42 protein-coding genes and 3 tRNA genes (1 of these 45 running past the window's edge) are annotated in these 57,671 nt (G+C 37.6%); 26 read left to right on the top strand and 19 right to left on the bottom strand.

The features are described from left to right. The 5 genes from IEV69_RS12255 to IEV69_RS12235 all read left to right on the top strand — a co-directional run. Positions 1 to 105: the end of a cupin domain-containing protein gene (locus tag IEV69_RS12255; protein WP_188442878.1), read on the top strand. 270 nt of this gene lie to the left of the window's left edge; only the last 105 of its 375 coding nucleotides appear in the window; its start codon lies beyond the left edge, outside the window; it ends in the stop codon at positions 103 to 105. A gap of 92 nt (positions 106 to 197) precedes the next feature. Then, positions 198 to 428 carry a putative signal transducing protein gene (locus IEV69_RS12250; RefSeq protein WP_188442876.1) on the top strand — a complete coding sequence of 77 codons (231 nt, stop codon included), beginning with the start codon at positions 198 to 200 and terminating at the stop codon, positions 426 to 428. Between the two features lie 201 nt (positions 429 to 629). Beyond that, complete coding sequence (locus IEV69_RS12245; RefSeq protein WP_188442874.1) at positions 630 to 2,471, top strand: PLP-dependent aminotransferase family protein; 1,842 nt, start codon at positions 630 to 632, stop codon at positions 2,469 to 2,471. Positions 2,472 to 2,602: 131 nt separating this feature from the next. Next, on the top strand, positions 2,603 to 3,934 hold the full coding sequence (locus tag IEV69_RS12240; RefSeq protein ID WP_188442872.1) for a M28 family metallopeptidase: 1,332 nt from the start codon (positions 2,603 to 2,605) through the stop codon (positions 3,932 to 3,934). A gap of 196 nt (positions 3,935 to 4,130) precedes the next feature. Further along, the gene (locus IEV69_RS12235; protein WP_188442870.1) at positions 4,131 to 5,759 is read left to right on the top strand and encodes a M1 family metallopeptidase; all 1,629 of its coding nucleotides are present in this window, start codon (positions 4,131 to 4,133) and stop codon (positions 5,757 to 5,759) included. Positions 5,760 to 5,863: 104 nt separating this feature from the next. Here the strand turns inward: IEV69_RS12235 and IEV69_RS12230 are convergent, their stop codons facing one another. Then, a complete protein-coding gene (locus IEV69_RS12230; RefSeq protein WP_188442868.1) occupies positions 5,864 to 6,505 on the bottom strand; it encodes a fasciclin domain-containing protein in 642 nt (213 codons plus the stop codon). Positions 6,506 to 6,818: 313 nt separating this feature from the next. On the opposite strand from IEV69_RS12230, the gene IEV69_RS12225 reads away from it, so the two are divergent. Beyond that, positions 6,819 to 10,097, top strand: a complete 3,279-nt coding sequence (locus IEV69_RS12225) for an amidohydrolase family protein (RefSeq protein ID WP_188442866.1) — start codon at positions 6,819 to 6,821, stop codon at positions 10,095 to 10,097. Positions 10,098 to 10,458: 361 nt separating this feature from the next. Here IEV69_RS12225 and folP read toward each other — a convergent pair whose 3' ends face one another. After that, positions 10,459 to 11,277 carry a dihydropteroate synthase gene (folP, locus tag IEV69_RS12220; RefSeq protein ID WP_188442865.1) on the bottom strand — a complete coding sequence of 273 codons (819 nt, stop codon included), beginning with the start codon at positions 11,275 to 11,277 and terminating at the stop codon, positions 10,459 to 10,461. A gap of 131 nt (positions 11,278 to 11,408) precedes the next feature. Here folP and IEV69_RS12215 point away from each other — a divergent pair, with 131 nt between their 5' ends. The 13 genes from IEV69_RS12215 (at position 11,409) to IEV69_RS12155 (ending at position 25,903) form a co-directional block, all read left to right on the top strand. Next, positions 11,409 to 11,954 carry a DUF1599 domain-containing protein gene (locus IEV69_RS12215; RefSeq protein WP_188442863.1) on the top strand — a complete coding sequence of 182 codons (546 nt, stop codon included), beginning with the start codon at positions 11,409 to 11,411 and terminating at the stop codon, positions 11,952 to 11,954. A 104-nt stretch (positions 11,955 to 12,058) separates the two neighbouring features. Further along, a complete protein-coding gene (locus tag IEV69_RS12210; RefSeq protein WP_188442861.1) occupies positions 12,059 to 13,153 on the top strand; it encodes a BT_3928 family protein in 1,095 nt (364 codons plus the stop codon). 1 nt (position 13,154) lies between these two features. Beyond that, positions 13,155 to 14,228 carry an ABC transporter permease gene (locus IEV69_RS12205; protein ID WP_188442859.1) on the top strand — a complete coding sequence of 358 codons (1,074 nt, stop codon included), beginning with the start codon at positions 13,155 to 13,157 and terminating at the stop codon, positions 14,226 to 14,228. A 383-nt stretch (positions 14,229 to 14,611) separates the two neighbouring features. Beyond that, entirely contained in the window at positions 14,612 to 15,367 is a 756-nt protein-coding gene (tpiA, locus tag IEV69_RS12200) for a triose-phosphate isomerase (RefSeq protein ID WP_188442857.1), read from the top strand. Further along, complete coding sequence (gene prmA, locus IEV69_RS12195) at positions 15,367 to 16,206, top strand: 50S ribosomal protein L11 methyltransferase (protein ID WP_188442855.1); 840 nt, start codon at positions 15,367 to 15,369, stop codon at positions 16,204 to 16,206. The genes tpiA and prmA overlap by 1 nt, the downstream gene beginning before the upstream one ends. A gap of 19 nt (positions 16,207 to 16,225) precedes the next feature. Further along, positions 16,226 to 16,501 carry an ATP-dependent Clp protease adaptor ClpS gene (locus IEV69_RS12190; protein ID WP_188442853.1) on the top strand — a complete coding sequence of 92 codons (276 nt, stop codon included), beginning with the start codon at positions 16,226 to 16,228 and terminating at the stop codon, positions 16,499 to 16,501. An 87-nt stretch (positions 16,502 to 16,588) separates the two neighbouring features. Further along, positions 16,589 to 16,662 (top strand) — tRNA-Arg (locus IEV69_RS12185). A gap of 260 nt (positions 16,663 to 16,922) precedes the next feature. Continuing rightward, complete coding sequence (locus IEV69_RS12180) at positions 16,923 to 18,629, top strand: AIPR family protein (protein WP_188442851.1); 1,707 nt, start codon at positions 16,923 to 16,925, stop codon at positions 18,627 to 18,629. A gap of 61 nt (positions 18,630 to 18,690) precedes the next feature. Next, positions 18,691 to 19,749: a hypothetical protein gene (locus IEV69_RS12175; protein WP_188442849.1), complete on the top strand. Its 1,059-nt coding sequence runs from the start codon at positions 18,691 to 18,693 to the stop codon at positions 19,747 to 19,749. Positions 19,750 to 19,873: 124 nt separating this feature from the next. Next, on the top strand, positions 19,874 to 20,158 hold the full coding sequence (locus tag IEV69_RS12170) for a hypothetical protein (protein ID WP_188442848.1): 285 nt from the start codon (positions 19,874 to 19,876) through the stop codon (positions 20,156 to 20,158). Further along, entirely contained in the window at positions 20,155 to 20,697 is a 543-nt protein-coding gene (locus IEV69_RS12165; RefSeq protein WP_188442846.1) for a hypothetical protein, read from the top strand. The genes IEV69_RS12170 and IEV69_RS12165 overlap by 4 nt, the downstream gene beginning before the upstream one ends. A gap of 70 nt (positions 20,698 to 20,767) precedes the next feature. Next, positions 20,768 to 21,547 carry a PDDEXK family nuclease gene (locus IEV69_RS12160; protein ID WP_188442845.1) on the top strand — a complete coding sequence of 260 codons (780 nt, stop codon included), beginning with the start codon at positions 20,768 to 20,770 and terminating at the stop codon, positions 21,545 to 21,547. A gap of 120 nt (positions 21,548 to 21,667) precedes the next feature. Further along, complete coding sequence (locus IEV69_RS12155) at positions 21,668 to 25,903, top strand: NACHT domain-containing protein (RefSeq protein ID WP_188442843.1); 4,236 nt, start codon at positions 21,668 to 21,670, stop codon at positions 25,901 to 25,903. Between the two features lie 107 nt (positions 25,904 to 26,010). Here IEV69_RS12155 and IEV69_RS12150 read toward each other — a convergent pair whose 3' ends face one another. From IEV69_RS12150 to IEV69_RS12105, 10 genes are all read right to left on the bottom strand, one after another. Further along, complete coding sequence (locus IEV69_RS12150; RefSeq protein ID WP_188442841.1) at positions 26,011 to 26,952, bottom strand: DUF6371 domain-containing protein; 942 nt, start codon at positions 26,950 to 26,952, stop codon at positions 26,011 to 26,013. Between the two features lie 68 nt (positions 26,953 to 27,020). Further along, a complete protein-coding gene (locus IEV69_RS12145) occupies positions 27,021 to 28,595 on the bottom strand; it encodes a DNA primase family protein (protein ID WP_188442839.1) in 1,575 nt (524 codons plus the stop codon). A gap of 64 nt (positions 28,596 to 28,659) precedes the next feature. Next, positions 28,660 to 28,956 (bottom strand): helix-turn-helix domain-containing protein, encoded by a 297-nt coding sequence (locus tag IEV69_RS12140; protein WP_188442837.1) that lies wholly within the window; start codon positions 28,954 to 28,956, stop codon positions 28,660 to 28,662. A gap of 137 nt (positions 28,957 to 29,093) precedes the next feature. Next, complete coding sequence (locus IEV69_RS12135; protein ID WP_188442835.1) at positions 29,094 to 30,026, bottom strand: hypothetical protein; 933 nt, start codon at positions 30,024 to 30,026, stop codon at positions 29,094 to 29,096. A gap of 18 nt (positions 30,027 to 30,044) precedes the next feature. Continuing rightward, positions 30,045 to 33,047: a type I restriction endonuclease subunit R gene (locus IEV69_RS12130; RefSeq protein ID WP_188442833.1), complete on the bottom strand. Its 3,003-nt coding sequence runs from the start codon at positions 33,045 to 33,047 to the stop codon at positions 30,045 to 30,047. Beyond that, positions 33,044 to 34,252: a restriction endonuclease subunit S gene (locus IEV69_RS12125; RefSeq protein WP_188442831.1), complete on the bottom strand. Its 1,209-nt coding sequence runs from the start codon at positions 34,250 to 34,252 to the stop codon at positions 33,044 to 33,046. Before IEV69_RS12125 ends, IEV69_RS12130 begins: the two co-directional genes overlap by 4 nt. A 7-nt stretch (positions 34,253 to 34,259) precedes the next feature. Beyond that, positions 34,260 to 37,256, bottom strand: a complete 2,997-nt coding sequence (locus tag IEV69_RS12120) for a KAP family P-loop NTPase fold protein (protein ID WP_188442829.1) — start codon at positions 37,254 to 37,256, stop codon at positions 34,260 to 34,262. Further along, entirely contained in the window at positions 37,257 to 38,834 is a 1,578-nt protein-coding gene (locus IEV69_RS12115) for a type I restriction-modification system subunit M (RefSeq protein WP_188442827.1), read from the bottom strand. It lies immediately after the preceding gene. A gap of 837 nt (positions 38,835 to 39,671) precedes the next feature. After that, entirely contained in the window at positions 39,672 to 40,850 is a 1,179-nt protein-coding gene (locus IEV69_RS12110) for an AlbA family DNA-binding domain-containing protein (RefSeq protein ID WP_188442825.1), read from the bottom strand. A gap of 18 nt (positions 40,851 to 40,868) precedes the next feature. Further along, the gene (locus tag IEV69_RS12105) at positions 40,869 to 41,054 is read right to left on the bottom strand and encodes a hypothetical protein (protein WP_188442823.1); all 186 of its coding nucleotides are present in this window, start codon (positions 41,052 to 41,054) and stop codon (positions 40,869 to 40,871) included. A gap of 293 nt (positions 41,055 to 41,347) precedes the next feature. Here IEV69_RS12105 and IEV69_RS12100 point away from each other — a divergent pair, with 293 nt between their 5' ends. Continuing rightward, positions 41,348 to 42,193 carry a hypothetical protein gene (locus IEV69_RS12100; RefSeq protein WP_188442821.1) on the top strand — a complete coding sequence of 282 codons (846 nt, stop codon included), beginning with the start codon at positions 41,348 to 41,350 and terminating at the stop codon, positions 42,191 to 42,193. 258 nt (positions 42,194 to 42,451) lie between these two features. Here IEV69_RS12100 and IEV69_RS12095 read toward each other — a convergent pair whose 3' ends face one another. Together IEV69_RS12095 and IEV69_RS12090 are read right to left on the bottom strand one after the other, a co-directional pair. Further along, the gene (locus IEV69_RS12095) at positions 42,452 to 43,717 is read right to left on the bottom strand and encodes a site-specific integrase (protein WP_188442819.1); all 1,266 of its coding nucleotides are present in this window, start codon (positions 43,715 to 43,717) and stop codon (positions 42,452 to 42,454) included. Between the two features lie 861 nt (positions 43,718 to 44,578). Continuing rightward, the gene (locus IEV69_RS12090; RefSeq protein ID WP_188442817.1) at positions 44,579 to 47,005 is read right to left on the bottom strand and encodes a TonB-dependent receptor; all 2,427 of its coding nucleotides are present in this window, start codon (positions 47,003 to 47,005) and stop codon (positions 44,579 to 44,581) included. A 253-nt stretch (positions 47,006 to 47,258) separates the two neighbouring features. Here IEV69_RS12090 and IEV69_RS12085 point away from each other — a divergent pair, with 253 nt between their 5' ends. The 4 genes from IEV69_RS12085 to IEV69_RS12070 all read left to right on the top strand — a co-directional run bounded on the left by IEV69_RS12085 (position 47,259) and on the right by IEV69_RS12070 (position 50,303). Continuing rightward, complete coding sequence (locus tag IEV69_RS12085; RefSeq protein WP_188442815.1) at positions 47,259 to 48,371, top strand: sensor histidine kinase; 1,113 nt, start codon at positions 47,259 to 47,261, stop codon at positions 48,369 to 48,371. Further along, positions 48,352 to 49,119 carry a LytR/AlgR family response regulator transcription factor gene (locus tag IEV69_RS12080; RefSeq protein ID WP_188442813.1) on the top strand — a complete coding sequence of 256 codons (768 nt, stop codon included), beginning with the start codon at positions 48,352 to 48,354 and terminating at the stop codon, positions 49,117 to 49,119. The genes IEV69_RS12085 and IEV69_RS12080 overlap by 20 nt, the downstream gene beginning before the upstream one ends. A gap of 358 nt (positions 49,120 to 49,477) precedes the next feature. After that, positions 49,478 to 49,654 carry a hypothetical protein gene (locus IEV69_RS12075; RefSeq protein ID WP_188442812.1) on the top strand — a complete coding sequence of 59 codons (177 nt, stop codon included), beginning with the start codon at positions 49,478 to 49,480 and terminating at the stop codon, positions 49,652 to 49,654. Positions 49,655 to 49,790: 136 nt separating this feature from the next. Then, the gene (locus IEV69_RS12070; protein WP_188442810.1) at positions 49,791 to 50,303 is read left to right on the top strand and encodes an adenine phosphoribosyltransferase; all 513 of its coding nucleotides are present in this window, start codon (positions 49,791 to 49,793) and stop codon (positions 50,301 to 50,303) included. Here the strand turns inward: IEV69_RS12070 and IEV69_RS12065 are convergent. The 5 genes from IEV69_RS12065 to proS form a co-directional block, all read right to left on the bottom strand. Then, entirely contained in the window at positions 50,292 to 52,028 is a 1,737-nt protein-coding gene (locus IEV69_RS12065; protein WP_188442808.1) for an agmatine deiminase family protein, read from the bottom strand. The genes IEV69_RS12070 and IEV69_RS12065 overlap by 12 nt on opposite strands. Positions 52,029 to 52,297: 269 nt before the next feature. Continuing rightward, positions 52,298 to 52,552 (bottom strand): 30S ribosomal protein S20, encoded by a 255-nt coding sequence (gene rpsT, locus IEV69_RS12055; protein ID WP_188442804.1) that lies wholly within the window; start codon positions 52,550 to 52,552, stop codon positions 52,298 to 52,300. Between the two features lie 37 nt (positions 52,553 to 52,589). Beyond that, a tRNA-Glu gene (locus IEV69_RS12050) sits at positions 52,590 to 52,661 on the bottom strand. 68 nt (positions 52,662 to 52,729) lie between these two features. After that, positions 52,730 to 52,801, bottom strand: a tRNA-Glu gene (locus IEV69_RS12045). Between the two features lie 77 nt (positions 52,802 to 52,878). After that, entirely contained in the window at positions 52,879 to 54,354 is a 1,476-nt protein-coding gene (proS, locus tag IEV69_RS12040) for a proline--tRNA ligase (RefSeq protein ID WP_188442802.1), read from the bottom strand. Positions 54,355 to 54,458: 104 nt separating this feature from the next. Between proS and IEV69_RS12035 the strand changes: the two genes are divergently transcribed. Both IEV69_RS12035 and IEV69_RS12030 read left to right on the top strand, forming a co-directional pair. After that, positions 54,459 to 55,460 (top strand): hypothetical protein, encoded by a 1,002-nt coding sequence (locus IEV69_RS12035; protein WP_188442799.1) that lies wholly within the window; start codon positions 54,459 to 54,461, stop codon positions 55,458 to 55,460. A 31-nt stretch (positions 55,461 to 55,491) separates the two neighbouring features. After that, positions 55,492 to 57,015, top strand: a complete 1,524-nt coding sequence (locus tag IEV69_RS12030) for an OmpP1/FadL family transporter (protein ID WP_188442797.1) — start codon at positions 55,492 to 55,494, stop codon at positions 57,013 to 57,015. The last annotated feature ends 656 nt before the right edge of the window (positions 57,016 to 57,671 follow it).

The raw sequence follows: 57,671 nt of genomic DNA, 5'->3' as shown, positions 1-57,671 counted from the left end.
ACAAATGGAGAAATTGTGTTTAACCTTCTTTTTGAACCCAAAGCAACATCCCATACAGGTACTGTGGAAAGTGAAATGACGGTGAAAGAATTAGGCTGGATTTAAACAAAGAATAATAACGACCCGTGAAGGGTGGTCAGTGAAGATACTGATCGGTTTTAAATCTTAAAGAACAAACTATTTAAATCTAAAAAGATATGAGTGAACATGTGAGAGTTTTGACGGATAGTGCGATAGTGATCAATCGAATTGTACAGCTTTTAGATGAAGAAAAAATACCATCAATCATCAAAGACAATGTCGAATCAGCAAGACTCGCAGGTTTCGGAATTCCTTCAAACGATGTTGATCTGTATGTAGATACATCTGATGTTAACAGCGCAGAAATGATTATAAAATCCTTTATAAAAAAAGATGGTCAACAATAAAAAGGTGTTTTACAACAATCTATAAAAACAACCCAAACGTTCCTCCCCGATTGTTTTCCGGGCAAATTAAGACAGGCGTTGCATGGCACATAGAATGAACCACTTCCATAGCCGGCCTGTTACATAACAACAAAACCCGGCTTACAATTCTTAAATCACCCGAATTCATTTATCTTTACGGCCCATTCAAAAGTAAAGACTATGAAAGAGAACAACGTCCTGAAGTATATTGAAGAAGTCCTTGAAAATATGCCAACTGACTGGTTACAACTCACAACCCATCGGCTGGATATTTATAATGAACAATTGGCTAAAACTGAATTCTTAGAAGCGTTTGAGAACTTAGCTGCAGCCAAGATTGCTGATACTTCAGCCCTCAGTGCCTTACCCACTGCTTATGATTATATTCGGTTAGGGCATCCCTTATCTTCAATACTGGAGTGGGCCATCGCTCACTTGAATGCAATAAAACCAACCAATGTAATCAGTTTTTCATCACGGTCGACTCCTGTGTTAGCCGTTTTGAGAAAAAACTTATTGGACAAGAAGAATACCCTGATCTGTTATACCGGGGCATTGCCGGCGTTTTTTGATGCGGAAGCACTCCGGCGTGTATATGGGTATCATTTTGAATTAAAGCAGGTGGAGAAAGCAGAAGATGTTCCTGAGTTTCATGGCAGTACCGTTTTCTATTCACAAGAGGTTGAAATAGGTTCTGTAAACCTCCTTCCCACTATTGACTTTTATATCAGTGTTCACCCACACCTGGGAAGTATACTATTGGTAAACGGAGCAAAGAATGCAGGGTACATTTCAGAAATACAGCACGTGCGAAGAAGGGAAACCATCGCCATGACACCTGCCGATTGTTTGACGGCCTTGCAACAGCTAACAGGAAGGGCTTCTGATACTGAGATCAGTAATGTTGAAGCTGACAAAACAAGTGTAATAGCATCCATTCAAGAGATTACGGGTACAAAAACAAAAGCGCTGCTGGCTTCCAGCGGACTCTCTATTCAATATGCCATTATGATGGGGCTCATTGATGATGCCCTGGAAAAACATCCAGGAAAGGCCATCAAGTTTATTGTTCCCCCCAATTGCTATGGCGGCACCAATGATCAGGCGCGGCGGGTGGCAGCTTGCGTTAAAAATGTGGAAGTGTTGGATTTACCTGTTGATGGTGACAATGATATGGTGCAAAGTATTGATCTCGTATTAGATAAAGTTGCCAACGAAGATGCGGTCCCATACATCATTGCTGAAATCCCCACAAACCCAAGGGTCGAAGTTCCGAATCTTAAAAAACTAAGAGACGTTTTAAGTAAAGTGCGGACAACGGCAAGTGGTGAAACGGCGATCGATCCGGTGTTTATTTTAGACCAAACCTTTTGTCCCAATGTACAATTTGTGGCGAATGATGGCATCCTTGCCGGGATCAGGACCCTATCCTATGTGAGTGGCTCGAAATTCCCGAGTGGAGGGAAATGTACGGCCGGTTACTGTGTCGCCAATGATACCGCTGAAGCATTGCTGGATACCATCGAAAAGCACCTCATACTTTGCGATAATGAAGCTACCAATCTTCAGGTTAAAATACTGGCAGCACAACTGCCTTCCATGAATCAACGAATAAAAGAGGCGTATAAGAATACGCGTGCGTTTGTAAACTTTATCAAAGAGACCTTACCGGAAGCAAAGATCAATTTTGTCTCAGAAGAACTGGCTGAAGAAGGGTTTACCCCTTCTGTGTTCTCCTTAGACCTGCCCACGAAAGGGAATACGCCCGAAGAAAGAGAATCTTATAAACGAGCATTAAACCATACACTGATTGATATGATGATCAGTGAAATCCCTAATGAGAGTAAGTACTGTGTGAGCTATGGGCAGTTAAAAGGATGTTATTGGACGATCCCGGCAACCTCTACGCAGGGCACAACCAAAGAAGACGACAAAGATTATATCGCGCGGGTATCCCTTTCTCCGAATATGGACCTGGAACGGCATAAAAAGGTGTTTTTGGATTTTGTTGAAACAATGTGATACCTTGCTTTCACGCGATTGCTTGGTAAACAACTTTTTAAACTATAAAAGATTCTGTATTGAGTGACCAACCTTTATAAGGGTTTATAAACTATAAAGACAGTTTTCCTTATCTTTATAAAAAAAACAATATGACAAAATATGCTACCCTCTTGCTGCTGGGCGTCCTCACGATGACACAAGCCCAGACAGACCCCCGTATGTATGACATTGCAGAGGCCGTTTCCGCCGAACGGCTGGAAAAGGACGTTACTATTTTAGCTAATTTTGGTACACGCCACACCTTGAGTGACACGGTTTCAGACACTCGTGGCATTGGTGCGGCACGCCGCTGGGTCAAACAGGAGTTTGAGAGTATCTCCCGTGATTGCAACAACTGCCTGGAGGTCTTCTATCAAAAAGACCTTGTCAAAGAAGGCGCCAATGCCCGCATTCCTTTTGATGTGTGGGTGGTGAATGTGGTGGCTGTGCAACGCGGCACCAAATACCCCAACCGGTTTGTGATTATGAGTGGGGATATTGATTCGCGTGCCAGTGAAGCAAACAACTACACCATTGATGCTCCGGGGGCCAATGACAATGCCACCGGTATTGCGGGAGCATTGGAGGCTGCCAGGGTATTGTCTAACTACACTTTTGAAAGTAGTATTATCTATACCGGACTTTCCGGTGAGGAACAGGGACTCTTTGGCGGTGCCGGACTCGCGGCCTATGCCAAGGAACAAGGATGGGAGATCATCGGGGTACTCAACAACGATATGATTGGCAACATCACCGGTGTTAACGGGGTCATCAGCAACCGCGATTTCCGTATCTTTTCAGAACCCGTACCACCCACAGAAACCGAAAGGGAACGCACTATGAGACGCTTTTATGGTGGTGAAGTGGATGGTATTTCGCGTCAGCTGGCGCGCTATGTCCACAAAACCACCCAAACCTATATGCCTGAGATGAACCCCATGCTGATTTATCGTTTAGACCGCTTTGGACGCGGGGGGCATCACCGTCCCTTTAACGATGCCGGCTTTGCGGGCATCCGCATCATGGAAGCCCACGAAAACTACACCCAGCAACATCAGGACATCCGTGTGGAAGATGGGATTGCCTATGGCGATGTGCTGGAACACGTCAACTTTGACTATGCCGCCAAACTCACAGCCGTGAATGCCATTAGCATGGCAGCCCTGGCGTGGGCACCCCCGGCACCTGAGAATGTACAGATAGGCGGAATCGTAGAGCCATCAGCCAAACTAAAGTGGGACAAAGTGCCCGGCGCTGTGGGGTATAAAATCTACTGGCGCGATACCACCTCCCCCACCTGGGATTACAGCCGCGCTGTGGGCGATGTGAGTGAACACACCCTGGAAGGCATTGTGATTGACAATTCCTTTTTTGGCGTTGCCGCCGTTGGGAAAGACGGACACGAGAGTGTAGTGGTATTTCCGGGGGGCGTGTTTCGATAGTCTTTAGACCGATGACGGGTTCTCTTTGCTGCTTTGCGGATACCTTTGTGGCCTTTGCGTGAAACCAGAATAAGAGTAAGCAGTGATCAGTAGCAGTGTTCAGTTTAAAAGCAAGAACTACTGACCACCGCTAAGCGCTATTACAAACCTTTATATTTCAAAAAACAATACTATTTTTGCAGGAAACACTTCAATAATGCATAAACTACTTTCCCTACTTTTTTTCCTTGTATGTTGCGGGACTATGGTCTTTTCACAGGCTTTCACCAAACAAGACACTTTACGCGGAAGCATCACTCCTGAGCGGGCGTGGTGGGACCTGACCTTCTACCACCTCAACATTGAAGTAAAGCCTGACGAAAAATGGCTGGGCGGAAGCAACACCATCAGGTATACAGTACTGGAACCACATCAGGTGTTGCAGGTGGATTTACAGACGCCGTTGAGCATTGAAAAAATCACTCAGGATGGAAAGGAACTGAACGTGACCACCGAAGGCAATGCCCATTTCGTTACGCTACAAAAAAACCAAAAGAAAGGAGCTACCGAAGAAGTAGTAGTGCATTACAGCGGCCATCCCGTCGAAGCTAAAAACGCTCCCTGGGACGGAGGGATCTCCTGGAAAAAGGACGAACAGGGCAATCACTTTGTGGCTTCCTCCAATCAGGGAATTGGGGCCAGTGTGTGGTGGCCCAACAAAGACCATATGTATGACGAGGTAGACAGTATGGCCATCAGCGTGCGGGTACCTGAATCCCTCATCAATGTTTCCAACGGAAGACTAAAAAATGTGGAAGAACACAAGGATAACACCAAAACCTGGCATTGGTATGTTACCAACCCCATCAACAATTATGGCGTCAACATCAACATTGCCGGCTATGTGCATTTTGGTGAAACCTATGACGGCGAAGCCGGTGCCCTCGATATGGATTACTGGGTGTTGAGTTACAATCTGGACAAAGCCAAAGAACACTTTAAAGACGCACCACGCACTATAGAAGCCTTAGAACACTGGTTTGGCCCCTACCCTTTCTATGAAGACAGCTTTAAGCTGGTGGAAGTTCCTTATTTGGGTATGGAACATCAAAGTTCGGTGACCTATGGAAACAACTACTTTAAAGGCTATTTGGGCAATGACCTTTCAGGAACCGGCTGGGGCATGAAGTTTGACTTTATCATTGTGCACGAAACCGGGCACGAGTGGTTTGCCAACAACATCACTTACAAAGACATCGCAGATATGTGGATCCATGAAGGCTTCACTGCCTATTCTGAAAGCCTGTTTGTTGAATATTTCTACGGAAAAGAAGCCGGCGCAGAATATGTAGTGGGCACTTCAAACCTCATACAAAATGACCGGCCCATCATTGGGGTGTATGACGTCAATAAACGTGGTTCCGGCGATATGTACTACAAAGGTGCCAATATATTGCATACCCTAAGGCAACTCATTGAAGATGATGAAAAGTGGCGGGGCATACTGCGGGGGCTCAACCGTGATTTTAGGCACCAAACGGTCACCACCTCTCAAATTGAAAACTACATCAGTGAAAAAACGGGCTATGACCTGACTGAGTTTTTCAATCAGTATTTACGGGATGATCGCATTCCTGTGGTGGAGTTTAAAATCAATGAAAACGAGCTCTCCTTTCGCTACAGCGAAATTATTGATGGTTTTGATATGCCGGTGAGGGTCTACATCAATGACGAGTTGCAATGGATCTACCCGAAGGCCGAATGGACAGTTAAAACTTTTGAAAACCCTGTAAACAGTTTAGTTTTAGACCCTAACTTTTTAGTGGATGGGTTACTGGTAAAATAGGAATTAAATTCTATCAAACTAAAACCATCCTCAAAGCCACAACGTTTAAATAAAAAATGGGACTCTATGAGTCCCATTGATGTAAGCAATTAGTTGTATTTTTTCTATTCTTCTACCTCTACAGTTTTGGTTTCTGCTACTGTACTAATGGTGTGAATGACACCATTGGTAGCTTCAATATCACTTTTAATGATATTGATGGTGTTATTATTGGCGTCTTTTAAAGAGATTTTTCCGTTTGCAAGCGAAAAATTGAGTTTTTCTCCTTGTAAAGTTGCGATACTCATTGTATTGTTGTTTTGACCTAACATTGTTTTGAGTTCATCAGTAGTTAATGTACCCGGAATGATGTGATACTTTAAAAGTGATTGCAGGTCTTCCCTGTTTCTGGGTTTTAAAACCTCTTTTAGCTTCTCCTCTGAATATTGATTTAACGCCATGTTATTAGGCGCAAAAAGTGTAAAAGGCCCTTCCTCTAACAAGGTGTCGACCAGTTCTGCAGACACGACCAATGAGGAAAGTTCAGAAAAGTTTTTGTCAAACATAAGAACAGCCATAATGGTATTGACCTCGCTCTTCGCTTTTTCTCTTATTGCCTCCCTTTCTTTAAGTCTTTGTTGTCTCTGTTCAATTTGTTGTTCTTTTGACAGCGTTATTTCTTTTTTAGATTCGCTCTTAGGTTCATCTTTACAGGACATTGCTGAGATCACAAGAACTGCCAACAAAAGTAAAATCTTATTATTCATAAAGTTTCTTTTCAAGTTAATTAAACACGGGACGAAATTAGCTTTTTTATAGGGTAATACAAAACATAAAAATACAATTTTATAAAACGCAAATATCATTTGGAATCACTCTACGATTTTAAACTAAATTAATTGGAAGCTGTTTCAATAGGAATCGGATGGGTATTTCAAACTTTAAATATATTTTTTGTTTATATTTGGAAATTGCATTTTGAAATGCAACTTTATATAAACACCCTGTTTTACAGTAGTTTATAATTGTAATATGCCTTAAAAGACACTTTCATTCATTCATTTATTTTTAGCTTATACTATGCATCGATTTATCTACCTTTCATTCATTGCCATTGCTATTCCTTTTGTATTAAACGCCCAGGAAGAAGACACATGGGATGTGGCCAATCCCGGTCATGATTTCAAGTACAACACACACAAGTTCACAACCGATGAGGGCACCTGGATGAACCTGGACGTCTCTCCAGACGGCAAAACCATTGTGTTTGATATGCTGGGAGACCTCTATAGCGTTCCGGTAACAGGAGGTCAAGCCAACGCATTGCGCACCGGTATTCCTTTTGAAATACAACCGCGTTTCAGTCCTGACGGCACTCACATTTCTTTTACCAGCGATGCCGGAGGAGGTGATAACATCTGGGTAATGAAAGTTGACGGCAGTGATGCCAGGCAAATCACAAAAGAAGACTTTAGGTTATTGAACAATGCCGTATGGATGCCCAACGGAAACTATCTGGTAGGCAGAAAACACTTTACTTCAGGCCGTTCAATGGGTGCCGGCGAACTCTGGCAATACCACATCACGGGAGGAAGCGGTACTCAACTCACTAAACGCAGTAACGATCAGAAAGACGTCAATGAGCCCACCATTTCACCTGACGGGAACTATATGTATTACTGTGAAGACGTGACCCCGGGAAGTACCTTTCAATACAACAAAGACCCCAACAGCCAGATTTATGCCGTAAAACGCTACGATTTTAAAACCGGCGAGACTGAGCAAATCACCGGTGGCCCCGGCAGTGCAGCCCGTCCGCAAGTATCAAGAGATGGCAAGCTTTTGGCTTTCATTAAACGGGTACGCACCAAAACCGTGCTGTATATTCACGACTTAAAAACCGGCGAGGAATGGCCGGTCTATGACGACCTCAACAAAGACCAGATGACCGCCTGGGCATTGTTTGGCACCTATCCCAACTTCAGCTGGATGCCCAATAACCAGGACATCATTATCTGGGCCAAAGGAAAACTACAGAAAGTAAATATCAACACTGCTACCGCTTCTACCATTCCCTTTACTGCAGATGTGGCCATTGACATCGCCGATCGTGTGCACTTTGAAACCCCTATAGACAACAACGATTTTACAATAAAGGTGATTCGTGATGCCGTGACTTCGCCCGACGGAAAAACACTCGTTTTTCGTGCGTTGGGTTACTTATGGACCAAATCACTACCCAATGGCACCCCCAAACGCCTCACCAACGCCACCGATTTTGAAGCGGAGCCTGCCTTTTCGCCCAATGGAAACGAACTCATATACGTTAGCTGGAACGATACTGAGAAAGGGGCAATCAGAAAAATTTCGGTAAAGGGCGGTGGTTCCACCAAGCTTACCAATGAAAAAGGAATCTACCGAACGCCCTCCTATTCTCCTGACGGACAAACCATCGTGTTCAAAAAAGAAGACGGTAACAACGACCAGGGAAGAGCGTTTACCAAGAATCCGGGGATATACACCATGCCTGCCAACGGAGGCACCGAAACCTTTTTAACCAAAGACGGAGACTATCCCACGTTTACCAAAGACGGTAAACGCATCTTCTTTCAAACCGGAGGGGTGTTTTTTGGAAGTCTTACCAAAGAATTAAAAAGTGTGGACCTCCACGGACAGGACGAGCGCACACACATCAAATCAAAATATGCCAACCGCCTGGTGCCAAGTCCCGATAATAACTGGATTGCTTTTACGCATCTTCACAAGGGCTATATTGCCCCGTTGAATATGGTGGGTCAGGAAGTTGATTTGGACAACAAAACTACAGCCGTACCGGTTTCAATGATTGCCAAAGATGCCGGTATCAACCTGCATTGGTCTAAAGACAGCAAGCAAGTGCTATGGACCTTGGGTGAAACCTATTTTAAAAACGACCTCAAAAACCGTTTTACGTTTTTACCCGGTTCGCCCGAAAAGGTAGACGATCCCTCAGACGAGGGAATTGCCATTGGCCTGAACGCCAAAGTGGACAAACCTTCCGGAAGAATTGCTTTTACCAATGCCCGAATCATCACCATGGAGGGCAACGAAGTGATTGAAAACGGAACGATTGTCATCAATCAAAATAAAATTGAAGCCCTCGGTAAAAGCGGTGAAGTAACGATTCCCGCCAATGCAAAAGTGATGGACGCCGGCGGTAAAACCATTATGCCCGGAATGGTAGATGCCCACGCCCATGTGGGTGGATTCAGATATGGTCTTACCGTGCAGCAAAACTGGCAGTTTTATGCCAATCTTGCGTATGGCGTAACCACAGCACATGATCCTTCGGCCAATACAGAAACCATTTTCACTTTAAGTGAAATGATTAAAGCCGGAAACCTGGTGGGACCCCGTCTCTACTCTACCGGTTACATCCTTTATGGGGCCGATGGCGATTTTAAAGCGGTCATCAACAGTCTGGACGATGCCCGTTCCAACATACAACGCACCAAGGCCTTTGGGGCTCTATCAGTAAAAAGTTATAACCAACCCAGACGCGATCAGCGACAGCAGGTTTTACAGGCTTCCCGTGAAGAAGGCATCAACGTAGTGCCTGAGGGCGGTTCGACCTTTTTCCATAATATGACGATGGTTATTGACGGCCATACCGGGGTGGAACACAACATTCCCGTTGCCCCGGTTTACAAAGATGTGCTCGAACTTTGGGGCGCCAGTGAAGTGGGGTATACGCCCACCCTTCTGGTCAACTACGGCGGATTGAATGCAGAATATTACTGGTATCAGAAAAACAATGTCTGGGAAAATGAGAAGCTATTGCAGTTCACACCGCGCGCCATCGTTGACGCTCGCTCGCGCCACAGAATGATGATTCCCGATGAAGAATATGAAAACAGTCATATCCTCACTTCAAAAACAGCCACTGCACTTTCAGAGCAAGGGGTGAAAGTGAATATGGGCGCACACGGACAGTTACAAGGACTCGGAGCACACTGGGAGCTGTGGAGCATTCAGCAAGGTGGGATGAGCAATCTGGAGGCTTTAAAAACAGCTACCATCCATCCGGCACACTACATCGGTGCAGGACAAGACATCGGTTCACTGAAGGTTGGCAAAATGGCCGACTTATTGGTATTGGAAAAGAACCCCTTAGAAGACATTCAAAACACCAACAGCTTAATCTATACCATGGTCAACGGCAGGTTGTATGACAGCAACACCATGAATGAAGTGGGCAACCATCCCAAGGAACGCAAACAGTTTTACTGGGAACACAACAAATACAACGCCGCCTTCCCCTGGCACGAGCACAGCAACGGTTTTATGGAACAACAGTGTTGCGGAGTAGGGCATAATTAGTTGGCTCACATCGCTATCCCTCATGATAACCGCTGACAGAAACTAAAGTTTTGCATTTTAGTGCTTGGATTTTGGAGTTTTGAATTTTGAATTTTGAATTTTGAATTTGCCTCGCCAACCGCTTCGTCGCCTGAAGCTTTGAAGCGCAAGGCGGAAAGTTTACTGTAGGTTGGGTACTTGGAATTTGGAGTTTTGAATTTTGAATTTTGAATTTTGAATTTTGAATTTGGATTTTGGTACTTGGTGCTTGGAATTTGGAATTTGGAATTTTGAATTTTGAATTTTGAATTTGGTACTTGGTACTTGGAATTTGGAATTTGGGTTTTGGAATTTGGAATTTGGTACTTGGTACTTGGTACTTTTATAACTTACTCACTAATTCCACACACTCCACCGCTTCCTTCACATCGTGAACCCGTAAGATATGTGCCCCTTTCAAAAGCGCAATACTGTTTAGTGCCGTAGTGCCGTTGAGCGCTTCCTGAGGTTTAACACCGAGTGTTTTGTAGATCATTGATTTTCTGGAAAGCCCTATCAGTACTGGGATTTCAAGATTTTTAAACAGTTCCAATTGGTTGAGTAATTCAAAATTCTGTTCACGGGTTTTGGCAAAACCAAATCCGGGGTCGGCAATGATATCATTGATACCCAGCGCACGAGCTGCGGCCATTCGTTCGGCAAAATAGCGCAACACTTCAAGTGTGACATGTTCATACTGAGTGAGTGATTGCATGGTTTTTGGTGTGCCGCGCATATGCATCATTACGTAAGGCACTTGTAGCTCCGCCACAGTTGGTAACATTGCTTCATCAAGCATTCCGGCAGCAATGTCGTTGATCATGGCTGCCCCGCTTTCAATGGCTTTTTTTGCTACTTCACTCCTGAAGGTATCGATAGAAATCAAGGCTTCGGGGAAGTTTTTAAGAACGATTTCAATTGCTGGAATCACCCGGCTGATTTCTTCGGTTGTTGAAATATCTTTGGCATCGGGACGGGAGCTGTAGCCTCCTATATCAAGAAAGGTCGCCCCTTCATTGAGCATTTTTTCGGCTTGACCGAGAATATCTTTTTCATTTTGCAACACCCCGCCGTCATAAAATGAGTCAGGTGTCACGTTGAGAATTCCCATTACTTTGGGTGTGGAAAGATCGATGAGGGTTCCTTTGCAGTTGATCGTCATAAGAGTTTTTCGCGTAAGTGAACAAGTAAATATTCATCAAATTTAATGCTTTCTCCTCTTTTTTTTAGAACTTCCCGCCTGAAAGTGTATTTTTGTAATTGAACCTAATTACAGCCGATTGAATTAAAAGTATGTCAAAAACTGAAGCTCAATATGATGAAGTCATTGCCACGTGCAGGGCTTTATTTATTAATAAGATGAAGGATTACGGACCTGCGTGGCGCATTTTAAGATTGCCTTCCCTCACCGATCAAATATTTATCAAGGCACAACGCATTCGCAGTTTGCAACAAAATAGGGAACGCAAAGTGGAGGAAGATGAACACAGCGAATTTATTGGAATTATCAATTACTGTGTGATGGCGCTTATTCAGTTGGAAAAAGGTGTGGTCGAGCAACCCGATTTAAAGCCCGAAGAAGCCACCGCTTTATATGACGAAAAAATCACCGAAACCAAAAACCTGATGCTCAACAAAAACCACGACTATGGCGAGGCATGGAGGGATATGCGCGTGAGTTCGTTAACCGATTTGATTATCCAAAAGTTACTGCGGGTAAAACAAATTGAAGACAATCAAGGCAAGACATTGGTGAGTGAAGGGATTGATGCCAATTATCAGGATATGATTAATTATTCGGTCTTTGCCCTCATTCACATAAATGAAAATAAAAATTAAACCAAAGCACGCAATGAAAGCGCAAAGACCGCAAAGAAAAAGGAAAAACCCTTAGCGCACTTTGCGAAAACTTAGCGCCCTTTGCGTGAAAAAAAAAGATTTTAATGAAAGCACTCGTACTCATTTCCCGTATCCTCGTTGGAGGCTTGTTTATTTTTTCCGGACTTATCAAGTTGAACGACCCGATGGGTTTTGCATTCAAGTTGGAAGACTATTTTGCTCCAGATGTATTGAACCTGGAGTTTCTGGTGCCCTATGCTTTGACGCTGGCAGTGCTTATTGTGATTTTTGAAGTGCTGGTGGGGGTTATGGTAATTATTGGTTTTGCGCGCAAGTTTACGGTTTGGAGTTTGCTGCTCATGATTATCTTTTTTACGTTCCTGACTTTCTACTCAGCTTATTTTAATAAGGTAACCGATTGCGGTTGTTTTGGTGATGCCATTCCCCTAACCCCATGGGAGTCGTTTATAAAAGATATCATCCTGCTGGTGTTTATTGTCATCCTTTTTGTGGGTCAAAAATACATTAGCCCGCTTTTCGCGAAAGCGTCTTTAAAATATATCATTTTGGCAACCCTCTTGTTTTGTGTCATTATCGTGTATCAGGTATTGAACCACTTGCCCTATATTGATTTCAGGGCGTATAAAGTGGACAGCAACATACAGGAGTCGATGACCATCCCGCCGGATGCCCCAAAAGCAATCTATGAATACCGCTGGAAATTTGATCTTAATGGCACAGATAAAATTGTTACTACCAACGGTTCTTATCCTTCGGTTGACGGCGAATTTATCGATGTGGAAACCGAGCTCGTCCAGGAAGGTTACCTGCCACCCATCCTTGACTTCACTATAGAAACCGACGAGGAAGAGGTAACCGATAAGATTTTGAGCATTGAAAACCTCATTATGGTGGTGGTTTACAATGTAGAACGTTCAAACGAAGACGGATTTGAAAACATAAAAAAAATAACTGACGAAGCACGTGATAAAGGGTATACTGTTGTGGGGCTTTCAGCGTCCATTGGTGAAACAATTGACCGTTTAAAAGCGGAACACAATTTAAACTTTGACTTTTACTTCTGTGACCAGACTGTTTTAAAAACCATTGTGAGAAGCAACCCCGGAATTCTGGAGCTAAACAGTGGAACCATAAAACAAAAATTACATTGGAAGGATGCGCTCGATTTAAAGCTTTAAGGTGGGTAAATATATATTAAATAAAATGGGGTATGCCTTCCTCACATTATGGGGTGTGATAACAGTTATATTCTTTTTGTTTACCATTCTTCCCGGCGACCCCGCAAGGATGATGCTGGGGCAGAATGAAAGTCCGGAGCAAATTGAAATCATCAAGAAAAAGTATGGTTTTGACAAACCCATCAGCATACAGTACCTCTATTATTTAAACGACCTTTCCCCTCTTTCCTTTCACAGCAACAATCCGGCGGATTACACTTATTTGAGTGCTGGAAAATACAATGCCACAAAGCTCTTTGATGTGGCAAACACAACCTGTGTGTTGAAGTTACCTTACTTCCGGGAGTCTTTTCAAAAAAGTGGTAAAGATGTATCTGCAGTGATTGGCGAAACCTTACCCAATACGATTGTGCTGGCAGTTTCGGCGATTGCTATTGCGCTGCTGATTGGTATTTTTTTCGGCATTGTTTCCGCATTGGTTAAAGACAGCTGGATGGACAAAACCATTCAAATTTTCAGTACCCTGGGGATGAGTGTGCCTTCCTTTTTCAGTGCCATTTTATTTGCCTGGTTTTTTGGGTATGTGCTGCATCAATATACAAACCTCAATATGACCGGTAGTTTGTATGAAGTGGACGATTTTGGTGAAGGAACATACATTCAGTGGAAAAATCTGATCCTTCCTGCTGTTGTTTTAGGCATTCGCCCATTGGCTGTAGTGATTCAGCTAATGCGGAACTCCATGCTGGAAGTATTTAATCAGGACTACATCCGCACGGCACGGGCCAAGGGACTGAGCACCTATCAGGTCATCAGAAAACACGCTTTAAAAAACTCGTTAAACCCGGTGGTAACAGCCATTTCAGGCTGGTTTGCTTCGATGCTGGCAGGGGCGGTATTTGTGGAGTATATCTTTGGTTGGAACGGACTGGGAAAAGAAATCGTTGATTCGCTAAATACACTCGATTTACCCATTATTATGGGAGCTGTTATTGTTATTGCTGCCATGTTCATCTTAATCAATATTTTTGTGGATATTATTTACGGGATTTTAGACCCTAAAATCAGGAGTTAGTTAAATAAGATTCAAGCACCAAGTACCAAGCACCAAATTTCAAATTCCAAATTCCAAGCTCCAAATTCTAAGCTCCAAATTCCAAATAACAAGCACCAAATTCCAAATAACAAGCACCAAATTCCAAATAACAAGCACCAAATTCCAAATAACAAGCACCAAGTTCCAAATCTGTCTCTTGAATATTCGTTTGCAAGAAAAACATGAAGGCATTAAGCAAAATATTCTTAACTACTTAATGGTTAAAATCCTTTTGATTCACTTTTTGTAACAATAAGCAAAGGCATTCATACCTCAACAATGCTAAAATTTAAGTAAATTTGCTACCTCTTACCATTTGACATTTATTTTTATAAACCATCTATCAATAAATTAAAAAAACGATGAGTCAACGAAAAAAAATAATCGCAGCAAACTGGAAAATGTATAAAGATCTTGCGGAGTCCAATGACTTTTTTACGTTTTTCATTGAAAACTTACAAGACACAAAGGCTGAAATCCTGATTGCCCCTTCGTTTACAAACCTCTGGCATGCTTTTGATGCTACACGTGAATATCCCATTGAAATTGTAGCACAAAACATGCATGAGTCTGAGGAGGGTGCCTTTACCGGGGAAGTATCAGCCAAGATGCTGAAGAGCATCGGGATAGAACGCGTGATCCTAGGGCATAGTGAACGCAGGGAATACTTTGCTGAAACCGATAGGATTCTTTCCGAAAAAGTGCGGACCGCACTGGCCAACGAGATAAAGATTATTTTTTGCATAGGCGAAAAACTGGAAGACAGAAAGGATGGGGATCATTTTAAACTTGTGGAAAGCCAGTTACGCAACGGCCTGTTTCACCTAAATGCAAAACAGTGGGAGTCTGTGGTTATTGCCTATGAACCTGTCTGGGCCATTGGCACCGGTGAAACCGCCAGCCCTGAACAAGCACAGGAAATGCACCAATTCATCAGAAAAACCATCGCCGACAAATACAGTAATGAGGTTTCTGATAATGTTTCCATATTGTATGGTGGCAGTGTCAAACCGGCCAATGCAAAAGACCTGTTCGCACAACCAGATATAGACGGTGCATTGGTGGGAGGCGCTTCGCTGGAAGTGGAATCCTTTATCGACATCATAAGCGCCCTGTAATGGAAGATATCTATCTGGAATTTGAGTTTAATGTGAGTCCGTCAGAACCCTGGACTGATATCCTCATCGCTGAACTCGGGGAAGCCGGTTTTGAAAGTTTTGCCGAAACCGAAACAGGCGTGACCGCATACATTCAAAAAAGGGCTTGGAAAGAAGACTTGTTAGAAGCTGTGGATGTCCTCAAATCAGACCTGGTGACCATCAGCTATACGCAGCAGGAAATCAAACAGGTAAACTGGAACGAAGAATGGGAAAAAAACTTTGAACCTATTTTGGTAGACGGCATTTGTTCGGTACGGGCTCCCTTTCACGAAAAGCCCGACGTGACCTTTGATATTGTCATCGAACCCAAGATGTCTTTTGGCACCGGTCATCATGAGACCACGCATATGATGATTCAGCATTTATTGAAAAATGAATGGGCCGGCAAGAAGGTACTGGATATGGGTTGCGGCACGGCCGTCCTGGCTATTTTAGCCGAAATGAAAGGCGCCCAACCCATTGACGCCATTGATATTGACAACTGGTGTTATTTAAATTCGATAGAAAATGCAGCACGCAACAACTGCAAGCACATTAGTGTGTATGAAGGAGACGCTTCGCTGTTGGAGAGAAAAAGCTATGACACCATCATAGCCAACATCAACCGGAACATCCTGCTCAACGATATGGCAACCTATGCTGCGTGTCTGGAAGCGGGCGGCGAACTCTACCTCAGTGGTTTTTACACTGAAGACCTCGAAAGCATTGAAAAAGAATGTAATAAACACAAGCTTCTGCACGTTGAACATATCATACGCAACAACTGGGTAGCCGCTAAATTTTTCAAGAACGATTAATTTTCATTAATTTTGTAAGGTGAGCACAAAAGAAAAAATACAAGAAGAAATTGAAGTTCTTACTGAGGAGCAGAAGAACAATGAGATTGTTTTATTCAATGATGAGGTCAATACGTTTGACCATGTGATTGAAACCCTGGTCTATGCCTGTGAGCATACCCCCATTCAAGCAGAGCAGTGTGCGTGGATTGTGCATTACAAAGGCAAGTGTACTGTTAAGACCGGATCTTATGAAGAACTGGAGCCCCGTTGCAGCCTCTTGCTGGATGCCGGTTTGAGTGCTGAAATTGTATAAAATCTCTTTGCTCAAAGTAAAATAAAAGGTATATTTGCATCCGCTTTCAAAACAAGCTTGTTCTTTCAGAGGACACGCCCTCAAAAAGGCCTCGTGGCGCAACTGAATAGCGCATCTGATTACGGCTCAGAAGGTTACAGGTTTGAATCCTGTCGAGGTCACATTTAACATCCGCATATAACTGATTATGAGTTATTTGCGGATTTTTTTATGCTTTTGTACCGCCCATTGTGCCGCCCGATTTTAAATATTTTTATTATCCATCAATTGAATAATAGTAAAGAAATAGCTTTGTCTACATAAAGTTTTAACAAATTATGTTAATTTTGAGATGTGCCAGTTTTTTCAAACCTTCGCATTTAACTCTATTCTGTGAAGGTCTGTCATAGAACATAAAAAAACGTTAGTCAGGATATAAAAGATGAGTACAATACACGTACAACACATAAAGTCTCATTTAGAGAAAGAGTTCGAAGACAAGATAGATCTTAGTGATGTAAAAGCTGATTCAAAAGAAATTGAAAATTTTTTTCTTACACGCTCATTAGCTGCGTATTCTTTAATCTATCATGCTCAGGCCTCACTTTCTATTGCTTGCGATTCAATAACTGACGGAAGTAGTGACAATGGCCTTGATGCAGTATACTATGATGGCACAGCAAAGACTTTGCACTTAGTACAGTCAAAATGGATCCATAAAGGAACTGGTGAGCCTGATAATGGTGAAGTAAAAAAGTTCATTAGCGGTGTAAGAGATTTATTTAACTTTAAATTTGAGCGGTTTAATGATAAAGTTAGACGTAAAGAGGTTGTTATCAGAAATGCAATTTGTGACCCAAAAACCAAATATCAAATCATTTTAACATATACAGGCATTAACGACCTTGCTGAACCCTCGAGAAGGGATTTTGAAGATCTCCTTGTTGAGTTTAATGACGCTTCAGAAATTGTCTATTTCTCAGTTTTTAATCAATCTCGTATTCATTCATCCTTATTGAAGAGTGTTGATTCAGGAGAGCCAATTGACTTAACAATACAGCTTAAATCTTGGGGGAAAATCACAGAACCTACTACAGGATATTATGGTCAAGTAAATGGGGTAGAAATTTTTGATTGGTGGGATAAATATCGAAACCGATTATTTCAAAAAAATATTCGTGGAGTATTGGGAGATACCAACGTCAATTTAGAAATAGCTAATTCATTAGAAAAACAACCAGAAGTGTTTTGGTTTCTTAATAACGGTATAACTCTTATTTGTAATACTGCCGCAAAAAATATGGTCGGAGGAGCTTCCACAGAAATTGGTCAATTTACGTGCTCGAATATTAGTATTGTAAATGGTGCTCAAACTGTTAGCACAATCGGACGGTTTGGTGAAGAAGACTCATCGAAATTGGAAAGTGTTTTTGTTCCTGTGAGAATCATAACACTTGATAAAGCAGAAAGTGATTTTGGACAAAAGATTACCAAGGCTAATAATACTCAAAATCGCGTTGAAAATAGGGACTTCGTAACCTTTGATCCAGAACAATCAAGGATCAGAGACGAGCTTTTAATTGATGGAATAGATTACCGAATTAGTAGAGGTGTGTTTGAGAAAGAGGACCAAGTATCTTTTGACCTAATTGAAAGCACAACAGCAACATCTTGTGCTTCTGGTGACGTTTCAATAGTTGTTCAGCTTAAAAGAGAGATTGGAAAGTTATGGGATAACCTTGAAAAAGCACCTTACAAAAAAATATTCAACCAACAGACTACCGGTCGATATGTTTATAATTGTGTACGGACTCAAAGAATTATTGATCAAGCAATAAAAGAGATAGAAAATACTCTTGAACAGGGACGTGATCAAGGTATCATAATACATGGAAATCGAATAATATCATTATTAATTTTTGAAGGTCTTAACACTAAAAAATATCAAACTGGAAAGTTTAATTTCGATAAACCAGAACTGCTTATTTCAATGGGTGAAAAAGTAAAAGAATTTTTCGAATTACTTAAAATCGAAATTGATAGAAATTACTCGAATGCTATAATACCAACACTGTTTAAAAATGGAACAAAATGTCAAAAAATCTATGAAAATGTAAGAAAAGAGGCTAACAAAAATAACGCCCATTAAAAAAAATTAGTATGCGCAATTTTTTCAAAAATATGTTTTTTTTCCAATAAACTCAACCACTATGAAATTTATTAAGAATATTATTTTTTCTAAAACACCTCTTAATGGATTATATAGATATAAAGATAAATTTCAAATCTATCCAATTAACATTGACGCAGCACCATCTTCTCCTTTAACTGAGCATTTTCCATTGATAATAGAATTTTGTTATGATCAAAGTGAAGTGAAAAAAGTTAAAAAGTTTATAGAAATGGAAGGGTATTTCCCTATTTCGGAAATGACAGCACAAACAAATAAATTAATACAGATTACAAATTTACTTTCTACCATAAGCAACTTCCGGTTTTTCTTTTATCGAAGACCTGAAATGAAATGGGCAATACATTTACCTGAGAAAGAAATTAGCAAAATGACGGAGGAAATGAGGGCTGAATATAATAAAACTTCAAGCAAGTGGTCAATGCTTATATACGCATATCCTAATATTGGTAAAGACTTGGAAATTAATGAATTTTCAAATCCAAATGTTTCAAAAGTAAATCAAACTCAACATTCCCATTATTACTATTATGACCCCTTAGAAAGTAAGAAAAAATCTATAGTTTTTCCTCAAACTATTGATGACATACTTGACAAATACTATTCTCTTAACGAAGAGGAAATGAAAATAACTAATTCAGGAATGCACCAGTTCTGCAATGGTTTGGATATATTTTCGAATATGAAAAGTTTATCATTTTTTTCATTTGTTTCAAGTATTGAAACGTTGGTAAACTTAGAATTTAAAAATGAAAAAATTGATTTTGAATGTAATGATTGTAAAACAATAAAATCATCAGAAAGAACTTGTCAAAAGTGTGGACGACCAATTTGGGGAATAGCTGCAAAATTTAGGGAGTTTTTGTTTAAATATGTTTCTGATCATTTTGAAGCTAAAAAATTATATAATAAAATCTATACAGTTAGGTCAAAAATTACACATACTGAATATTTGATAAGCGGTGACAACTTTCTTGAATGGGACTTTACAGATAAGACAGAAGAGGTTGATATGCTTCATCTGAAAGCTATGCAATTAGGCAGAAGAAGTTTTGCTAATTGGTTATTAAAAAAATAAATAATGTAAGTATGTAACGTAGGTTTTACAAAATTTGTGGGGGCCGAAAGTAGTAGGTTCATTAGCCCACAACTTAAAAACCAAGACATTTACAATCAGTTTAAAAAACAATAAAAATGGAAAAATGAAGCACTACCAAGAAATCGTTGACGAAATATTCGGAAGTTATTATAAACACAGGACATTAAGAACACTATTTGATCCAAACTCAAATGAATGGAACCATACAACAATCGAGGAAAAACTCGAAATTTTAAAAAAGATATTAGATAGTAATAAAATCACTTTAAAAGAACTTATTTTAGGGTATAAAAACTTTTACACATTTGAACTTGCAAATAAAGAGCATGTATTAAGTTCATTAGAAGACTCTCTAATTATAATACTTCAAAATACTTTAAATAAATGAAAACAATTTTTGAAGTAACGCCAACAGAAAAAGATTTAGACATTTCGACGTATAAATACCAACTTGAATTAACTAAAAAACTTGACGATTTAAATTCTGACTTTAACCAAAACACCTTAAACGAAATTATTTTATGGAAAGTAAACCGCTATGCAATATTCAGAAAAAAAACTATTGACCTTTTGAATAAAGTAAATCCGGAGGATGACGTTATCAATCATACATTGACAAAAGATATATTATTGAACCTATTAGATAAAAATCAAAAAGGTGTGAGGCTTGCTATGGCATCAACAATCTTACGGTTTAAAAATCCAAAGGTGTACCAAATTTTAGACCAAAGAGTGTATCGATTTATCAACGGAAAAGAACTAAAGTATTCACTAAACGACATCAACTCACAAATCGAAATATATCTGGAATATCTCGCTAAACTAAGAGAGGTATGTGAGAAACATCATATAAAATTTGAAGAAGCAGATAGGATACTGTACAAAATGGATAAAGAATATAACAGCGATTTAAAATTACAATACTAAAAAGAAAATAGAACAGTTAAAATCCGCACAAAGTCAAGAAACTTTATGGAACATTTATGGAGGAACTCAAATGGATGAAAATTTTAAGAAAAAAATTTTAGATGACATTAATATTTCTGGTTTTCAGACTGAATTAGAGGTAGCATCAATATTAAAAAAGAATGGATGGAAAGTAGAACCAAACACAAATTATGTTGATTATGACTCAAACAAGAGTAGAGAAATTGACATAATAGCATATAAAAACCCAAGCGGAGGTTCAATTTATTTAGAACTCCATTTAGTGGTTGAGGTTAAAAAATCAAACAAACCTTGGATTGTTTTTACATCTGAGTTTAAGCAAACATTTTATCATAGATATGCTTCTGGTTTATTGAAAAAATTTGCAAACAAGAAGAAAGGGTTTAAAAGCAATATACTTACGAGAAAAAGCCCAAATAGCTCATTTGAAAGAATTGGAACTTCGTATAAAGAGGCATTTAAAAAGCCTAATGAGCCTTCTAAAATCTATGAAGCTCTACTTTCTGCATGTAAAGCATCACTCTTCAGGTTTACTGAAGAAGCTCCTCCAAAAGAACTTGAAAGGGACCCCTTTGATCCAAATCATCCAGTAGAAATATACATTTATCATCCTATAATAGTTTTGGAAGGTATTTTAATTGAGGCTTATTTAAATGAAGAAGGAGAAATAGAGATAAGTGAAAGTGATTTTATTCCTGTTCAACTAAAGTATCAAACTCAAAAAGCTGAAGAGAATGAGTTCTATTGTGATGTCATATCAAAACAAGGTTTAAATAAATATTGCAAAAAACTTGACGAGTGGATAAGAAATATAATTAATGAAAAATAAATATCACATAAAAGCACTACTTAACAATGTCTAACAGACAAACCATGCTGTCTAAATAGTTTCGACTCTTTGTCAAGAAACGTTATATAGAAGCTCAACATAAATAATTTTAAGTAAAGAATGACAAACTCTAAAACAATCAAAATATTAATATCGTGTCCTGGTGATGTTAATGCTGAAAAAGAAGAAATAAAGCGTTTGTGCAAAGACTTTTCTGATGAAAATAGGGACAAATCTAACATCTCATTCACCGTTATAGATTGGAAAGATTATGTGGGTAAATTTGGCGTCAGGCCACAAGAACAACTGAACGATTATTTTGGAGATTATGATGTATATATTGGTATTTTATGGAAAAGGTTTGGTACTAAACCTGGATCAGTAAATTCTGAGGGAAAAGAAAATGATTCTGGCACCGAAGAAGAGTTTTACATTGCTATTGACAAGTATGAAACTCAAGGAAATCCCGAAGTTATATTTTTTATAAAGAATTACGAGAGGGAAACCAATAGCAGCGAGGAAACTGAGCACCTATTAAAAGTTGATAAATTTGTTGAGAATCAAATTAAAACCAACATAAATTATATCAACAAATTTAATTCAGGTAATCAGTTTAACTCGAAAATTGTACGATTTTTGAAGTCGCTGGAGAATGAAGCTGTTTATAACATTCAAGTTGAAGAGAAAGGTTTAATTAGCAAGGAAACGAAAGCTAAAATTGCAGAATTAAAGACGGATGCTATTAAGCCTTCTAAAACCTACATAGAAAGAGGTATATCCCATTTTAAGTTAGTTAAAGATAAACAGACCAACCCTTTTTTAGAGTCTGAAAAACAGCCCTTGGATAAATTGATGATGACCACTAAAAGAGTTGTTTTGCTCGGTGATGCAGGTTCAGGAAAATCTACAGAATTAAGAAACCTACATTATAAATTAAATCAAGATACCTCACCTTTAGTTCCTATACTGCAGAATTTCAATTCTTACACACCGGACCTCGGTCTTGAAGAATTTTTACCTGATTTCTGGAAAGATATACCAAGTGATTTATTATTAATCATTTGGGATGGACTGGATGAAATTGAGCCTAAAAATTTTAATACAGTTGTTAGGCAGATTCAAGTATTTTCAGAAAAACATAAGGAGATAGGGATTCTTATTTCATGTCGCACGAATTTCTATGAATTACCCATTAATAACTCAACGAGCACACTCCCTGGATTTGAACCTTACTTCATTAACGACCTAAATGTAAAGAATGCAAAGGATTATTATAGCCGAAAATATTCCAATGCCCTATCTGTTAATTTTATTAGAGAGATTTTTGAAAATAATCTGGACGACTTATTTTTAAAGCCATTTTTCCTAATGTTATTGGCAGACCGTTATAACCAAGAACAAAAACTTCAAATGAATAGGGCTGAACTCTACGAAATGTTTCTATTAAACCGAATAGAGCTTGATCAAAACCATTTTAGGACCACCCTTGATTTAAGAAGCAAAAAGCGAGAAATTGTATTACTATTACAAAAAGTGGCTCTTGGCATGGAAATATTGTCAAAAAATCAGATTAGCGAATCAGAAATTCTGATGCTGACTTTAAGTGAAGAATTTAATTCACTCAAGTATTGTACTGCTTTTAAAAAGAAAAACGGAGAGGAAGATATTTGGCAATTTGAGCATAATAATATTCAAGAATATCTTGCTGCTAAAGCATTATCCAATTTAGAATATGATAAAGTAATCCAGTTTATTGCTTATGCACCTAACCATGACAAACTTATACCGAGTTGGGTTAATACCTTGGCTTTTTTATTCAGTATTCTTGATTCCAAAAGTATCCTATATATGAAGTTACTTCAATGGATGTTGAAAAATGAAAAGGAGGTATTAGTTAAGTTTGAGCCAGATAAAGTTGTTGTAGATTTGAGAGTTCAGATATTCCAAGGAATATTTAAATATTATAAGACGCACGATGTTTGGATTAGTTCAAATAAGTTTAGCGATAGAGAACTGGCTCGATTTGGTCAGACAGAATTGAACTTACGGTTCTTGATTGAAGAGATTCAAAGTGAAGAGAATACCAAAACTGTTCAATTAAATGCTATTCGTCTATTAGGACATTTTCAAATTGAAGATGATGTTTTGAAGACAGAAATAAAAGAACTTCTATTTCAACAAATTGATAGAAACATCAACAACCATGACTTTATCCATACAGTAATATACTCACTTAAATGGGCTAAATTAACAGATAGCAATACTATTGAAAAATTAATGGAGAAAGTGGGCACTAAGAAAAACCAATACATAAGAGCTGCAATGTATTCAATTCTTTTAAAATCTGATGTATTGGAAGACCATGTGAGTTATTTAATTGAAGGTTATGAATTAATAGATAAAAAAATAAGTGGTGAAAGAGATGATGTATCCTTAATGGATGAAGAATGGAATCTCAGAGAGTGTGTTAAAAATATTAAAGGCCCTAAGGGTATCAAAGAGATTGTAGAATACATATCGGGAGATACAAGGTTTGAGTATGGATATAATTCAGAAAAGATAATAAAAGCTATTGTCGCCAACGCTGTGGTAGGTTACAAGGAAGATAATAATATATTTAACCATTTTTTAGAATGGTTCAAAAAAGATATTCGAAGATACAGAATGGAAAAAACCAAATTAGTTCTTCAATTTTTTAATAAGACCAAAACCAGAGAGCAAGCTTTTCACAAAATATGGAAATCTAATATAGATGATAAAGAAAGGAATAAATCATTTGCAATAGCAAAGCTTTTAACACCAGAGCTAATACAATTTGTTGTGGATGAATATTTAAACCGAAACATCACAAATAAAGAGCTTGAGGGAATCTATTATGATATGGGATGGGTAAATAATGAAAATCAAGATACACTCGCAAAATTGATACTTGAAAAAACAGATTTTGAGTTAAAAAAACCTGAGCATTTAGATCATGAAGCTTTGCGTATGGAAAAACTGAAAGTTGATAATAATTTACTCTTTAATCAACAAGCCTTTAAAGATGCTACATTGGGTGTATTTGAAAAGGAACAGAAAGAAGTACTCTCATTTGATGAATTATTTGAAATGAGAAAGGAGAACAATAGATGGGTAGATATTGATGAGTATTACCCAAGCGTTGCCCTAAGTTTGTTAAGAGATTTCGTTAATAAAGGTGAGTCCATAAGCAAAGAAAAAGTTGTTATGTGGTTTGAAGGAGATACAAATGAAGAATGGTATAGGATCTCTCAAATCTATAGATATCTCAAAAATCCCAGGGAAATTGAGATTAATTATGAACAACAACAATGGATTAAACAATGGTGTTCTGAGAACGTAAATAAGGTAAATTTTAGAGAAGCTATTAAGGTGCATGATGATGGCAGAATCACATTTAATACTATGGCCATCTACATAGGATATTTTTCAAAAAGATTTAATATAAGTTATCCAAAAAATGTGCTTCTTGATATGCTATCTTTTGACTTTGTGGAAGAACATGAATGGGCAGGAATAGAACACATTATTACCAAATTGGATAATTTAGACATAATAAACAGAATGCTTGAAAACATTGTGGTAGGTATCGCAGATAGTTCTGTATTAAAAAATCATGTCAAATACTTAACTCAAAACAAGGTCAAAAAGAGTTATCCATTTATACTGAAAGAAATAACTAATTTGAAAAGAAACGATTACCAAAGAAGAGAAATCTTAGACCTGTTTTTCGAATACACAAAGGATGCTGAAAGTCTTAAACAAATTATCGATCAAGTAGATAATATAATTAGATGGGCTATACTTGATAAGTTAAAGGCCAATAACCAAGAGTCATTTGTTGAGCATTACCTCTTAAAGACACTTGAAAACAGTATAAATAATGAAGAAATAGGAAAAGCTGCAGAAATACTTGTTAGTCTGCAAAACATACAAGGCCTAAAATCATATGTTGAGTGGATCAGAAAAAACGTTGAGAATGAAATTGACGCAAGCCGTGTAACGTGTTTGAATAGCTTAAAGTCCATTGAAGCCATTCCATACTTAGTTGAACTACTTGAGCTTAGTTACATGAAAGAAATCAAAGTAGACCGATTTACAAGGTTCAACTCTCAGGTACTTGGAACGTTTTCCAATATTGCTCTTGTTTCAGAAGAAAATTTCAAGCAGGTAAAATCAAGTTTACGAGAATTTATGTCAGAGAAAGCCTCACTTATTCATAGTGTAAAGTATATACTACATACTATTGAAAGAATTGAAGAGCAATTCTACATGAAGAATGCTCAATCGTTTACTATACAACAAGTAAAGGATAAACTTGAACTTTTAAAATTGTAAATCAAGTATAAAATAATAGCAGTGTAAGTACTAAATTCTAAATTTGTATACCCCTTAAAATTTATTGTATCTTGAAAAGTAAGAACTCAGCGATTGGCTAACAGCTTTCACACTTTATCCCCCCAAACCCCCAAAACATAATCCGCAATATCCCATCCCTCTGTTTTTTCCTCAGCGGTGGCCTTTCTCTCCAACAGATCAGAAAATATGAATTGTATGTTTTTTGGTAGGTCAGCAACCTTTTTACTCCAAATATCATAACAGCCGGCATCCGGGTATAGAATTACTTTTCTGTTAGCTAAGGGCAGTATCATATCTTTTTTTAGATTCATCAGTCCTCCCGTTGCCATCCAAATGAATTGCGGGAAAGCTATGGAGGCTATTACAGCTGTCTTCTCACTTTCAACGAGAGCAATGGCCTTATTTTTATCAGAGTTCAACAGGTGAAGGCCAAATAGGCATTGGTTCAAGTTAAAGTCGTCTAACCTTAGTACTGAATGTACCCAATTGATTTTATTTTTCTTTCCTGTGACTTTATTATATAACATCATTTTACCGGTGCGGATCTTTCCCCGGTTATCTATCTGCCAGAATATGGTTGCACCCTTCCATTTCTTAGAAGTGCCTATTTTATATTTTTCCTTCACATGAGACACTGTTTCTTTATTGGTCATTTTTTCCAGAAAAAGCAGGAAATTATTGTCGCTGTTATGCTTCAAGCTATTTAACAAATGTCTGCTTTCAATGAAGGATGAGGCAAGATTCGTTTTTTTAGGCTTACAGAAATCAATTAACGGTTTTTTGGCGCCAGCCCAGTCAGTATCTACTTGATTGCCCTGTAAGGTAATTTGGTTGTCAAAATATTCTTTAGGGGACAAGTGATAGCCGCATTTCTGCTCCCTGTTACATTTTCCAACGTTTTCTGCTACATACTCTTTTTTTTCTTGATCAACATAGCGTGTAAAAACGCTATTTTTACCACAGGAAGGGCATTGATACCTGTTCTTTTGTGAGATGTATGGTTCTAAAATAAAACGAAAATGGAACATAAATAAGTTTTTTATTGATTACATTAAGAACACCTTCTACACTTAGCGTGTAGAAGGTGAATAAAATGTTACTCTATTAAATCTTTTTTTTCTGCAAATACAACCCAGCCGGAATTCTTCCTCTTAGTTTCAAAACCGACGTTTTCTAAGCGTTTTTTGAATGTACGATTGGAGCATGGCCGATTGCTGTTTTCAATGCAGTAAACCTTGTATTCCTGGTATAATTCTTTAAGACTAACTTCTTCAGTGCAGGATGGACAGTAGCCTGAATCATCATTAAAGCTAAGTACGGAGTCACTTTCACGTCTAAAACGGTTTACTTCATCCTCAACAATTGTACTGTGAGTGAAATTCTTGTTTTTAAGCAACCGCTGCATTCCTGAAAGGATCCAGGTGAAAATACCCGGCAATTCGTGTTTTATAATTTTAGTGGAAAGATTTTTGTCCTGGTCCTCATCTTTAATTGTTACCCTAAACGGTACAATTAAAAACCTCCGAAAAAACGCATGATTATGCTCAATATCTGTTGGCATGTCATTAGAGTTGAACATTAACCGGGCATAGTCTGTCATGAGAAACGAACTTTTATAAAGCAGGCGTGCGTCAATTGGTTCACGTGACACAAGCTTCTTGAAAATTTCAGATTGAATATTTTTGCTTGTTTCGCTGCAGTAGTTTAAAAGCTTATCGGAGATCATAGCCCGAGAATCTTTATCATTGGTAATGCTATCAAGACTATAACTCGAAAAGTTTTCTTCACCCAGTAAGGCACTGATTATATCAAACACAACACTCTTTCCGTTTGAGCCACCACCGTAAAGAAATAAAGCTTTTTCAAGTTTTAAAACATTGTTTTTTATGAAAATGGACCCTAAGTATTCAGCCAGTATGTTTTGCAATTCGGCTTCGGGCAATACTTCATTCAAAAATTTATGGAATAAGCCCAAGCGGGCGGTTTCATCATATTCAAATGGGAGCTGGTAGGTTAAGAAATCCTCTTTCCTAAATTCTCGTAGCTTCTGAACGTGTTCTGAAATTTCAACAGTTCCATTTTTTAAATTAATTAGTGTTACTTGTTGATCTGCTAGCGGTGTTTGCAGCCTACCTTCAGCTTGAAACTGTTTGTATAGATCATCTTTGAATCTAAAGAATTTGGCATCAAATTTATAAACACCCAACTGAAGGGCAGCTTCTCCCAAAAAGTATTTAAATTCTTCTTCATTAATTTTTTCCCAGTACTCTTTATTAAACAAATAGGTTTGCTGGTTTCTAAATATGACATCTAAACCTAATTCTTCCGTCTTTTCAAGAATAAACTGTATTGTTAATACAAGATAATGCTTGCGTGGTAAAGGAATATCCTCATGTTTAAATTTTGCTTCAGCTTTAAAATCTTTTTCTTCTAAGTTTTGTAAAATAAATTTAAGTACTTCAGATAAAGTAATTTTGGAGTTAAGTAATTCCGTTTCTTCCAGTAGTTCCTCAAGAGAAATACCATTCGATGGCGTTTCACTACTGATTTCGCTTGGAGCTTCTCCTTTGGAGATTAAGGGTTGCGTAGTATTTAAATCTATTTTGGGATTATCTCCTTCAGATTTTTGATCAAAATTGTTGTGGTTCGTTTTATTGTTTATCTTTGTCATAATGATAGTTTTTTCGGAATAAAATCCGAGATTAAAAAATTAGGCTTCAAAACTGACTTGGCGGTTATTTTGAAGCTTTTTTGTTTGAATTAAGGAGAATATTTTCTATTTCAGATCTTTTGAATCTTACCCTGTTGCCAATCTTGTAAGGGTTTATAATCCCTTCTTTGGACCAATTGTGAATGGTTACCAGTGAAACACCAATAAGCTCTGAGGCTTCTTTTCTGGTGATCCATATTACCGGCTCTTTAGGTTTGAAGTTTTTTGAAAACTCAAGTAATTGTTTGCTCACACCATCCAATATTTCTGTTTTGAATTGTTCTGGTGTGACACCGTAAAGTTGTGTGATGTCTTTGCTCATAATAATTTGTTTTAATTGTTATTTATGAGAGCAAATAAAGAACGTCTTTATCAAACTAATGCTGACACGATGCGGTGCTGATGCGGTAGTAATGGGGTAGTAATGCGGAAAAAAAACCTAACAAGTTGAAGTCCAGGTTATTTTGAACTCTCTATTTTAAAATTTTCTTCGATATTTTTAAAGATTTGTATGTCGTGTTCATTCGCAACTGCACGATCATCCAATTTAGAAAATAAAAGTTGATGCTCCTCTCTTAAGAAATTTATAAAATGAGTTTTTTTTGCCTTTTTAATAATTTTATTTTCATCTTTAAAATATTCCAGAAGTTTATTGGCCAAAGCTGGACCTATATTTTCCTTTTTATTTAGTTCAAGTATGGTGTAGTTAAAAAGGTTGAGGGAATTAATAAAATTAAAAATTTCTGGATATTCATTTTTTTCAATATCCGAAGATTCAGTGTGGTAATATTTTGTTGGCCTATAAGTCTTTGATATAATTTCCTCTATTAATACTTTGAGATAAATAAATTCTATTATGTTGGTGTTTAGCAAATTAAAATCAACCAATAATTTAGAAACAAAACTGGAAATTCGCATCTCATCAAAGTAATCAAACTCTTTATAATCATTCTCCTTGAAATCATTTTTTTTTATCTCCTTCCATATTTTCTCTTTAGTAGAATCATTAAGAGTAAGGAATAAAAAGCCAGGTAATCCTATAGCAGATAAATTTTCAAGATAAAAAGCTGGATTAAGAATTTCGGATGGATTTTGCTTAAAATAAATTTTCAACTCCTCTACTCGGATTTTAATCATATTGATTTTTTCTTCGTCGGTCAGTAAATAAAAAAGTTTTTCCTGCCATTCCCTTTCTACCTTTTCCAAATTATAAACCAACCTTACGTAAATATGAAAGTCCATATAAATCGTTACCCATATCTCAGCTTCAGGTTGATACCCAGTAGTATCTTTTGAAGAATCGAACATACGTTCAAATTGCCTCGCTTTTAATCTATTTTCCCAATCATTTTTAACATCTTCAAATTGTTTTCGTAATTCTATAAAGGTCATTATATTATTTTTTTAAATTTAAGCCTCCAATGGCCAATCTTTATATTGTCCCTCAGCTTGTTCAATAACCTCTTTTAGAAGATTATCCAGTTCTGAATAAGGCACCTTGCCTCGTAACTCTTTTTTTACTGCCAAACGGATTGCTGCCCGGGCATTTTCTTTCTTGGTCCAGTCAAGCTGCAGGTTCTTCTTTACTGAATCTACTACCTTATGAACCAGGTCCTGGATAGGCCCGGCTTTATTGAGAAGCTTTTCATTAGCGGAAAGCAAATCATAAAAAGCGAGCTCGTCTTCGCTTAATCCCAGTTCTTTGGTGCGTATATCATCCTGTTGAAATTCGTTTGCTATATCGAGCAGGTGTTTGATCGCGGCAATGGAATCCAAAGAGTTTTTGTGATAGGAGCTTAACACCTTTTCCAGTTCGTCTTTAAGTTTTCTCATCCTGCGGATGTTCTTGGGCATTCTTACTCTTATCTCATCATTTATGATTCTTCTTAGCAACTCTACCTTAATATTTTCTTCTCCCTTTTCTTTAACAATTGCCTGGAACCGGTCATCTATTATGGAAATATCAATCCTGTCCAAATCATACATTTTTGCCAAATCGACAATCTCCTGTGATTCCAGGGATTTATTGATAAGGTCTTTTATTTTTTCATTTTTATCCCTGCGTGGGCCAGGTGGATATTTGATCTTTCTAATGATCTGCCTGATCTTTTGAATTACTGCAACTTCTTCCTGTATCTCCCAGATTCGGCTATCAGAATTGGTCATTGCAACGAGTTCAGAAAGCTTACGCTCCTCCAATAAAAAATCATCTGTAACGGCATCGTTTCTGAGAAGGCTATTCACCACTTTTTGTGACCACGTCAATCTTTCCAGGTTGGACATTTCATCGAGTTCTTCCAGTGTAAATTCACCGGTAAGTACTTTTACTTTTTCAAACTGTTGCAGGCAAAGTATTACAGCTGCATCCAAATCTAAAGTTGGTTTTCCTGCCCCGCCGCCAGAAGTATATTTTTTGGTTGCTTTAGCCAGGAACCCGGAGATGCCAATAAAATCCACAACAAGTCCGTTGGGCTTGTCCTGAAAGACACGGTTTACTCTTGCAATCGCTTGCATCAAGTTATGGCCTTTCATTATTTTATCTACATACATTGTATGAGCGCAGGGAGCATCAAACCCGGTGAGCCACATATCCCGAACGATGACCATTTTAAGTGGATCTTCAGGAGTGCGGAAACGTTTTTTAACAGCTTCCATAGCATCTTTGGTTCTCATGTGCTTATTCCATTCTGGAGGGTCTTTACTAATGTTGCCAGTCATTACAACAGCAATCTCAGGACAACCTTCAAGTGAAGTGAGAGCATCATACATTTTGACACAGTTGCGCCGACTCATACATACTATCATCGCTTTGCCTTCAAGACTTTCGGTGCGGGCAATGAAATGGGTGAGAATATCCTTAGCAACCCGATCCACCCGGTCTTTAGCTCCGGCAGCATCTTCAATCGCCGCCCAAACTGCAGTGTTTCCTTCTTCGTCCTCTTCATCAATTTCATCCAGCTCTTTAAGATATTTTGCTTTGATATTAAGAGGAACCATTTTTGGTTCGTAATAAATGGGTACTGTGGCCCCATCTTCCACCGCTTGTTTGATATCATACGTGTGAATGGTGGGTCCAAACACCTGTTGGGTATCTGCATCTTTTCCATCTACCGGGGTTCCGGTAAAACCTATGAAAGAGGCGTTGGGAAGTGCTTTTCTGATATTTTGTGCAAAACCGCCAGTATGAAATCCATATTGGGTCCGGTGGGCTTCATCTGCCATTACAATAAGATTGTAGCGTTGTGAAAGGATGGGATGAGAGATTTCTTTACCTGAATCCAGATCTTTTAAACGAAACTTCTCAATAGTAGTAAAGATCACTCCACCACCTTCGGTACTCAGTAAAGATCTTAATTCATCTGTACTGTCAGCATGTTGCACGTCACCTACCAAATCTTTACACAACACAAAGTTTTCATAGAGTTGCTGATCAAGATCGTTGCGGTCCACTTGAATTACAATGGTAGGGTTTTTCATTTCGGGCATCTGTCTCAGGATTCCTGTGAGGATTGCCATAGAAATGCTTTTTCCCGATCCCTGAGTGTGCCAGATTACCCCCAGACGGCCATCGCCTTTTGGTTTTATATTTTCTACTGCGCTGTCAACTGCTTTTTTGATACCCCAATACTGATGGTATTTTGCTCCTTTTTTAATTATTTTCCCGTTGTGGTCTTCGTGGAAAATGAAATTTTGCAGGTAGCTCAGTAAGGTTGCTTTGGGAAACAAACCTTTTAATAAAGTTTCAAGTTGCAGTTCCTCTTCCTGCTGAATATCATCTCCATTCAAACTTTTCCAGGGTGCAAACCACTTTAAAGAGGAATTGTACATTCCATGCAGTGTTTCCAGTCCATCTGAAATGATGGTGATCGCGTTGTAATCAAACAATTGTGGTATATCCTGAATATAATGACCGATCTGCCTGTGGGCGTTCTCCACTCCTACTTCGGGATCAAACATATTTTTAAATTCAAAAACAATCAAGGGCAGGCCATTGATGTAAATAAGCAAATCTGTGCGGCGGCTGTTCTTGCCGATGATTTTGACTTCATCTGAACAGACAAAGGTATTTTTCTCCGGTTCTTTGTAATTTATAGGATACAGATGTCTTGCCTGTTCTTTGCCTGATGCATCTTTCCAGGTAATGGAAATCCCTTGAGTCATTTTAATGTGAAAATCCCGGTTGCGGTGGTCAACGTCCATTCCTTGGTGTTGGGTGAAGGCTACCATAGCTTCATTGATCGCAGTTTCCGGTACGCCGGGGTATGTTTTAAGTAAAAATTCACGAAGATCATTTTCGAGAACTACCTTTTTCAAGTCACGCTCTAAGGAATTGCCTTCCCGGTGGGTGTACCCCATTTCCGCGAGACATTCTATGGCGGCGTTCTGAACGGTGCTCTCGATCATGTGCGTCATAATACTTCAGTTAAGGTTTTTTCAAGATCTTTTACACGGATTTCGCCGCTGATGAGTTTGGGTAGAAGGAAGTCGCGAAGATTAACAAGTGATAGATTCTCTTTTGATATAAATTTTTGATATTTAAAATATGGTATTATGATTTTCTCAAACAATTTTAAATCCTCTTTAGGCGGGACTATAAATTCTAAACTTTCCAGATTTTGTTTGTTAATTTTAAGTTGTACGGCACCAGTTATTATTGGTATAACATTTTTATTATTTAGGCACAGGTACAAAAATTCGTTGGAATATTCTTCTTTTCCAGATAATACATGTGCGTGATTACTAACCCAAAATTTACCTTCAACGAATTGAAGGTAAGGAGTATCTCTTTCTGTTTTGACAGTACCATCCTCAGCTAATAATATAAACTCACCTTCAAATCTATATTCATCTATGTAATCTAAAATTTTTGTCGCACCATAGTATGGATAAACACCTTGACGCTTTGCTCTTTCTCTGGTTGAGAGTGGTTTCCTTTTTTTATTATGGCTTTTTGATATCTCTGGTAATTTCTTAATCTTCCATCCCTTCGGAATTTCCCCCAATTCAGAATCTATAAACTCACCATCCTGAAAAGGCCCAAAATCAACAAACCAGTGTTTGTATAAAGCCATTGCCATTTCTTCCAGGGTTTTGTTCATCTGCAGGTTGAGTTCAATTTTATCGTCTAAAGCGGAGAGAATAGAGGCGATGGATTTTTGTTCGGGTAAAGGAGGTACAGTAAATTCCACTCTTTGAAAGGTACCAAGATTTATATTATCTTGAACTGATCCAATAGAATGGGTTTGTATTTGCTTCTTAAAAAATTGCATTAGATACTCTACATAATCAATGTCACATTTTGTTTCATCTGCAATAAAACCAATTATGCTATCAGGAAAACAAGCAGGATATTCCAATATTGCAGTTTCAGCAATATTGGCTGCAATAGTAATACACATTGTATTTTCCGGCCATAGCTTGCTTTGTGCTAATCCAGCTTCAGAATAAGTTTGAGTATGGTTATTCAATCGGTGGTTAGCAGCCTTGACATCTCCAGTTTGTATAAATGGGTATTTTCCACCATACAAGTGCGAAGCATCTCTGGGCCTGTGTTTGGATTTCCCTCTTGCTATCGTACCTAAATCTGTGAGTTTATATGTTTTCCAGTTTTGGGGCATTCAGTAGTTAATTAGGTTGTTTTGAGTATAGAAAGATTTGATAATTATTAAATTTCATAAAAGGCTCATTTGAGAAAAGGCTTGCCTCATCAATATCAATTAAGTCTTTTCCAGAATCAGTTTGAGCGATAAAATTAATCGTATTTGCCACCTTTAATTCTTGATCTGGTAGATTTTGAGCTGTAATAAATAAGCTAAACCAACCATCTCTACTAAAATCTTTAACGTTAGTAAAACCAGATTCACGAAGCGTTCTTATAATGGAAAAACGTTTATCGTTCAATTCTGGCTCTTTATATACAAATAGTAATTGTTGTGTATTCTCAAATTGATCTCTATCGTAACTTTGTCTATTAATTTCTTGTGATTTAATTCTCTCAATCATTAATTTAAACACCTTAAATTCAAAAATGATATAATTGTTAAAATTAGTATACATTGCGATGTTTAAGAATTTTATATATTCAATGATTTCTGGTTCATTTTTATCTTGGTGATTTTCTACAAAAAGCTTAAAATCCATAAAGGAACCAAAAATTTTAACCATCAAATCAGATACTGCAAACGCTTTTAAACTAAAGGAAGAAAAGTTTAAAGATTTAGCGCATAACATCTTAATGGAGTTTCTTGTCCAAAATGCTATCATTTCTATATTGACCTTAGCAGTTACATCTTCGATTTGTGAAATATCTATGTATATCCGAATAAATTTATCTTCGTTACAACCCCAATTAACGCCATCATTTTCAATTAAATAATCTTTATAATTTTTTAATAAATAATTATTTATTTCTTTCTTTGTAAAAATCCATTTATCATTAAGACCTCGATTAGTCCATAGGTCTGAAATTATTCCTATTTTAGTTTCGTTTAAAATTAATGGGGTATCAAATAATCCATTCAAAATGGCATTCCTATATTCTTCTTTTAGACCTTTATTTTTATCCACTAATTCATTAGCTTGATCTATTAACCTTGATATAATTTCACCTATTGAGTGTTCGTATAAATTATAAGAAGTATGTTTTTGATTTAGCAGACCTAAAATCTTAAGCGTTCGCTCCAAATGTTCAGCACTTCCAACAATGGAATACGAAAGCCTTTCTAAAACTTGTTCAATTTTCTTTTCATTTTTTAATCTATCTAATACATTTTCGATTTCATCCTCTTCTACTTTAAATAAATTATCTGCTTCAAATTCATCCAGATAATCATCAAAAATTCTTTGTTCCATTAACATCATAAAATTTCTAATGTTCATAATGGAATTAACATTTTCCGTATTATTGTCATCCCCAAATAAATATGATAGGGTTTTTAAAATCAATAGTCTATCTTCAATTTCTTCTATTAAAGGATCTAATTTAGGCTCTTCTGTATCAAAAAAATCATTATAAATTTCATATTTACTTAATTTCTTATAATTATAACCCTTGTTCGATATCATTTCAAACAAACTATAATCTCTGTTGCCATTATTAGCATTTAATTTTTTTAAAGTATATTTTTTTCCTTCTCTATCACTTTTTAAAATACGAGATCTATTATTTTTAAGAAAAGTAATTATGGAAGGAAACTTTAATTTTAGGTAGGTATAATTCATAAAATCTGTAAGATCCACTGCACCTTCAACACGCTTATATTCGTAAATAATTTGATTAACAGTACGCTTTACATCCCTAATATTTTTTATATAATCATTAAATAAATTCTTACTGCTTCCAACAGCCTCACTTAAGTCTCTCTCATAATTTTTATTAAATCCATCCTTTTTCTCTACCAATAAATTAGTGAAGATTTCTTTTAATTTAGTTTTCTTTATTTCTGGGAGATAAACTTCTAATTGGAAAAATTTATCAATGAAACGTGCATTCAAAATTTCTTGTTTTTTAGTAAGGAGTTTAACAACATATGCTTTATCCATAGCTACTAAGAAAATTACATTTGTAAAATCTGCACTATTTCTAATTAATTTTAATACCTGTAATATTTCTTTTGAATTTAAGCGATCAAGATCGTCTAAGAACACTATTATTTTTTTATCTGTTTCTAACAACCGTTCATTTATATCATCATACATTTCTTTTGCAGAAGTTTTTTCAAAAGAAGATACGTGTTTATCAAAGAAATTTAAATTAATTCCGTTTTTATGAAAATCAACAAGCCTTTTTGAATATTCTAAAACTAAGTTTGAAAGCTTGCCATTAAATGGTCTTAGTTTTGAACTCAGTTCCCTAAAAAATTCAGAAATTAAATCACCTTCTTGATGGTTTAAATAAGGCAAAAAATGTACTATCAAATATAAATCTTCAATATCCTTTTTAAAAATTCGATTAAACTTTTTACTATATTTCATTTTAGGCTCAAGCCGATCTAAAAGCATTTGAATCACGCTCGATTTACCATTCCCCCAAGGCCCTACCAAGCCTATCGTCATAGATTTCTTAGTTTCTTGACTTAATAGAATATTATATAGTTTATCGACAACACTTTCATATCCCAACAAATCCATTTCCTTGAGTTTTATTGGATTATCTTGCACCAATTGATTTTCACGTAGAATCTCTTGTTTATATTTTTTAAATGGAAAGAAAAAATTAATAAAGTGGAAGAAAATAAATATTATTAATGGAATAATAATTAACCAAATATATTCTAATGAAGTATTAAATATTGTGTGGTAATCCCAATCATACTTATCAGAGTTATAGAAGAAGAATGAGATTAATAATATCACGACTATAGCACTTGCAACCTGGTTGTAGGATGCCTTATAATTTTTTCGAAAGAATAAATAAGTAAACCAAAATAAAAAACTTCCTGTAACAATTATAAGAATTGTATCTAAAAAGTAATTTGAAAACTCCTTGGGAATCATTAAAAACTTATTAATAAAAACCACAACCCAGTCTACTTTGATAAAAAAAAGTAGGGTAACAACCAACGCGAGAAGGATTCTTTTAGCTGTAAAAGTTGATTGAATTCCTTTTAATATTCTTTCCATTTAAAACTTTTCAAAATTTAGTAAGATTCGTTCCTGCAACTCTTCCCCTTTTTCAAACTGCTCCAGCAACTGCGCCTTAAGACTCTCCATTTTTTCTTCAAAAGGGATACCGTCGTCCTCTTCCGCTTCTGTGCCAACATAGATGCCAGGAGTAAGCTTGTAATCTTGCTTTTGCACATCTGCTATGGTAACTGCTCTGCAAAAACCTTCAATATCTTCATAGGTTTCACCAACCGTTCTCCAGTTGTGGTAAGCACCGGCGATTTTAGAAATATCTTCTTCGGTAAATACCCGTAGTTTTCTGCTGGCCATCGTCCCCATTTTAGAGGCATCAAGAAAGAGTATTTCATTATTTCGCTCTCGGTGGGTGCCATCTTTTCCGTTCCGGTTTTTACTAAGGATAAAGAGACAGGCGGGAATACCAGTAGTTAGGAAAAGTCTATCGGGCAAGCGTACAATTGCATCAATCATACTTTTGTCCACCATATGTTGGCGTACGTTTTTTTCTCCTTTGTTGTTGGAGGTCATCGCCCCGTTTGCCATTACGATTCCGGCAGTCCCGGTATCGCTTAAATGGTGCCAGAAGGTTTGCATCCACATATAGTTGGCACTTCCATCTGTTGTAAATTCTTCCTTGGGACCAAACAAGCGAGGGTCGCCATCAGGCAAATCTTCCGGGTGCCAGTTGCTCACGTTGAAAGGTGGATTGGCAATGACATAATCGGCTTTTAAATCTGGAAATTTATCATCAAGTAAAGAGTTACCTAATTTGATATCAAATGACAGGTCCCGCAACATCAGGTTCATCAGGCAAAGCCGCAACGTTTGAGCAGTCATCTCCTGTCCATATATTGCAATGTCTTTTTTGTTTCCGCCGTGTTCACGAATAAACTTTAAGCTTTGTATAAACATCCCACCGCTTCCACAGGCCGGGTCAAAGATTCTTCCTTTATAGGGTTCCAGCATTTCTACCAGTAACCTTACAATACTTCCCGGCGTAAAAAACTGTCCCGCACCCGATCCTTCCGCCATAGCGAAACGGCCAATGTAATATTCATAAATACGGCCCAGGATATCACTTTCGGGATTTTCTTTTTCTGAGAATTTTGGGTGTGAGAGCAGGTTGATGATTCCGCCGGTTTGTTTTGGGGATAATTCACTTCGCACAAAAATGCGCGGCAACAGGTTGTTGAGTTGGGAGTTGTAGCCGGTCAACAGTTCCTGTATCACATCAAAGGCATCATCCACCTTCACCTTGATATCGTCCTGCTCTGCATTGTCCTTTAAATATTGCCAGGAAGCGGTCTCAGGAATTTTAAAAGTATTGCGGGAACGGTATTCATCCCGGTCTTCAAGGACGTAATTGATCTCGTCCTTGTCTGTAGTGTAATATTCAGAATTGGGGTCGTTGAGCTGTTTTTTCAACTCATCCCGCACAACTTCATAACGCTCACTAAGATGTTTGAGGAAAACGAGGGGTAATATGTAATTTTTATAGTTGTTCTCTGATACAGCACCTCTTAATTCGTTTGCCGCATCCCAGAGTTCTTTTTCAAAATCGATATCTGCTTTTGCCATTAATTTATTTGATAGTTTTTTTATCTGTGGTCAGTTTAATAAAGTGCAATAAAGTTAAGATAATTTTAATAGTTTTTTCTTTAGTGGTGAATAATATTACTTTGCTTCTATTTGTTTAAACAAACCTTTCCTTTTAATTCCCTTGCAACGCAACGCCAAAATTATTGATGCAATGTTGCGTAGAGATTGCGGAACGGTATTATAAAACTCGATAGGTTGCGGGCTAAGTTGCGTCAAACAACAGAGCGCAACGGGCAAAAGGTTGAGTAATACAACACAGCGCAACGGGTTTATCGTTGCGAGAAGGTTGCGAGAAAGTTTTTATTAAAATTGATGCGTTTCGGGCAACGTTGAGTGAAACAACACAACGCAACGGGCCAATGGTTGCTTAAGGTTACGCAATACAACACCGCGCAACGTGCAAAAGGTTGCGTAATTCAACACCGCCCAACGGGTTTATCGTTGCGTGAAGATTGCAGGAAAGCAATTATAAACTCGATAGGTTGTGGGCTAAGTTGCACCAAACAACAGAGCGCAACGGGCCAATGGTTGCGTAATTCAACTCAGCGCAACGGGCTTATCGTTACGTAAAGATTGCAGGAAAGCAATATAAACTCGATAGGTTGTGGGCTAAGTTGCACCAAACAACAGAGCGCAACGGGCCAATGGTTGCGTAATTCAACTCAGCGCAACGGGTTTATCGTTGCGAGAAGGTTGCGAGAAAGTTTTTATTAAAATTGATGTGTTTAGGGCAACGTTGAGTGAAACAACACAGCGCAACGGGCCAATGGTTGCTTAAGGTTGCGCGAAAAGAAATAACCACGAAACAGTTAAATCTTAATTTTTATTCCAGTGATTAAAAACATAATTAATAATTTCTTCGACATCTTTTATTTCTGTTGTTGAAGCACTCCTTCTCACAAAAAAATGTTTTGAAGTTTTATTTGCCACTGGGTTATAATTTTTTAAGAAGATCGGTGAGGAACTTGGTTTCACTCTAATGATTAGTAATTCTCTTTCTTGAATTTTTACAAAAGAGGTCTCGATCAACGAGGAAATGGAATTGCTAAAATAATTGGGTAACATATTGTCAACCTCCAGTTTTATTTTATCCTTTGAACCCAGGAACTCCAAATCCTTATCAATGCCTTGTGGTTTTCCATCGTCAGAAATTCCGATAATAAGAATGCCGCCATTGGAGTTTAAAAACCCACAAATTGTTTTTGCATTATTGAAACGAGGAACGTAATTGGGACTGCCTGGAATAAAATTATAGATGAGACTTGATTTAAACTCCAAGGTATTCGATTCTCCTCTGTCAATTATATTCTCCCACAGATTTTGCTCTGATAATTCAGAAACAGGTTCGTTTTCTTCTTTACATTCTTCATATTGCTCTTTTGTAATCCATTTGAAAGGAGTAGGTAGAATAGCGTAATTTTCAGCTCCCTCTTCTTCACCTGACTCTGCATAATCCTCTCCAAAATGTTGGATGACCACAGTGTGATCAAAGGGATGATAATTACATTTCTCATAGAGATCGACTTCACGTGAAAGGTTATCGAGTATTTCCTGTTTACTGAAGGAATGAGAAGAAATAGAGTGTATTGCAAGTGTGCTATCTCCGTAGCCTATCTCGTCAACCAAATTATCATCTTCAATGATCAGCAACACATCTAAAGTTTCAACAAATTCTAATAGATAAGAAGTAGATTTTTGAATATAATCTCGCATCTCAGTTACATCTTCACTGTCTAATTTTTCAGAAAAATCTGGTTTTTCTGGCACTGTAGTAGGGCTTATGATCTTGGGATTTCCATAGTTGTCAATTTCGATTCTCCCATTTACTTCCAGGTTATTAAGGTAATCATCAAAAGCCTCAAAGGCTTCTTTACGAGCTTCAAAAGGATTGGAGTTATGAAATTCTTTTTGCCAACTATGATGTTTTAACTCATTATTTTGGTCTTGTGCTAAGAAGTGAAATGAGACTTTGTAGAAAAAAGGTGGATTTTTCATGTAATAAATTGTGATTGGTTAGTTGTAGTTTTCAGCTATTGGTCTCAGTTGGTTTTCTTTTCGCAACGCCGGTTGCAACGCCGGTTGGTTTCCAGTTGGTTTCCAGTTGCTTTTTGCGTTGCGCTCGTTGCTTTCCGCGTTGCGCTCGTTGCTTTCCTCGTTGCGCTCGTTGCTTTCGTTGTTTTCCCGTTGCTTTCGTTGCATTTATAGTTGCTCTTGTTGTTGACTTCGTTGTTGCTAAAAAACAACCGGGTTGCAACAACATCAACGGCCCTGTTGAAAACAATCAGAATTAAATTCATCAATAATATATTACCTAAATTTAGAGAAATCAAAATGGCTGGCAATATAATTGAAAAGGATTATTATATTTTACGGGATTCCTCATTTTTAATTCAAATGACTTTTTTAAATTTGATTGGGGTTCATTAGTAAGTAAAATAAAAGTATAAAAAACCTAACTTTTCAACAGTTTAAGGGCAAATAAAAAGGAAGATATGAAGAAATATTACTTATACCTATTATGTATTTTAACTTTGAGTTCTTGCCAATACAAAGCGGATAATACAAATGCTTACAAAGTGGATAATACAAATGCTTACAAAATTGGTGCAGCGCTATATGAAGGAATTTTGAGGGATAACAATGAAATTTTAAAAGAACTATTTATTCATCAAATGGATAGCTTAAGTAAACAAACTATTGAAGAGTTGAATAATGCCAAGGCTTATTTAAAGAAAAATAAAAATGTTCAACTTTTTAAAATAGATACAACAGATCATAGTTTCGCTGGTGGTATTAGTATTTTTCTAAAAAAAGGTAAGGTGTTTTATGAAATACTGGGTATATATAAACCGGATTCTACGAAACATGTAAAGCTAACACATTTAACTTTTAAAAACATAAATGAACAATGTGAAAGAGATAAAAAGGAGCCATACACCCCGATTTCACGCGTTGTTTTTAAGAAATTAATTTGGACAACAGATTTTCAAGGAAAAACTTTCAAGTCTGGGGCTATAGAACTACAGAACTATACAGGGTTGGATATAAATTACATAAAATTTAGAGTAAAGCTCAAGCAAATCAAAAGTTATAGGGACACTGAATTTTTTTATATTCAAACAGTTGAAAGTCAGAAAACAATTTATAAAGGTGATATCGCTATAATCGAAATTCCAGGAATGACAGAATATTATGCAGGTTTCAAAATTGATGAAGATGAATTTTTATTTGAACCAGAACTGATTGAAGTAAAACCAAAACCTGAACCTGAATCATATTCATATTGGTGTGAATTTTTGAAAGACTTTGAGAAAGAAGTAAATGAAAAAAATATTTAAATATAGTAAGGACTTTGTTCAATCTTAAAAGATGTAAAACGATAGCTTTTAAACCCTGTTGGTTTCTCGTTGATATGATTTGCAACCATGGTTGAAACGTTTGTTGGGTTCTCAGTTGCTTCGCTGTTGATGCTTTCACAACGCGCTGGTTGCTTTCAGTTGATTATAAAAGTTTTCCGTTGGTTCTCGTTGGGTTTTTAGTTGTTTACCGCTGATTTCCTTTGGATTTCCGGTTGATGAAAAAAGGATAAATTCGCATTATTTAAAAAATGCATGATTAGAAATTTTTTCAAGCCTTTCCATAGGAGATGCTTTTATATAATTATAAAAAACCTTCTCAGAAGTATGTCCACTAATTGCCATGATATCAATTACAGGCATACCGGCTTTATAGGCATTTGTACAAAAACTTCTTCTTGCGGTATGATTGGATAATTTTTTATATTTTTTATATTTAGTTTTTACTCTCTCTCCTCCCTCTGTACGCTCAACAATAACTTCTTCATTTAATTTAGCCTTTTTACCTATGATTTTTAAATCATCATTAATTTTTTGTTCCGGTATCATTGGCGGGAACTGGCCGTTACGTTTTTTTAAAATTTCCGTCACAAACTTATGAAGAGGGATATGAACTATCTTGCCAGTCTTTTGAGTTTTAACCTCTAAATATTTGATACCTCTATAAAACTTGATATTTGAAGAAGAGAGGCTTTTATAATCAGACACGCGCAAACCTGTCATTGCGGCAATCACAAATAGATCTCTTGATATTTCAATACCAGGACGCTTTGTATAATCAATTTTTTTAATAGCTTCTATTTCATCCATAGTAAGGTAAATGTGGTTTACATCTTCTTTAGGTTTAGTGAATGCTGATTTTTGATAGTTAGTGTTTTTATGAAGCCCCCTCTCAAAGGCATCATGCATCACTGTTTTAATGTTTTTAATTTGAGTTCCAATATAGTTGTCTGTATAATCTTTTTCCTGTAACCATTCAATAAATTCAGAATGAAAAGAAAGAGTGATATGTTGAAACACTAAACGATAGCCTAAATGAGTCTCATAATCTTTAATAATCCTCAATGTGTTGTTATATGGTTTTAGAGTACTTTTGGCAAGTGGCTTGCCTGTGCTGGGCCGTGGCTGGGTCTCAAAGTTCTTAACAAACCACTTATAATGATCAGTAAGGAAAACAGATTCTTTGCTGTCATCACCTTTATTTTTGAACTGGTTAATCCGCTGTTTTAAAATATGGCTGTTAATTGGAATGTCTTCTTCTTCAAGGTTCCGCAACAATTTTCTGGAAAAACTTAAAAGCTCAGAAAGGTCTAAGTTTATGTTATTACTGTCTGGTTCGGCATTCACATTTTTCACAGAATTATTTTCAGCATCCCAATGTGATGTTTTTTTTACACTTAGTCCGGTTGCATACCGGTAATTTTTTTTTCGACCATAATTAAAATGAATGTAGATATTTTGAGTAGTTCCACTACCTTGTCGAAGTTTCACTTTTATAGATCCCATATACGGCTTATTTGTACCGCCCAATGTACCGCCTTTTTTTATATTTATCTTTATTTCACTTTATTTATTTTTACTTTTTTTGAATCAAAAAACCTCTAAAGTATTATAAAGTATAGAGTTTAAGGCTTTGCACATAGCGTTACTCAAAAATATCAAGTAAAATTAAAAGTAGTCCTGTCGAGGTCACTTAATGCAGAAAGTCCGCTCTGATAAGAGCGGATTTTTTGTTTTACGGAGGGATGGAAAGCCAAAGCTTTCCAATCGCGGAGTAAAATAAAAAACCGATGGCGATAGCCAGCGGACTTTCTATTTTCAGGAGGGGGCTCAAAGGAAAGCGACTCCTGTCACTATTTAAAATTCCAAGTGTCAAATTCCAAATTCCAAATTCCAAAATCCAATCACCAAAGGCCAAGTACTAAATTCCAAGTACCAAATTCCAAATTCCAAAAGTTGACATAAGACTGTAAGACATATGACTTAAGACAAAAGACGTTAATCCCTGAACTACTCACAAACTACATTACAGGAGCTCAGAGGAAAGCGACTCCTGTCACTATTTAAAATTCCAAGTGCCAAATTCCAAATTCCAAGTACCAAATTCCAAGTACCAAATTCCAAGTACTAAATACCAAATTCCAAATTCCAAGTACCAAATTCCAAATTTGAATACTGGTCATTTTGGGTTTTAAAATAGAGAAGAGAAAGGAGACTTTTTAAACAGTATTAAGTACTGAGTACAAAATATTAAGAGTATTTGCTGAACAAATTAAAAGTAAAGCAAAAAAACGTATCGCATTTAAATCAAAACGAAAAACCCCGGATAATTCCGGGGTTCCACGACAGTTGTAAAGGAGGGTGAACTTATTTTCCACCAGCCCTGTTCAACTCCTCCAGGTCGGTCTGGCGGTTCTGTGTTTTCGATTTTTCATTACTCAGGTTATAACGCAAATTGATGCTTACACCTCGGTCTCCAAAGTACTGGTCAAGTAGAAACGCATTTCCATTAATAGTTGAGACCCCGGAGATATCCATCGTTTTAAGGATGTCAGTAGTTTTTAAAGTTACATCGAGCCTGTCTTCCATAAAAGAGCGTTTTAGACCAATATCGAGTCCGAACCGAGCATCTAAAGAATAGAGTCCATAGGCAACAGGCCCGGTGTAAGTGGCATTCGCTTCCATGCTTATATTCAATGGGAACTTCACCCTTTGACTGGATTGCACCATATAAAAGAACTGTTTGTTTTCAACCTTTTGACCATCAATTACACTACTGTATTCTTGTTGCGCCAAGACCAGGTTATTAGTCATATTCCAATTGGAAGATATTTTAACCGGTGCCATAATAGCTGCACTGTAGTTTCTGTAAGAGTCCAGGTTTCTAATGGCAAAAGCCGTTTCATTCGTTTCAGGGTCTTGAAAGGGCACCTCTATGATAAAATCCTGTGCCATATCATAACTTAAAAGAAGGTTGTATTTTTTAAAGAAGTTTTGATTCACCTGAAAGGAATTAGTGAACTGAGGCTTAAGACCGGGATATCCTTCTACATAAGTGTAGGGATCCAGGTAGAAAAGAAACGGATTAAGTCTTTTATATTGCGGTCGGGTGATCCTTCGGCTATAAGAATAATTTACGGTATAATTTTCACTTACTTGCTGGCTCAAACGGAGGTTTGGAAAAAATTCCAGATAATCCCTTTTTGCCAGGTTCTCAACTGAAGCTGACTTTCCTTCAGCAACCGTTTGCTCAGCCCTGATTCCCGCCTGTAATGTCCATGTTGGGCTCAACTGGCTGCTGAAATCAGCATAAGCTGCATAGATTTCTTCTTCATAACGGAACACACTGCTTCTTTCAGCATCAGGAATTAAAACTCCTTCTGCTTCGGTAAAAAACCGTAGTTCGCTCTCAGAAACCACTTTGCTGGCTTTTCCTCCTAGCTCGAGGTTTGACGTTTCTGAAAGTGGAATATTAAGATCTATACGGCCTGAAAAAATAGTGTAATCTGAAAAACTGCTACTTTGCAAAAGCTCGTTTTGGAGGCTGCCATCAGAAAATGTGTAGCGGTTCTTAAAACGGGATTCTGTGTCTTTACTTAGCCTGATAAAATCAAGATCAGCAGATAGAACAGTACCTAAAGTGTCCAGTTTACCTTCGTAATGAACATTCATTCTGCCATTGCCAAATTCTTCATTCAATTGATTTTTGGCATCGATAAACAGACTTTCATCAGTTTCAAAATTCTGTAAAAAACCTGAGTTATTCCAGTTACCGCTGCTTTTTTGATAAGACAGGTTTGCCATAAAACCCACTTGGTGATTAGTATCTATCTGATAATCGCTTCCCAATCGCAGGGAAGGTGTGAACTTCCTGGTTTCTTGCCTTCCGGTTTGTTCCAGTATGGCACTGGGGTCTTCTGTGTTAAAAATTCTTTTCATTTCCTGGTTCCTTACTTTTCCGTCTTCAGCGATGTCGAGGCTAAAAAAAGAATTCCATTTTCCCTTTTTATAGTTGAGGTTTACCCCTGCATTGTAATAATGCTGCTGATTGTAACGGTATCCGGCATAGCTGCTGCCATTAAAACCTCCGGTCGAATTTTTCTTCAGGTTTATGTTTAGAATACCGGCCGTGCCTTCTGCATCATATTTGGAGGAAGGGTTATGAATCAGTTCAATATCTTTTATATTTTCTGCAGACATTCCTTTTAATAAGGTCTGTAAGTCCTGTGAGGAAAGGTAGGTTTGTTTTCCGTCTATCATTATTGATACTCCGGTTTTACCATTCAGTTGAAATTCACCATCCTGACTTACAGAAACACCAGGTGACCTTGAGAGCGCATCATAGGCGCTACTTCCTGCTGCTAACGGAGTTCCGTCAACATTTACCACCATTTTATCTGGTTCCACCTTCACCTGGGGTCGCCAAACTTGAATCATAACCTCATCTAACATAGCAAGTGATTCCGGAAGGATTGTTTTACCAAAATCTTTGGTAAAAGCGATGTCCTTTACATGAAAGTCTGTAGAATACTTTGTTTGATAGCCTACAGAGCTAAATTTCAGAAAATACCTTCCTTTTTTAAGATTGTGAATCTTAAATAAGCCGTCCATATCTGTGGTGCTACCTGTAACAACTGTGGAGTCAGACAATTTCATTACTGCCACAGTTGCAAAGGGGATGCTTACGTCATTTTCATCATAAAGACTTCCGTAAACGCCACCTTCATTGGCAAATAAATTATGGGTTAATATTAAGGTTACTACGAATACTGTTAATTTTTTATACAACTTCATCGTTTTAAATTTTAAAGGGTTACTGTCATTTTTTTTGTTAGCTAACACCACAAATATGCAGCGATAGGGCCTTCCGGGAAACCGGAAATAGATGAAGCGGGATATAAGAGCAATGAAATGGGATTGCGGTACAATGAAATGGAAACCGGTTTCCAAAAAGCAGTCTATATTGCCGGTGTAACTAAGAGAGAAAGTCAGTTACCTGTTCATTTCCTCTTAAATTTGATTTTAAGTATATTTACCCTGAAAAATTATGGATTCAAGAAATTCAACTATTAACAAGAATACCCCAAGGATTAAAACCGGGTTAAAGCGATCTGGTCTGGTTCAGTTTTTTAAAAGATTAGGGATTGCTGCTGTTTCTGCAATCCTGGCTTTTACAGTCGTTATTTATTTACATAGCGGCACGCTATGGGATTTTAGCTTTGCTGGGCTCATTCAGCTTCTTTATAGTTTTCTGTTTTTTTTCAGCTTGTTTTGGGTTCAGGAAAAAATTTCCTCGATCGTAAATTCTACTTTTTTTCAGTCTACTCTTATATTTATAAGAGCTTTTTCGGAATTTTTTATGGTAGTGGTCAGTGCCCTTCTGTTAAACCTGCTATTAAACCACCTTCCTATATTGATCTTTTACACTCCCGACCAATTGGATCCTGATGGCTTGAGAATTGGCTATGTTTTTAGTGCTATTATTTCCCTGTTTTTCTATTATTTTGTTGAAAGGGAAAGAAGTAAAAAGAGACTACAGGCGGAACGATTGCGATCGGCCCGGCTCCAAAAGGAAAGTTTTCAGGCACAGTTGGAGAGTCTTAAAAACCAGGTGAATCCCCACTTTCTGTTTAACAGCCTGAATGTTCTAGGAGCCTTGATCCATAAAAATCCGGATAAGGCCGAAAAGTTCGTTGAAAAACTCTCTGATGTTTATCGCTCGTTTCTCGACCATAGCCCACAAATGCTGGTGCCCCTTCATAAGGAACTGGAAATAGTAGACGCCTATATGTATTTGCTGGACACGCGTTTTGAAGAAGCGCTCCGGTTTGAAAAAATTATACCGGAAGAAAAATTATCACTGCAGCTGCCTCCGGGTGCTTTGCAAATGTTAATTGAAAATGCTGTAAAGCACAACACGGCGACGATGAGAAAACCTTTGGTAATTAAAATATATACCGACGAGAAGAATCTTGTGGTTTCTAATGAACTGCAGTTGCGCAAAGAAGATGTGCCTTCAACAAAAACTGGTCTGGCGAATATACAAAGCCGGTATGCCTTCTATACTGAAGAAAAGGTTCAGATTGAAAAGGACGGAAATCAATTTACAGTGAAACTACCTTTATTAAAAGTAGAAACCTATGAAAGTAGTAATTATTGAAGATGAAAAACTGGCGGCAGAGTCTCTGCAGGAAATGATTTTAAAGCACAGGCCGGGGGCTGAAATGGCACCAGTCTTGCCCTCTGTGGAGGAGGCAGTGGAATGGTTTCAGCTCAACACTTTACCTGATTTGATATTTTGTGATATTCATCTTTCTGATGGTATAAGCTTTGAAATTTTTCGCCAGATCACTATTAAATGTCCTATAATTTTTACTACGGCTTACAATCAGTATGCTATTCAGGCTTTTCAGGTAAATAGCGTAGACTATCTTCTAAAACCTGTTAAAGAAGCTGAACTTGTTAAAGCCATTAGAAAGTATGAGGATCTTCAGAAAAATAATTTTCAGGACGAAATGGAGAACCTTAAACATATGCTTCAAACAGCAGATTCTTCCTTTAATCCTTCCAGGAAGACACGGTTTATGGTAAAATCAGGTCAATCCATAAAATCAGTTTCCAGTGAGGATGCTGCATATTTCTTAGCCGAAGAAGGAGTGGTATTTTTGATCACCTTTGATAATGGACGTTTTATTATAAATTATACACTGGAACAATTGGAAGAACAGCTAGATCCTGCGATCTTTTTTCGTGCCAACAGGCAATTACTGGTACATATCAAAGCCGTAAATCAGGTGAAGCCCTATTTTAAAGGACGCCTTCAATTGCAGATAGCACCTAACGGACCTGAAGACCAGGTGGTGAGCAGTAGTAAGGCAAGTTCGTTTAAACAGTGGTTGGATATGTAAAACTTTTTCTGTCCAAAAAAATACTTCTGGACCTGAAGCAGCTCAATAACAGAGATCACAGGGATATTACTGACCAATTGCTATTGCGACAGACTGGTTAACGCTTTTACATTAGTGATTTTGGGATTCAGCTTCAAAAACTTTGGTGTATTCTTTAAATCCCTGTCGAGGTTACATATTGATAGAATATAGACAGCAACTCTTCCCTCATCCTTTTAAAATGACTTTACTCAGTCAATTAGTTAAATTGTTGTTATTTATAAACTTATTAACGGTCTTTCTGTTAATTATATATGATATTTATTAGGCCTGATTTAAACATTCGGTAATACTATTAACAATCTAAAAACACAAAAATATGACCACAAAAGGAAAAATAGTAAAAGAAAGCGGTAAAGTAATTGGTAAAGAAGTCGCAGAAAAAACTGGAAAGGCAGTTTATAAAAGAAGAGGTACTCTTGCTGTAGTCTTTGGAGCATTGGCGGCTACCGCAGTAGGATACTGGGCTACTAAGGTAAGAGGTAAAAAGAAGTAATAATTCAACTCTTTATCAAACAATAAAACCTGCACTTTAGATGTGGTTTTTTTTTATAAAAACACCCCTTTTTTTAAGACTAAAATAGGGGATGTGGCCTATATTTTCTATCTTTAATCACTTTCAAAATACCTCTATGGATTTATCAAACTACATCCGCACCATCAACGATTTTCCTAAACCCGGGATTGTTTTTAAAGACATCACTCCCTTACTCAACAGCCCTGAGGCGACTTCAGCTTGTTTGGAGCAACTATTGGAATTGCTGGGCGACCGAAAAATAGATAAGGTAGTGGGGATAGAATCCCGCGGCTTTTTTTTTGCCACACTTTTGGCTCACAAACTTCAGGCAGGATTTATTCCTATCAGAAAACCCGGAAAATTACCTCATAAAATCATTCGGCGCAGTTATGCGCTGGAATATGGTGACGACCATATCGAAATGCATGAAGACGCTATAGAAAAAGGGGATCTAATATTATTACACGATGATGTATTGGCAACCGGAGGCACTGCAAAAGCGGCCTGTGAGCTTATCGAGCATTTGGGTGGGGTGATTGTCCAATGCAACTTCTTGATGGAATTGGAATTTCTTAACGGAAGAGATAAAATAGCAGGATATGATGTTCAGTCGGTTTTAAAATTTTAAAACCTTTTTATGAACTTTTCCAAACTCCCCCGAAAAAGTAACAAATAAAGCCCCTTTCCATTGAGGGTTTAGGTTCATTGTTATTTTTCCATTCCCGTTTTCAATGGTATTCTCATATAATTTTTGACCCAAAACATTGTGAATGGTAATAGTGATTTCGCCGGAAATATTGTTTAGGTTAAACGATACTTCTTCTGAAGCAGGATTTGGATAAGGTCCTGCAATATGTTGTTGTGCCCAATCTCCGGATGATAGACTTGTAATGTCAAAGGTCCAGTAACCTTCAGGAGCTACAATCGGTCTGGTCATCGTTTTTCCGGAATTGGCTTCAGCCCAGATATAATATTCAATTGAGGTAGCATTACTAGCTACGGTTAAATCAGTCACCCACACATCATCCCCTTCAAAGCTCATAACTGTTTCCTGATAATTTTGAGTTCCGCTTTCGCGCCAAAATACTTTTGCCGAGTTGATTCCTGAGTTGTGCTTTATCATTGCATCAACGGGAATGTCCATCGTTGTATTCACCTCTTCAATGGGCTGATGAACAATCCAAAGTGGGTCAGAAACCCCAATGGCGTGTGAGATGCAATGAATCGCGCCATTTAGTGAAATCAGGTTTTCGCCGGAATTATCAACATCTATCCCCACTATATTGTAGCCGGGCAGCAGTTCTTCATACAATGCAAGGGCTTCAGTATCTACTTCCGGTCTGTAAGTAGGGACAATCACTGTTCCGTTTACAAAAACAGAGTTGGTATAAGTCCTGTACAAACCGCCCGAATCCGGATGGTTTCCGCCTGTGCTGGGAGGGGCATCAATCCATTCAATCTTATAATCTGTTCCAAAGGGTGTCTGAAAGGTGGAAGTCACATAGTCAATATTTGCTTCAATTTGAGGACCGTCGGCCACTCCGGGTGGATATTTGCTAACCAGTATGGTTTCTTCATCAAGTAATTTCATATGCATATCAATATGATCAATGGGATCATAAGGAACTTGGTCCATTTTGATATAGTTTGAAATACCCTGATATTCAAGCATAATATTATCAATATCTGCTTCGCTTTTTGGAGTAACTCCATAGGGGTTTCCGGCTTCATTCTCTTCTAAAACAAGTTTTGATGCGAAAGCGTTTCCCATTCCATCAGACATAAAATTGCCTCCTGTATTGACCAGGTCATTACTACCAGAGTTAGTTATATATATAGGTGAATTTGTATAATTTGCATGAAAAGTGGGCATTTGATCATCCAGGGGTCGTGGCCGGTTGTAAATCCAGTCTACCAGTGCACGTTCTCCAACATCGTTTGTATAAACTGTATTACCGGCATAATCTCTAATCCATATTGAATTACTTGGAGCGTCCAAAAACTCTACATTGGTCATATCAACGCCATTTGATGTTAAATAGGAAGTGACAGCCCCTGAATTTTCTGTAGTTATTAAAACTTTACATTCTTCCACTGCAGCGGCTACGATTTGACGTAAAATGTTTTGAAAAGAAGGAGTCCATCTTATCACTAAATATTCAATTTCTTCCCATTCAGCCATTGTTCTTACGGGAAATTCTGGTGGTGGGGTGATATTTGTGCTCTTAAACTGAAACTCAGTGATCAGGTCTTTTTCACTTTCGGTGAAACCTTTTGGTAAAACTTGATTGTTTTGAGAAATAGCAGTAGTTGCAAAAAGCACTAAAAAAAGTGGAAGAAGTAATTTATTCATTGAAATAAGGATTAAGAATCTAAAACATTTTTGGTCACATAGATTTTCCATGCAAGAATGGCTAACTGCCATTTTTTTGCTTTACTTAAATCCAATCGTTGCTTTGTAAAGTTGGGGAGCAACCATTTATTAAGTACAGACAAGGTTTTGAAAAATGCTTTTTTCACACGCACAATGTACAAAAAATCAATGAAATATCAGAAAACAAAAAAACCCTCATCTAAGTTATTAGATGAGAGTTCTGAATTGATTTTATTGTTCCAAACTCTTTATGAAAGAGCTGCGATGTGCTTAGATAAACTTGATTTTAAATTAGCTGCTTTATTATCATGAATAATGTTTTTCTTAGCTAATTTGTCAATCATAGAAACAACAGACGGGAAAAGTTTTTCCGCTTCAGCTTTACTTTCAGTCTCCTTCAATTTTTTGATTGCAGTTCTGGTTGATTTGTGCTGATATCTGTTGCGTAAACGCTTTGCTTCGCTGTTTCTAATTCTCTTTAACGCTGACTTGTGATTTGCCATTTGTTTTTTTCTTAAAAATGTAACTATTTCTCTTTTGTAGTCCGTAGGGGAATCGAACCCCTGTTACCAGGATGAAAACCTGGCGTCCTAACCCCTAGACGAACGGACCATTGTTAGTTTTGGGTACTAAATTGAATTCAGTATCCAAAATAGTGTTCAAAATTTCAATATACTTTGTAGTCCGTAGGGGAATCGAACCCCTGTTACCAGGATGAAAACCTGGCGTCCTAACCCCTAGACGAACGGACCATACAATTTTCAATTGCGGATGCAAAAATACAATTATTTTTCAAAGTCGCAATTGGTTCACAAACTTTTTTTGAAAATTAATATGCTTTTGCAAAAAGCACTCTTTTTTCAGATGGTTTTCCACTGAAAACACAAACGCCAGATTCATTTTTAGCGTCAAGCGGAATACATCTTATGGTTGCTTTTGTTAGGTTTTTGATTTGTTCTTCAGTATCAGGAGTTCCATCCCAGTGCGCACTTAAAAACCCGCCTTTTGTTTCCAGGATTTCTTTAAATTCATCAAAAGAATTGACTTCCGTTATATGTTCATCCCTGTATTTAAGAGCCTTTTCAAAAAGGTTGTTTTGTATTTCCTTTAATAAATCGTCAATTTTATTATCAAGACCTTCTCTGCTGACAATTTCTTTGGTGAGATTGTCTCGCCTTGCCAACTCAACCGAATTATTTTCAATGTCTTTGGGACCGATTGCAATGCGCAAAGGCACTCCTTTCAATTCGTATTCATTGAATTTCCATCCGGGTTTCTGGGTGTCTCTTTTATCAAACTTTACCCGTATTCCTTTTGATCTTAATTCCTTTAATATTATTTCAGCTTCGTTGCAAACCGCTTCATATTGCTCATCATTTCTGTAAATTGGAATAATAACGACCTGATTGGGAGCCAAATTGGGTGGGATAACTAAACCATTATCATCACTGTGAGTCATCACTAAGGCACCCATAAGTCTGGTTGATACACCCCAGGAAGTGGCCCACACATAGTCTAATTTACCATCTTTAGCCGCAAATTTTACATCAAATGCTTTCGCGAAATTTTGCCCCAGAAAATGAGAGGTGCCGGCCTGAAGGGCTTTTCCGTCTTGCATTAAAGCTTCAATACAATAGGTCTCCAAGGCTCCTGCAAAGCGTTCGCTCTCGGTTTTAGTTCCTTTAATTACGGGAATAGCCATGTAGTTTTCAGCAAAATCGGCATAGACATTCATCATTTGTTCTGCTTCATCAATGGCCTCTTGCTTTGTTGCATGTGCCGTATGACCTTCTTGCCATAAAAATTCGGTGGTACGTAAAAACAACCTGGTACGCATTTCCCACCTTACCACATTGGCCCATTGATTTACCAAAATGGGCAAATCTCTGTAAGATTGGATCCATTTTCTATAGGTATCCCAAATGATTGTTTCAGAGGTGGGTCTTACAATCAATTCTTCTTCAAGTTTTGCATCGGGGTCTACAATGATTCCACTGCCGTCTTCTGCATTTTTGAGTCGGTAATGAGTAACGACAGCACATTCTTTTGCAAATCCGTCAACGTGACTGGCTTCTTTACTAAAATATGATTTAGGAATAAAAATTGGAAAATAGGCATTTTCATGACCGGTAGCTTTAAATTTACTGTCAAGTTCTGCTTGCATTTTTTCCCAGATCGCATAACCATAAGGCTTGATCACCATACAACCACGTACTCCTGAATTCTCAGCTAAATCTGCTTTTACGACTAATTCGTTATACCATTTGGAATAATCTTCTTCTCTGGTAGTTAAATGCTTTCCCATACCTTTAAAATTGGCACAAATATTGTGTTAAATAAGTTAAAGTACTATTTGTTTTTTGCAAAACTACTTAAATTTATAGTGTTGAACAATTAAAAACCATTGATATGAAAACTTATTATACATATAAATCATTCACCAGGCTGTTTGCTGTATTTATCACTGTTGTGATGCTTACATCTTGCGGAACTTCAAGAGACACAGGTTTTGAAGACAATGATGGGATATATGGTTCGACAGCAACAAATTATGAAGATCAGGAGTCTGAAACTGATAACAGAAACTATTACAAGCAATATTTTCAGGCTAAAAAGCAAGTCTATTCCAATGAGCCTGAAGGCGACATCATATTTACTGATGTAGAAGGATATACTTCAAATGATGCTTATGTTGATGAAGATGGCGTAGTTCACGAAGAAATGGATTACAATGAATCTTATGGACCCTGGGGTGAAGAAACTTCTGCTGTTACCGTAAATGTTTATAATAACAATGCAGGTTATGGCTATTATGGCTGGCACAGACCTAACTGGTGGTATACCGCCGGATGGGGTATTAGTTACTGGCACTGGGGCGGATACTACACCCCATATTGGAGCTGGAGTTATCCACATTACTGGTCTGGATGGTCTAATCCATATTATAACCCTTATTACAATCCATATTATTACAACCCTTATTACGGAGGCTATTCAAATTATGTAGCATATAACAGAGGCAGAAGAAATACAGATTATGTGAGATCCAACCGTACTTCCAACAGAAGTATTAATACTAGCAACGTGCGTTCTAACAGAAATTACTCTCGATCAGAAATTGAACGAAGGATTAACAATAGCAGGAATTCACAAAGCATTAGAAATTCGTCTCAAAGAACCAGATCAAATTCAGTAAGAACCAGATCCTCCAATAACCGAAATTCTAATGTAAGGGGAATAAATAATACAAGAACAAATAGTTCAACAAGAACAAGAACTTATACCAAGCCTAGCACGAATACGCGAAGTTCAGGTTCAACAAACCGAAGTGGTACAAATGTTAGGTCTTCAGGAAGTTCAAGCTCAAGTTCAGGTACAACTACCAGTAGACGTAGAGGTGGTGGTTTTTAATCTTTCAAAATTTTAAAACTTACTTAATCAAATGAGAAGATATTTTTTCTTAATCATAGCGCTTATTTTTGTTCAGGAATTTAATGCTCAAAACATCGTTGATGCTTTGAGGTATAGTCAAAACGGAGTTTTTGGTTCTGCACGCTTCAACAGTATGAGCGGTGCTTTTGGGGCATTGGGCGGAGACTTATCAGGCATGCAATTAAACCCTGCAGGATCAGCTGTGTTTCTCAATAGCTCAGCAAGTGTTTCCCTTTCATTATTTGATAAAAAAAATGAAACCAATTATTTCAATAATCTAAATTCAACTTACAATACTGCTTTAAATTTCAATCAGGCAGGTGCTGTTTTTGTTTTTGACAATTTTAACGAAGAGAGTGTCTGGAGAAAATTTACCCTGGGTTTTAATTATGAAATGACCAACAATTTTGACGACGCTCATTATTCATCAGGTCAAAGTTCAAAATCCATTGACTCCTATTTCTTAGGCTATGCTGATGGAATACCACTTAATTTACTGGAACTTCAACCTGGTGAATCCATCTCAAGCCTGTATCGGTTTTTAGGGGAAAATGAAGGCTTTGCAGCACAGCAGGCCTTTTTAGGGTATCAATCGTTTATCATTGACCCCGTTGATTTTGACAACCCAAACAATACCAGTTATCTATCAACTATTGCATCAGGCACTTTCAATCAGGAATTTCTATCTGAATCAACCGGATACAATGCCAAGTTTTCAGTAAATGTCGGTGCTCAAATCAACGACAATTTTTACTTTGGTCTAAATTTAAATTCGCATGTTATTGATTACAGAGAATCGTCCATTTTTTATGAAGTCAATAGCAATGAGGGTAGTTTAGTAAATGAAATTGGGTTTAGAAATAACTTAGCTGTAATTGGCGATGGATTTTCTGCTCAATTGGGCATCATCAGCAGAGCCACCGATTATTTTAGGTTTGGATTGGTTTATGATACCCCTACCTGGTATTCTATTTCTGAAGAAACTACTCAACAAATTTCTACGATTCGGGATGATGGAAATCAATCCATTACAGAAAGAATCAGGCCAAACATCATTAACGTTTATGAAGAATACACCCTAAAAACACCCGGAAAATTCACCGGAAGTGTGGCTTATTTATTTGGAAAAACTGGCTTAATCAGCGTTGACTATTCTTATAAAGATTATTCAAATATTGAGTTTAGACCCACCAATGTGACTGCATTTGCACAGGAAAACAATAAAATTGAAAATGTACTAAAGGGGTCTTCATCAATTAATATTGGAGGTGAATACAGGTACAATGCTATCAGTTTCAGAGGAGGGTTCAGATATGAAGAAAGCCCTTACAATGACACTAATGTTATGGATGATTTAACAGGCTATTCTATAGGGTTGGGCTATAATTTCGGATCCTTTAAAGTTGATTTAGCCTATATGCAAACCCAACAAGAACGCTTCAATCAATTTTACCCAAATTCCGCTTTTGGTAATGCGAGTATAATTGAAGCAACTGAAAACCTATTTACCTTAACGACTAACTTTACATTTTAAAAAAAATATTAACTATAAAAAAAAGGCTATTTAATTTTTTAAATAGCCTTTTTTTGTTGGTCAATTTTATCTCNGGGATACTACCTATGCCTATGATATTCCACGTATCGTGGTAACCGTCATTATTGGGCGTAAAATACAAGGGGTAGTCTATCACATTCACTTCAATCATTACAGAGCCACAACCCAACTTGTCGGTAATGGTCACTATGTGGCTCCCGGGACTTACATTTTCCCAGTAGCCTTCTTCCTGAAACGGTCCGTCGTCCAACTGGAACACATACTCGCCCAATCCTTCTGCCTCTGCCTCTATCGCGTGCTCTCCTGCAAAGGCCGAGGTCGCCGCCTGTGCACTGTAAGTAAACGGAGGTGAAGATACAATCACCGTGGTCTCTGCACTGCTCTCACAACCGGTCTCAGCGTCAATCACCGTCACGCTGTATACGCCTCCCTGGGTCGCAGTGATGCTGCCCTGGGTTTCCCCAAATTGCAACTCGCCGTCGATCTCCCAGATAAAAATGTATTCAGGAGTGCTTAATCCGGTGTCTATAACCGGTGGGGAGGTCATCCCAAATTCTTCGATGATCGGGTTGCCCAACTCATCCACACACAGCCTGTAGCTGTCTTGAAACGCTACAATAACTGGCAACGGATTG

The sequence above is a fragment of the Planktosalinus lacus genome (assembly GCF_014640155.1).
Classification (GTDB): Bacteria; Bacteroidota; Bacteroidia; order Flavobacteriales; family Flavobacteriaceae; genus Planktosalinus; species Planktosalinus lacus.
This window is presented reverse-complemented; position numbering and strand designations above follow the sequence as displayed.

Coding starts and splice junctions, on each gene's coding strand:
- IEV69_RS12245 (WP_188442874.1), top strand. CDS start 630: ATGAAAGAGAACAACGTCCTGAAGTATATTGAAGAAGTCCTTGAAAAT.
- IEV69_RS12075 (WP_188442812.1), top strand. CDS start 49,478: ATGACCACAAAAGGAAAAATAGTAAAAGAAAGCGGTAAAGTAATTGGT.
- IEV69_RS12100 (WP_188442821.1), top strand. CDS start 41,348: ATGAAGAAATATTACTTATACCTATTATGTATTTTAACTTTGAGTTCT.
- IEV69_RS12240 (WP_188442872.1), top strand. CDS start 2,603: ATGACAAAATATGCTACCCTCTTGCTGCTGGGCGTCCTCACGATGACA.
- IEV69_RS12175 (WP_188442849.1), top strand. CDS start 18,691: ATGAAATTTATTAAGAATATTATTTTTTCTAAAACACCTCTTAATGGA.
- IEV69_RS12180 (WP_188442851.1), top strand. CDS start 16,923: ATGAGTACAATACACGTACAACACATAAAGTCTCATTTAGAGAAAGAG.
- IEV69_RS12090 (WP_188442817.1), bottom strand. CDS start 47,005: ATGAAGTTGTATAAAAAATTAACAGTATTCGTAGTAACCTTAATATTA.
- IEV69_RS12130 (WP_188442833.1), bottom strand. CDS start 33,047: ATGACGCACATGATCGAGAGCACCGTTCAGAACGCCGCCATAGAATGT.
- IEV69_RS12070 (WP_188442810.1), top strand. CDS start 49,791: ATGGATTTATCAAACTACATCCGCACCATCAACGATTTTCCTAAACCC.
- IEV69_RS12105 (WP_188442823.1), bottom strand. CDS start 41,054: ATGCAACGAAAGCAACGGGAAAACAACGAAAGCAACGAGCGCAACGAG.
- IEV69_RS12095 (WP_188442819.1), bottom strand. CDS start 43,717: ATGGGATCTATAAAAGTGAAACTTCGACAAGGTAGTGGAACTACTCAA.
- IEV69_RS12215 (WP_188442863.1), top strand. CDS start 11,409: ATGTCAAAAACTGAAGCTCAATATGATGAAGTCATTGCCACGTGCAGG.
- IEV69_RS12165 (WP_188442846.1), top strand. CDS start 20,155: ATGAAAACAATTTTTGAAGTAACGCCAACAGAAAAAGATTTAGACATT.
- IEV69_RS12230 (WP_188442868.1), bottom strand. CDS start 6,505: ATGAATAATAAGATTTTACTTTTGTTGGCAGTTCTTGTGATCTCAGCA.
- IEV69_RS12065 (WP_188442808.1), bottom strand. CDS start 52,028: ATGAATAAATTACTTCTTCCACTTTTTTTAGTGCTTTTTGCAACTACT.
- IEV69_RS12135 (WP_188442835.1), bottom strand. CDS start 30,026: ATGACCTTTATAGAATTACGAAAACAATTTGAAGATGTTAAAAATGAT.
- IEV69_RS12125 (WP_188442831.1), bottom strand. CDS start 34,252: ATGCCCCAAAACTGGAAAACATATAAACTCACAGATTTAGGTACGATA.
- IEV69_RS12250 (WP_188442876.1), top strand. CDS start 198: ATGAGTGAACATGTGAGAGTTTTGACGGATAGTGCGATAGTGATCAAT.
- IEV69_RS12235 (WP_188442870.1), top strand. CDS start 4,131: ATGCATAAACTACTTTCCCTACTTTTTTTCCTTGTATGTTGCGGGACT.
- proS (WP_188442802.1), bottom strand. CDS start 54,354: ATGGGAAAGCATTTAACTACCAGAGAAGAAGATTATTCCAAATGGTAT.
- IEV69_RS12110 (WP_188442825.1), bottom strand. CDS start 40,850: ATGAAAAATCCACCTTTTTTCTACAAAGTCTCATTTCACTTCTTAGCA.
- IEV69_RS12155 (WP_188442843.1), top strand. CDS start 21,668: ATGACAAACTCTAAAACAATCAAAATATTAATATCGTGTCCTGGTGAT.
- IEV69_RS12150 (WP_188442841.1), bottom strand. CDS start 26,952: ATGTTCCATTTTCGTTTTATTTTAGAACCATACATCTCACAAAAGAAC.
- IEV69_RS12140 (WP_188442837.1), bottom strand. CDS start 28,956: ATGAGCAAAGACATCACACAACTTTACGGTGTCACACCAGAACAATTC.
- prmA (WP_188442855.1), top strand. CDS start 15,367: ATGGAAGATATCTATCTGGAATTTGAGTTTAATGTGAGTCCGTCAGAA.
- IEV69_RS12160 (WP_188442845.1), top strand. CDS start 20,768: ATGGATGAAAATTTTAAGAAAAAAATTTTAGATGACATTAATATTTCT.
- tpiA (WP_188442857.1), top strand. CDS start 14,612: ATGAGTCAACGAAAAAAAATAATCGCAGCAAACTGGAAAATGTATAAA.
- IEV69_RS12030 (WP_188442797.1), top strand. CDS start 55,492: ATGAGAAGATATTTTTTCTTAATCATAGCGCTTATTTTTGTTCAGGAA.
- IEV69_RS12115 (WP_188442827.1), bottom strand. CDS start 38,834: ATGGCAAAAGCAGATATCGATTTTGAAAAAGAACTCTGGGATGCGGCA.
- rpsT (WP_188442804.1), bottom strand. CDS start 52,552: ATGGCAAATCACAAGTCAGCGTTAAAGAGAATTAGAAACAGCGAAGCA.
- IEV69_RS12225 (WP_188442866.1), top strand. CDS start 6,819: ATGCATCGATTTATCTACCTTTCATTCATTGCCATTGCTATTCCTTTT.
- IEV69_RS12170 (WP_188442848.1), top strand. CDS start 19,874: ATGAAGCACTACCAAGAAATCGTTGACGAAATATTCGGAAGTTATTAT.
- IEV69_RS12145 (WP_188442839.1), bottom strand. CDS start 28,595: ATGACAAAGATAAACAATAAAACGAACCACAACAATTTTGATCAAAAA.
- IEV69_RS12085 (WP_188442815.1), top strand. CDS start 47,259: ATGGATTCAAGAAATTCAACTATTAACAAGAATACCCCAAGGATTAAA.
- folP (WP_188442865.1), bottom strand. CDS start 11,277: ATGACGATCAACTGCAAAGGAACCCTCATCGATCTTTCCACACCCAAA.
- IEV69_RS12120 (WP_188442829.1), bottom strand. CDS start 37,256: ATGGAAAGAATATTAAAAGGAATTCAATCAACTTTTACAGCTAAAAGA.
- IEV69_RS12035 (WP_188442799.1), top strand. CDS start 54,459: ATGAAAACTTATTATACATATAAATCATTCACCAGGCTGTTTGCTGTA.
- IEV69_RS12080 (WP_188442813.1), top strand. CDS start 48,352: ATGAAAGTAGTAATTATTGAAGATGAAAAACTGGCGGCAGAGTCTCTG.
- IEV69_RS12210 (WP_188442861.1), top strand. CDS start 12,059: ATGAAAGCACTCGTACTCATTTCCCGTATCCTCGTTGGAGGCTTGTTT.